The sequence below is a fragment of the Alloprevotella tannerae ATCC 51259 genome (assembly GCF_000159995.1).
Classification (GTDB): Bacteria; Bacteroidota; Bacteroidia; order Bacteroidales; family Bacteroidaceae; genus Alloprevotella; species Alloprevotella tannerae.
The window spans coordinates 695,075-752,745 of record NZ_GG700642.1 but is presented as its reverse complement, the minus strand read 5'-3'; the positions used below and the strand labels follow the sequence as shown (position 1 = coordinate 752,745).

The 57,671-nt window shown below is 50.0% G+C and carries 31 protein-coding genes and 1 tRNA gene (2 of these 32 running past the window's edge); 21 read left to right on the top strand and 11 right to left on the bottom strand.

The features are described from left to right. The 6 genes from GCWU000325_RS03105 to GCWU000325_RS03080 form a co-directional block, all read left to right on the top strand. Positions 1 to 878 carry the 3' portion of an endonuclease/exonuclease/phosphatase family protein gene (locus tag GCWU000325_RS03105; RefSeq protein ID WP_006254613.1) on the top strand. It extends 202 nt beyond the left edge of the window, so 878 of the gene's 1,080 nt are visible here — the last part of the coding sequence; the start codon falls outside the window, past its left edge; the stop codon is at positions 876 to 878. Positions 879 to 1,206: 328 nt separating this feature from the next. Then, the gene (locus GCWU000325_RS03100) at positions 1,207 to 2,169 is read left to right on the top strand and encodes a phosphatase PAP2 family protein (RefSeq protein ID WP_040598830.1); all 963 of its coding nucleotides are present in this window, start codon (positions 1,207 to 1,209) and stop codon (positions 2,167 to 2,169) included. Continuing rightward, positions 2,166 to 3,551 (top strand): C1 family peptidase, encoded by a 1,386-nt coding sequence (locus GCWU000325_RS03095; protein ID WP_006254611.1) that lies wholly within the window; start codon positions 2,166 to 2,168, stop codon positions 3,549 to 3,551. The genes GCWU000325_RS03100 and GCWU000325_RS03095 overlap by 4 nt, the downstream gene beginning before the upstream one ends. 1,016 nt (positions 3,552 to 4,567) lie before the next feature. Beyond that, positions 4,568 to 5,251, top strand: a complete 684-nt coding sequence (locus GCWU000325_RS03090) for a succinate dehydrogenase cytochrome b subunit (RefSeq protein WP_006254607.1) — start codon at positions 4,568 to 4,570, stop codon at positions 5,249 to 5,251. A gap of 42 nt (positions 5,252 to 5,293) precedes the next feature. Beyond that, on the top strand, positions 5,294 to 7,234 hold the full coding sequence (locus GCWU000325_RS03085) for a fumarate reductase/succinate dehydrogenase flavoprotein subunit (protein WP_006254606.1): 1,941 nt from the start codon (positions 5,294 to 5,296) through the stop codon (positions 7,232 to 7,234). A gap of 36 nt (positions 7,235 to 7,270) precedes the next feature. Continuing rightward, a complete protein-coding gene (locus tag GCWU000325_RS03080) occupies positions 7,271 to 8,029 on the top strand; it encodes a succinate dehydrogenase/fumarate reductase iron-sulfur subunit (RefSeq protein ID WP_006254605.1) in 759 nt (252 codons plus the stop codon). 912 nt (positions 8,030 to 8,941) lie between these two features. On the opposite strand, the gene GCWU000325_RS03070 is transcribed toward GCWU000325_RS03080, so the two are convergent. The 5 genes from GCWU000325_RS03070 to GCWU000325_RS03050 form a co-directional block, all read right to left on the bottom strand. After that, positions 8,942 to 11,800 (bottom strand): hybrid sensor histidine kinase/response regulator transcription factor, encoded by a 2,859-nt coding sequence (locus GCWU000325_RS03070; protein ID WP_006254602.1) that lies wholly within the window; start codon positions 11,798 to 11,800, stop codon positions 8,942 to 8,944. A gap of 904 nt (positions 11,801 to 12,704) precedes the next feature. Further along, a complete protein-coding gene (gene rpsT, locus GCWU000325_RS03065; RefSeq protein WP_006254600.1) occupies positions 12,705 to 12,959 on the bottom strand; it encodes a 30S ribosomal protein S20 in 255 nt (84 codons plus the stop codon). Positions 12,960 to 13,635: 676 nt separating this feature from the next. Then, positions 13,636 to 13,708, bottom strand: a tRNA-Lys gene (locus GCWU000325_RS03060). Between the two features lie 115 nt (positions 13,709 to 13,823). Continuing rightward, positions 13,824 to 15,104 (bottom strand): MFS transporter, encoded by a 1,281-nt coding sequence (locus GCWU000325_RS03055; protein WP_006254598.1) that lies wholly within the window; start codon positions 15,102 to 15,104, stop codon positions 13,824 to 13,826. Beyond that, on the bottom strand, positions 15,094 to 15,669 hold the full coding sequence (locus GCWU000325_RS03050; RefSeq protein ID WP_006254597.1) for a TlpA family protein disulfide reductase: 576 nt from the start codon (positions 15,667 to 15,669) through the stop codon (positions 15,094 to 15,096). The genes GCWU000325_RS03055 and GCWU000325_RS03050 overlap by 11 nt, the downstream gene beginning before the upstream one ends. A gap of 92 nt (positions 15,670 to 15,761) precedes the next feature. On the opposite strand from GCWU000325_RS03050, the gene GCWU000325_RS11900 reads away from it, so the two are divergent. The 4 genes from GCWU000325_RS11900 (at position 15,762) to GCWU000325_RS03025 (ending at position 20,101) form a co-directional block, all read left to right on the top strand. After that, a complete protein-coding gene (locus GCWU000325_RS11900; protein WP_154646562.1) occupies positions 15,762 to 16,133 on the top strand; it encodes a hypothetical protein in 372 nt (123 codons plus the stop codon). 168 nt (positions 16,134 to 16,301) lie between these two features. After that, positions 16,302 to 16,745: a low molecular weight protein-tyrosine-phosphatase gene (locus GCWU000325_RS03040; RefSeq protein ID WP_040598825.1), complete on the top strand. Its 444-nt coding sequence runs from the start codon at positions 16,302 to 16,304 to the stop codon at positions 16,743 to 16,745. Between the two features lie 394 nt (positions 16,746 to 17,139). Continuing rightward, on the top strand, positions 17,140 to 18,219 hold the full coding sequence (locus GCWU000325_RS03035) for a hypothetical protein (RefSeq protein ID WP_006254593.1): 1,080 nt from the start codon (positions 17,140 to 17,142) through the stop codon (positions 18,217 to 18,219). Positions 18,220 to 18,550: 331 nt separating this feature from the next. Next, positions 18,551 to 20,101 carry a glycosyltransferase family 4 protein gene (locus GCWU000325_RS03025; protein ID WP_006254591.1) on the top strand — a complete coding sequence of 517 codons (1,551 nt, stop codon included), beginning with the start codon at positions 18,551 to 18,553 and terminating at the stop codon, positions 20,099 to 20,101. A 160-nt stretch (positions 20,102 to 20,261) separates the two neighbouring features. On the opposite strand, the gene GCWU000325_RS03020 is transcribed toward GCWU000325_RS03025, so the two are convergent. Beyond that, a complete protein-coding gene (locus GCWU000325_RS03020) occupies positions 20,262 to 21,947 on the bottom strand; it encodes a leucine-rich repeat domain-containing protein (RefSeq protein WP_006254590.1) in 1,686 nt (561 codons plus the stop codon). A 1,099-nt stretch (positions 21,948 to 23,046) separates the two neighbouring features. On the opposite strand from GCWU000325_RS03020, the gene GCWU000325_RS03015 reads away from it, so the two are divergent. The 8 genes from GCWU000325_RS03015 to GCWU000325_RS02980 all read left to right on the top strand — a co-directional run bounded on the left by GCWU000325_RS03015 (position 23,047) and on the right by GCWU000325_RS02980 (position 42,422). Then, positions 23,047 to 25,227, top strand: a complete 2,181-nt coding sequence (locus GCWU000325_RS03015) for a glycoside hydrolase family 97 protein (protein WP_040599238.1) — start codon at positions 23,047 to 23,049, stop codon at positions 25,225 to 25,227. Positions 25,228 to 25,385: 158 nt separating this feature from the next. Next, the gene (locus tag GCWU000325_RS03010; protein ID WP_006254586.1) at positions 25,386 to 28,436 is read left to right on the top strand and encodes a SusC/RagA family TonB-linked outer membrane protein; all 3,051 of its coding nucleotides are present in this window, start codon (positions 25,386 to 25,388) and stop codon (positions 28,434 to 28,436) included. 20 nt (positions 28,437 to 28,456) lie between these two features. Next, entirely contained in the window at positions 28,457 to 30,127 is a 1,671-nt protein-coding gene (locus GCWU000325_RS03005; RefSeq protein ID WP_006254585.1) for a RagB/SusD family nutrient uptake outer membrane protein, read from the top strand. Between the two features lie 33 nt (positions 30,128 to 30,160). Continuing rightward, positions 30,161 to 31,315: a SusF/SusE family outer membrane protein gene (locus GCWU000325_RS03000; RefSeq protein ID WP_006254584.1), complete on the top strand. Its 1,155-nt coding sequence runs from the start codon at positions 30,161 to 30,163 to the stop codon at positions 31,313 to 31,315. 77 nt (positions 31,316 to 31,392) lie between these two features. After that, positions 31,393 to 32,790 carry an Outer membrane protein SusF domain-containing protein gene (locus GCWU000325_RS02995; RefSeq protein WP_006254583.1) on the top strand — a complete coding sequence of 466 codons (1,398 nt, stop codon included), beginning with the start codon at positions 31,393 to 31,395 and terminating at the stop codon, positions 32,788 to 32,790. 99 nt (positions 32,791 to 32,889) lie between these two features. After that, a complete protein-coding gene (locus GCWU000325_RS02990) occupies positions 32,890 to 34,380 on the top strand; it encodes an alpha-amylase family glycosyl hydrolase (RefSeq protein WP_006254582.1) in 1,491 nt (496 codons plus the stop codon). Positions 34,381 to 34,757: 377 nt separating this feature from the next. After that, positions 34,758 to 40,508: an alpha-2-macroglobulin family protein gene (locus tag GCWU000325_RS02985; RefSeq protein WP_006254580.1), complete on the top strand. Its 5,751-nt coding sequence runs from the start codon at positions 34,758 to 34,760 to the stop codon at positions 40,506 to 40,508. Between the two features lie 597 nt (positions 40,509 to 41,105). Continuing rightward, entirely contained in the window at positions 41,106 to 42,422 is a 1,317-nt protein-coding gene (locus GCWU000325_RS02980) for a Fic family protein (protein ID WP_006254578.1), read from the top strand. 105 nt (positions 42,423 to 42,527) lie between these two features. Here the strand turns inward: GCWU000325_RS02980 and mfd are convergent, their stop codons facing one another. The 3 genes from mfd to GCWU000325_RS02965 all read right to left on the bottom strand — a co-directional run bounded on the left by mfd (position 42,528) and on the right by GCWU000325_RS02965 (position 48,286). Next, positions 42,528 to 45,959: a transcription-repair coupling factor gene (gene mfd, locus GCWU000325_RS02975; protein WP_006254577.1), complete on the bottom strand. Its 3,432-nt coding sequence runs from the start codon at positions 45,957 to 45,959 to the stop codon at positions 42,528 to 42,530. A gap of 137 nt (positions 45,960 to 46,096) precedes the next feature. Continuing rightward, the gene (locus GCWU000325_RS02970; RefSeq protein ID WP_006254575.1) at positions 46,097 to 46,852 is read right to left on the bottom strand and encodes an HAD family hydrolase; all 756 of its coding nucleotides are present in this window, start codon (positions 46,850 to 46,852) and stop codon (positions 46,097 to 46,099) included. A gap of 81 nt (positions 46,853 to 46,933) precedes the next feature. Further along, a complete protein-coding gene (locus GCWU000325_RS02965; RefSeq protein ID WP_040599236.1) occupies positions 46,934 to 48,286 on the bottom strand; it encodes a glucose-6-phosphate isomerase in 1,353 nt (450 codons plus the stop codon). 194 nt (positions 48,287 to 48,480) lie between these two features. Between GCWU000325_RS02965 and GCWU000325_RS02960 the strand changes: the two genes are divergently transcribed. Further along, a complete protein-coding gene (locus GCWU000325_RS02960; protein ID WP_154646560.1) occupies positions 48,481 to 48,702 on the top strand; it encodes a hypothetical protein in 222 nt (73 codons plus the stop codon). Between the two features lie 634 nt (positions 48,703 to 49,336). Here GCWU000325_RS02960 and GCWU000325_RS12240 read toward each other — a convergent pair. Together GCWU000325_RS12240 and GCWU000325_RS02945 are read right to left on the bottom strand one after the other, a co-directional pair. Further along, entirely contained in the window at positions 49,337 to 51,421 is a 2,085-nt protein-coding gene (locus GCWU000325_RS12240; RefSeq protein ID WP_006254569.1) for a YncE family protein, read from the bottom strand. Positions 51,422 to 51,430: 9 nt separating this feature from the next. After that, positions 51,431 to 53,443 carry a TonB-dependent receptor plug domain-containing protein gene (locus GCWU000325_RS02945; RefSeq protein ID WP_006254568.1) on the bottom strand — a complete coding sequence of 671 codons (2,013 nt, stop codon included), beginning with the start codon at positions 53,441 to 53,443 and terminating at the stop codon, positions 51,431 to 51,433. Between the two features lie 1,181 nt (positions 53,444 to 54,624). On the opposite strand from GCWU000325_RS02945, the gene GCWU000325_RS02935 reads away from it, so the two are divergent. Together GCWU000325_RS02935 and GCWU000325_RS02930 are read left to right on the top strand one after the other, a co-directional pair. Next, positions 54,625 to 55,464: a hypothetical protein gene (locus GCWU000325_RS02935; protein ID WP_040598816.1), complete on the top strand. Its 840-nt coding sequence runs from the start codon at positions 54,625 to 54,627 to the stop codon at positions 55,462 to 55,464. Positions 55,465 to 55,764: 300 nt separating this feature from the next. Beyond that, on the top strand, positions 55,765 to 57,671 hold the 5' portion of the coding sequence (locus tag GCWU000325_RS02930) for a putative LPS assembly protein LptD (RefSeq protein WP_154646559.1). The gene runs 979 nt beyond the window's last position; the window shows 1,907 of its 2,886 coding nt (coding positions 1-1,907); its start codon is at positions 55,765 to 55,767; its stop codon lies beyond the right edge, outside the window.

Genomic DNA, 57,671 nt, shown 5'->3' with positions numbered 1-57,671 from the left:
AGATTTGGATTCCCTTAGTTGGTCTCGCCGTTTGCTTTGGTGCGGTGCGTCGCTATTGTCCTTTTAATTTTAAGTCCACACCGCCGAAAACGGCTATCAAGGTAATATCTTACAATACCTTGTTCTTGGGCGGCCCGTGCGAAGATCCGACGACGGGAGATAACAACGTGGCATTGTATCTTGAGCTCCAAAAAGCGGATATTGCGTGCTTGCAGGAGGTTCCCTCGTTTGACGGCTACTATGAACAGCATGTGTTCCCCGTAATGAAACACGCGAAATACCACGACGGGATTCTGTTTAACGGCGTCTTTATTGCGATGTTCTCACATTACCCCATCGTGCGCCACGAATTGATCTGCCAAGACGAAGGCAACGGCTCGGTGGCTTTCTGGACGGTCAGAGCGCCCGGCGATACGATTTTGGTCATCAATAATCACCTCAAATCCATCGGACTCTCAAGACAAGATCGCGAAGAGTTCAAAGAGATGGTGCACGCTCCCGAATCTAAAATTTCTCGGCAGGGCTCTAAGACGATTCTCTCCAAGATTACGCACGCCGCCGCCGCACGCGCCGCTATGGCCGACAAGGTAGCGGCCTTCATTGACCGACATCGCGGCACGCCAATGATAGTTTGCGGCGATTTCAACGATACTTCGATTTCCTACGCCTATCGCCGCGTGGGCAAAGATCTGACCGACGCTTACGTAAGTACGGGCAGAGGCTTCGGCCGCTCGTTTAATCGCGACGCCATCTTTGTGCGCATCGACCAAATGTTCTGCTCTGAAGAATTTACACCCTATGCTGCTTACGTCGACAGCCGAATTAAATGCTCAGACCATTATCCTATTGTCGCCTATTTTGAACCTACGAAAAAATAAGTCAGACCACAGACAACATAGACTTTAACAAAGTTGCGCCCGACAAGTCCTGCGCCGCCAATTGTCAACTATCGCCCCGGCGCAGACCGACAAAGCCGCAACAGCGTTGCATTTCCTGCGCCGATAAAGCAAAAGAAGCCTGCAAAATGTCAGTTTTATGGGTCGAGGGGACAAACAAAAGCGCGTCTTTCCTTTGCTTTTAATCCCCCAAACACTATCTTTGCCACCAATTTCTCTCAACAATACTCACGAAAGGTTAATACCGCAAGCTCAAAATAGGAGATTGCGAGCACCCAACGGCCACAAAATGCCCTATGCTCAAAATAGGATGAATGCTTTTTTTGAAATACAAGAAAAACGCGCAAGACTGCTTCCCATCGAAGTTGTCACGCTGGGCTATACGCTTTTCACGGCGCTGCTGATCTTCTATTTCTGGCCGCAAATGGAAGCACCTTGGCGCCTCTTGATGGGCCGCGCAATGATCGTCATCGCTTTGGGCGGCATCTGGGGTTTGAATTACGCCGCGCCGTGCGAAGCCACGCGCATCTTGCGCAATATTTTCCCGCTTACGATCTTGGGTTATTGGTATTCGGACACCTACGAATTCAACCGCCTCTTTGATAATCTCGACTACATCTTTGCCGCGGCCGATTACGACTGGTTTGGCAGCCAACCGAGTTTGGTTTTCCGCCAACTTTTACCCGGAAAGGGCTGGAGCGAACTGTTTCATTTCGGCTATTTCTCCTATTTCCCGATGATCGTAACCACGACTTTACTTCCCTATTTCGTAAAGCGTGACACGTTCGAGCGCTACGCGTTCATCATCATCGCCTCCTTTTTCCTCTACTACGTGGTTTTTCTTTTCTTACCCGTAGCCGGACCGCAGTATTACTTTCATGCCGTCGGTCTCGACAAGATCCACGCCGGTATTTTCCCGCAACTCCACGACTATTTCCGATACCATACGGAACTACACGCCGTTGGCTGTCCGGAAGGTCTTTTCCAAGATCTGGTAGAACTCACACAAAGCAGCGGAGAACGCCCCACGGCGGCCTTTCCCTCCTCCCACGTGGGCATCAGCACGCTATTGATGATCATTCTCTTCAAAACACATCGCAAGACGGCTTGGGCTTTCCTCCCCGTATATCTATTATTGTGTTGCTCTACTGTTTATATAGAAGCCCACTACTTGGTAGACGTCTTCGGCGGTTTGATCTCCGGCGTCCTCTTCTACGTAATTACGAATAAAATATACACACTAATAAACACCCACAAAATCCAAAGCTTATGAAACGTGTACTTCTAATGGCTTTATCTGCCATTCCTACGCTACTCTTTGCTCAAGGAGGCATTACCTCTGCCATGCTGCGCCAGTTTAAGGCCGACAACGCACCGACAGCCAATACAAAAGTTTTGCGCAACGCATTAGCACAAAACAACATCAACGATTTGGCCTTAGTAGCCGATAATCCGGACGCCAACGACACATACTTCTCTCACGAAGTCAAGTCAAAAGGCATTACAAATCAACGCTCGAGCGGCCGTTGCTGGCTCTTTACGGGGCTTAACGTTATGCGTGCCGACGCCATCAACCGCTTCCAAATGGGCAGCTTCCAATTTTCACAGGCTTACAACTTTTTCTTCGATCAATTGGAGAAGTCTAACCTCTTCCTCCAAGCCGTCATAGACAACGCTAAGCAGCCTATCGACAACCAACTCAATACGTGGCTCTTCGATCATCCGCTTTCCGACGGTGGTACCTTCTCCGGCGTGCAGGATGTCGTTACAAAATACGGTGTAGTCCCGGCCGACGTTTTCCCCGAAAGCTTCAACGCCAACAACACCTCGAAAATGTCCGAACTCATCCAATTGCGCCTCCGCGAAGACGGCCTCGAACTGCGCAAAATGGTTGCCAAAGGCGCCAAAGCGGCTGATATCGAAAAGCGCAAGACGGCAATGCTCAGCACCGTATACCGCATACTGACCATCTGCCTTGGCACACCGCCTGAGAAGTTTACTTGGACGCGCCGCACGGCCGACGGTAAAGCCGTTGAGACCAAGACGTACACGCCGCAGGAGTTTTATCAGGCTTTCGTAGGCAAGGATCTGAAAAACAGCTACGTGATGGTGATGAACGACCCCACGCATCCTTACTACAAGACCTATACAATTGATATGGACCGCCACTCTTACGATGGCAAAAACTGGACCTATATCAACCTGCCTATGAATGAAATCAAGGCTATGGCTATCGCAAGCATCAAAGACTCAGCCATGATGTATATGAGTTGCGACGTAGGCAAGCTCTACAATCGTAAGAGTCCCGTGCTCTCTATGAACAACTACGACTACGAATCATTGCTCGGCACGAAGTTTACAATGGACAAAGCAGATCGCATCCGCACACACGCAAGTGCCTCCAGCCACGCCATGACGTTAATGGCAGTCGACTTAGACGCCAACGGAAAACCGAAGAAGTGGATGGTTGAAAACAGCTGGGGCGAAGATAGCGGCTTTCGCGGCCACTTAATTATGACCGACGAATGGTTTGACAATTACCTCTTCCGCCTCGTGGTCGACAAGAAGTATGTCCCCGCAGCTACGCTCAAACTCTTGGATCAGAAACCCACGCAACTTCCGGCTTGGGATCCGCTCTTCAAGACCGAAGAATAAGCTGACACCCCACGGGGTATCGACTACAAACATATTGGTGGCCTTTCATCCGTAGCAGCCACCTCAATCAGCCGATTAGGTCTGCACGATGAGCCAACACCATTAGCGTATAGTAGTTTTAAAAAAGTGAGCATAAAGCTCTAATTATAGATTGTTGTATTGAATTCTATGCGCTATCGGCCTCCCTCCAAACGAGGGAGGCCTTCTTTTATCCCTACGCCAACGGCTCATTGCTCCCCGCGCAGCGTCGTTTCGCTTCCGCAGTAGGCGCCCCCATTTTCGCCTCCACCCTTCAAAAATAGCGCCGAGGACGCCCCAATCTGCTAAGCCCAAACCCGAAGAAGCAAAGGCCAAGCCCCAAGCATCGCGCTTGCGCTCGTGATAAAAAAGGCTTCACCTCACGATAAAAAGTACTTCATCTCACGAGCGCAAACCTTTATTCTCGTGAGCGCAAACTCCGCGAACACGTCAGGCGCACTTTTTGGCCAAGCCAAATGCCTTATTATCAAACACAAAAGGAGCAAAAACCCAAACCTCCGCATCGCCAAACGGACGCGCCGCGTGTGCCGATACAGCACCGACCACCATACTCCAACCGAGCGCGCCCCTCATCCCTTTCCTAAAAAACTTCATCAGCCACCGCCGCTTCCCCTTTTTTGAGTATTGCCGATGATCGGTCAAATCCGGGAAACGCCAACAAGCCGCCCCATCTATAGAACAAAAACCTGCATTTCGCCTTTCCCGGCATGGCGGCAAATTGACACCATTAAAGCCCCTTTCAGCCTGAAAATTCGCCTTCTAAACGACCAAAAAGCAGACTGAAAGCGAACTATCCCCATAATTGAGTATTGAAACCCACAAAAAGGGATAGAATAAAAGCCTTTTTGTTTGGCACATATTTGGGGTTTAGCTTATCTTTGCAGAGCATTCGAAGTTCCCCATTTATGGGGATATGACGTTTGCGAACCACTTCGCCCAAATAAAAACAAACAAAATAACAATTTAATCAAAAATTTATGTGGTTATACAATTCATCCATCGGACGGAAGGTTGTGATGTCAGTATCCGGCATTGCGCTTATCTTGTTCCTGACGTTCCACGCTTGCATGAACGTTGTGGCACTCTTTTCAGCAGATGCCTACAATGAGATCTGCGAGTTTCTCGGCTCGAACTGGTATGCCGTAGCCGGAACGGTTGCGCTCGTTGGCTTAATTGCCATACACTTTATCTACGCGGTCATCTTGACGCTTCAGAACCGCAAGGCACGTGGCAACAACCGCTACGCTGTCACGGCAACTCCGGACAAGGTTGACTGGAACTCGCGCAATATGTTTGTGTTGGGCGTTATCATCGTATTGGGCCTTCTCCTCCACTTGTTCAACTTCTGGTACAACATGATGTTTGCTGAGTTTGCAAACGGCGGAATGGCTTTCGTAGGAAACTACTCTGCAACTGACGGAGCCGGCTTGATGAGCTACACGTTTAAGAATCCGGTCTTCACGGTTCTTTACATCCTTTGGTTTGCCGCTATCTGGTTTCACCTCACGCACGGCTTCTGGAGCGCAATGCAGACGCTCGGCCTCGACGGAAAGATTTGGTTCAACCGTTGGAGAGTGATCGGCAATGTTTATGTAACGATCGTAATGCTCTGCTTCGTAGCCGTGGCTATCCACTTCGCTTTCTGTGGCGGCGCGTGCTAAGTGAGAGTTTTTTAGCTTTATCAAACACACAAGGAAATAATTATGGCAACTATAGATTCTAAAATCCCTGAGGGAATTGTCTCTCAGAAATGGACCAACTATAAAGCGCACCAAAAATTAGTAAACCCGGCCAATAAGCGAAAGCTGGACATTATCGTCGTCGGAACAGGACTTGCCGGCGCAAGTGCGGCAGCTTCGCTGGGCGAAATGGGCTTTAAGGTGCTCAACTTCTGCATCCAGGACTCACCGCGCCGCGCGCACTCTATCGCAGCTCAGGGCGGTATCAACGCAGCTAAGAACTACCAAAACGACGGCGACTCTGTATATCGTCTTTTCTATGATACGGTGAAGGGTGGCGACTATCGTGCTCGCGAAGCAAACGTATATCGCCTCGCAGAAGTCAGCGCAAGCATCATCGATCAGTGCGTTGCGCAAGGCGTTCCCTTTGCTCGTGAGTACGGCGGCTTGTTGGCTAACCGCTCTTTCGGTGGTGTGCAGGTAAGTCGTACGTTCTACGCAAAAGGACAAACGGGCCAGCAATTGCTGCTCGGTGCTTACTCCGCACTTATGTGCCAGGTAAACGCAGGAACCGTAAAACTTTATACGCGCTATGAAATGCTCGACGTTGTCATCGTTGATGGACGTGCACGCGGTATCATAGCTCGCAACCTCGTAACGGGAAAATTGGAGCGCTTTGCTGCACACTGCGTCGTATTGGGCACAGGTGGTTATGGCAATGCTTACTTCCTCTCAACCAATGCTATGGGTTGCAACTGCTCTGCAGCTATTGCGGCTTATCGCAAGGGCGCTTACTTCGCTAACCCTGCTTTCGTACAGATTCACCCCACGTGTATTCCGGTTCACGGCGATAAGCAAAGTAAGCTGACTTTGATGTCGGAGTCGCTGCGTAACGACGGCCGCATTTGGGTTCCCAAGAAAATTGAAGATGCGAAGAAGCTGCAAGCCGGCGAACTTGAAGGACGCGACATTCCGGAAGAGGATCGCGACTACTACCTCGAGCGCCGCTATCCGGCTTTCGGTAACCTCGTTCCCCGCGACGTAGCCAGCCGCGCTGCTAAAGAGCGCTGCGATGCCGGCTTCGGCGTAAACAACACGGGTCTTGCCGTATTCCTCGACTTCTCTGAAGCTATCAACCGTTTGGGCCGTGACGTCGTAGAAGCACGCTACGGTAACCTCTTCGATATGTACGAAGAAATTACTGACGTGAGCCCTTACGATAACCCGATGATGATTTATCCGGCTATTCACTATACGATGGGCGGACTTTGGGTTGACTATGAACTCTCTACGAACATTCCGGGCCTCTTCGCAATCGGCGAGTGTAACTTCTCTGACCACGGTGCTAACCGCTTAGGTGCGTCTGCATTGATGCAAGGTTTGGCTGACGGCTACTTCGTATTGCCTTATACGATTCAAAACTATTTGAGCGACCAAATCACCGTTGCTCGCTTCTCTGCTGATGCTCCTGAATTCATCGCTGCTGAGAAGGAAGTACAGGATCGCATTGACCACATCCTCAACATCAACGGTAAGCGCTCTGTGGATAGCATTCACAAAGAATTGGGCCACGTGATGTGGGAGTACGTAGGTATGGCGCGCTCTAAGGAAGGCCTCGAAAAGGCACTCGTACTGATGGACGAGATCCGTAAAGAGTTTGAGACGAACCTCTTCGTACCTCACGTTGAAGGTGTCAACATCGAATTGGAGAAAGCTTTGCGCTTGAACGACTTCATCACGATGGGTAAATTGGTAGCCATCGACGCTATCCACCGCGAAGAAAGCTGCGGCGGTCACTTCCGCATAGAGCATCAGACTGAAGACGGCGAGGCAAAACGCGACGACCAAAACTGCTTCTATGTAAGCTGCTGGGAATATCAAGGCGAGGGCAAGAATCCTGTCAAGTTCGAAGAGCCGCTGAAATATGAGGCTATCGAAGTGAAGACCCGCAACTATAAGAGTTAAGCTCGTTTATCAACCAATATTAAAGAACAACGATTTATGGCTAAGAATATAAGTTTTAAGCTGCGCTATTGGAAGCAAAACGGGCCGAAAGATGCAGGCCATTTTGACGAGCGCGAAATGAAGGACATCCCTGACGATACGTCATTCCTCGAAATGCTTGACATATTAAATGAGCAGCTTGTCGAAGAAGGCAAGGAGCCGTTTGTATTTGATCACGATTGCCGCGAAGGTATCTGCGGTATGTGCTCTCTCTACATCAACGGTACGCCGCACGGCAAGACGGAGACAGGCGCTACGACCTGCCAACTCTATATGCGTCGTTTCCGCGATGGCGAAACGATCACCGTAGAGCCGTGGCGCTCTGCTGCTTTCCCTGTTATCAAAGACTGTATGGTTGATCGTACAGCATTTGATAAGATACAATCTGCCGGTGGTTACGTCTCTGTGCGCACGGGTGCTCCTCAGGATGCCAACAGCATTCTGATTCCGAAGCAAGATGCTGACGAAGCAATGGACTGCGCTTCTTGCATCGGCTGTGGCGCTTGCGTAGCAGCTTGCAAGAATGGCTCTGCAATGCTCTTTGTTAGTTCACGCGTAAGCCAGTTCGCGTTGCTGCCTCAAGGCCGCCCCGAAGCTGCTCGCCGCGCAAAACTAATGGTGAAGAAGATGGACGAATTAGGCTTTGGCAACTGTACCAATACGCGTGCTTGCGAGGCTGTATGCCCCAAGAACGAATCTATTGCGAACATTGCACGCCTGAACCGCGAGTTTATCAAAGCAAAGTTAGCTGACTAACTAATATAGTTAATACATCATAGAATCCCCTCGCCCGCAGTGCTCCTGCCAGTGAGGGGATTTTTAGATGAAGTGCGTTGCGGCTTTTAGGGCTTCAACGCCTTAACGCCGCACTGTGGTCCGCCTTAAGTTATATATCGTTCAAGTATTCTTCAATGCCTATCTTGCGCACGATTCCCAAGGATTGACGCCCAACTAATCTCTAACGATGCTAACTTAGTAGGCACACTAAATTAAACTTGAAAAGGGTAGTGCGCACACAAGCGATAGCGTATCCAAGGCAAATAAGGTGAATTAGTGGATACACTGCTAAATACGCCGACTATTTAATGCCTTGACGAGAGCCACATCAGTATGATGTAGGCGGCAAGGATATGCATAGCGATCGTTATGCGTATATTTTTAGTAGTATCGCCGGTTGACCAAATCCAGACCCATATGAGAGGACCGACAAATGGCACCGCTGCCGAGAAGAGGATAAAGAAAATAAAACCGCCCCAACCTCGCCCGGTAGCAACAAAGGGAGCAAGGATGAACAAAAAGACTGTGTAAAAGAAATAAAACACGAATATAGCGAGTTTACATTATCGTGGATAGACGCAAGGAGGAGAAACGATAACCTAACAACAAGTTGCTATCCACTTAGCGCCATTTAGGAACAATCCTTAAAGGCTCTTGCGCGCAGATATAGATTTGAACGAACAATACTAAAAATGCCAAAGCACACAATATATATATAATAGGCACGTCGACTTAGTCTTACAACGCTTTCACGTATGAACATTGGCGCGACTTAAAAAATCAACCTTTAGAGGTCATAAAAAAGCCTACGATCACAGACCTGTTACTACAGCTATCAGTCTTCATATGGAAAGCTGCAAAGTATGTTTTTGAAAAATTGCGAGGTATAACTTACGTTTCTGACGATGACATTTCATCGGGCGTATCTACGTTATCTTGCAAATCATCATCGTCCTCATCAAAATCAGGTTCGCACTCTTCGGCTGATGAGTCATTAACCTTACGTTTATATTTCGTCGGCGTGAAGCCATAGGTCTTTTTGAAGGCATGGTAGAAGCCTGAATAATGCTCAAAGCCTGAAAGTTCGGCAACCTCGTCGAGTGAAAGTTCGGGACGTGTATCAAGCAGCATCTTTGCCCGTTGCATCTTAACCGTCTTTATATAAGTGACAGGCGACATTCCTGTAAGCGCCATGAGTTTGCGGTGGAACTGACGCTTACTCATACACAATCTGTCGGCCAGCAAGCTTACTTCGAGCTGCTGCGTATCGAGCAAGGCATAAATGATGTCGATCGTCTTGCCAAGGAAAAACTCATCGGCTGTAGACAAAGTTGGGGTGACTATCTCGTTGGTCTTTAAGGCGCTCGCATATTTGCTCCTCAGTAAGCTGCGCTGCTCTAATAATTTTTCCACTCGTGTACGCAACTCTTCACTATTGAAGGGCTTCACGAGATATGCATCAGCGCCTGCTTCCAATCCCTTAATGCGATCTTCTTCAGTATTTTTCGCTGTGATGACAATGATCGGGATATGATTGACAATCTCGTTCGTTCGGATCGCTCGGCACACGTCAAGACCACCCATCTCAGGCATCATTAAGTCGGTGATGATTAAATCGGGTACGAGTTCCTCGGCTTTCTGCAGACCCACCTTTCCATTTTCTGCATAGCATACGCTGTAACGCGACGTCAACTGTGAGCCGATATACGCGGCCACGTCCTTGTTGTCTTCAATGATGAGTATGCGGCAATCGTTATTATCGTCTTCCACTTTATCGACAAGCGGCTCCGTCGTATCAGGTATTATGGGTGCGCCAGCAATGGGATTACCATCTACAGCTTGCTTACTTTGATGGCGGATGGGCAGACTCAGATGGAACGTTGTCCCCTTACCGAGCGTACTTTCTACGCGGATCTTTCCACCGATAACCTCTACGATGCGATGAACTAATGCAAGTCCTACACCCGTTCCTACCTGTCCGGTATCTTGCTCAGCTTGATAGAAGGGTTGGAAAATATGAGCAAGCGCCGCGGGGTCTATACCCTTGCCCGTATCAGCCACACTAATCAATAAGTTTTCGTTATCACGTTCCAGCCTGACCGTAATATGTCCATATTCAGGCGTGTACTTAAAGGCATTGGAAAGTAGGTTGTTGATGATCTTATTGAGATAACCGGGCACGAAGTCGGTCTCTAAATCCACGTTTGTTACGAAGTGGAGATCCACATTGCGGCATCGGGCATAATCACGATAAGACTCGACAATCATCGTAATGTAGGCCGCAATATTGCCACTGCGCCAATCAAGATTGCCCACCGATGATTTTATCTTTGAGATATCAAGCAATTGGTTAATCAAAGCGAGTAAGTTTTCGCCTTGACGTTCAATTGTGCAGACTTTCTCCTTTGTCGCAGCAGGCAAGGCCTCATCTTGCTTTAATTCGCCACTTAAACCAAGAATCACAGTGAGCGGAGTGCGAAATTCATGGGTAATGTTCGTAAAGAAATTCTCTCGCATTTGCGACATTTGCTTTAAGGCAATATGATTCCGTTTGCGGATACGCTGTACATAAGACATTAAGACAACTGTAGCAAACAAGGAAACCAAAACAAAGATAAAGACAACATAGCTGACATAGCGCATCGTACGTTCCGATTGCAGCGTTATCTCCGCTTCGTTAAGCACGCGCTTACGATGATTGCGCTCAATATTCAAACTAATATTTTGTATGCGATTGACGCGCCCAATATTCAGCACGCTATCTTGCCAAAAGTCGGCCTGCTCGTAACAAGAGAGCGCATCTGCATAGCGACCTAATTGCTTGTAGTACTTATAATATAGATTGTAAACTTCTGCAAGATGCTCAGGCGATTTGATTCGGGTAGCCATCTCTTTTGCACGATCCAACCGGCTCAAAGCCTCGGGCGTCCTCCCTATTTTGAAGTAAATATTAGTCAATGCCAAAAGCGGACTTAAAGCGTGCCATTCATCTTTGGAAGCCTGCATGAGTCCATAAGCCGTCTCATACTCACGCGCCGCCTGCTCATATTCGCCGGCTTTCTCGTGGAGCGAGCCTAAATAAGTATGACAAAGCGATATGCCTATAACCTCATTGGCTGCTTTATTGAATTCCATAGAGCGCAAATAGTAAACGCGCGCGGAATCCAACTTGCCGCGGTGTTCAAAGATAGAGCCAAGGTTCGCATTGTCTATGGCCTGCCCTACGGCACTATTGAGCTTTTGCTCTCCCTTTAGCGCAAGCCGCAAAACGCTATCTGCACGCTCGAAGTTGCCCAAGCTCATATAAATATTACCTAGACCATTGAGCGACTTCACGTGGTTTTTAAGCGCTAGTTTAGAAGTGTCGGAAAATTCTTCGCTCAACTTTAAAGCGCGATGATGGTATTCTTGCGCCACATCGAGTATACTCATTCGGCGATAGTCCGTTCCAATATTATTGAGTATACGCACCCATTCGAGCGTATCATTAAGCGCTTCAGCTTGTTTGAGTGCCTCAGAGTGGGCACGCACAGCTTCTTCGAAGCGGCTCTCATCGCGAAGACGTTTTCCCTTTATGCGCAGAGCTATGATACTGCCGATTTTGTTGCCTTTCTCCTCAAAACGACGCTGCAGAGCCTCTATCGAATCGATTGAAGACGCTCCTTCGACCTGTTTTTCCAATGCTGCGCGCTCTTCATAGCTGATGCTGGCCGATTGGCGACCGCAGGAGGAGAGCAGCATTAGTAGCATAAAAACGCCAACCCCTATACAGAGGTGCAAGCATGATGTAGCGAGTTTCACTTTATGCGCCGCTAGCAAAAGGGGGCGTGAGAAAAAGATATCAGGAAGATCAGGACGGCAATAGTGCATAGAGAATTGTCTTTAGATCAATGCTTGTTTCGCATAAACTCTTGACTAACGTTCGTAATATATGAGCTGAGAAACCGATGCAAAAATAAATATAAATTTGAAACTTAAGGTAGGGGCGCCCGTTATCTTTGTGTTTTTTCTATTGATCTATAGCGTTAGCGCAACTCAGGCAGAACTTTGATGACTTATTTCCGTAGAAATATTGGAAAGAAAGAGGCATCTGCAACCGAATGACAATGCACTTAATAGGAGTTTATAACCTTACCGCGGAACACAGTAGGCCAAGATTTGTTGTGCTATACACCATCTGAAATGGGACGTAAAACGATCTGGCAGAAACAGAAAATCTTCGATGAAATGGGAAATAATATCAACTTATACACCGCCATAAAGCACACATAAAAACGAGACAACACATAGCATGAATAAGATGAAGATAGATGATTATGTCGAACGGTAGCCTAAGGACACGCCCGTTAGTAGAGTCTGATAGAAAACAGAGATTCACTGAACTTTGCAATCAGAAAGCAAACCAAAGTGCAAAACGTGGAGGCGAGCTAAAAAGTGCGACTGACAAACGCCGCACAAAAAAAGAAGCTTTTCTTCAATGTATTCGTGATAGAGATAAATGATTTTGCTGTGCACGAGAAAAACAAAGCGTACACTAATGAGTAAGCTGGCGCGCGTAGAAAGTTTTGCCTATCGATAGTAGGATAGACCTATAAAAACAAAAAAACCGAACCTCTTTGCGAAGTTCGGTTATGTGTTTGCGTGCTGATAAAGATCAGCCTAAGCTGTTCACGTGTAAAGTTACGCTAGACTTAATGTTGGCAGCCTTATTCTTGTGGATAATGTTGTTCTTAGCCAACTTATCAAGCATCGTCTGAACCTTCGGCAAGAAAGCCGTAGCTTCAGTTTTGTCAGTCATTGCGCGAAGTTTGCGAACGGCGTTGCGCATTGTCTTAGCGTAATATCTGTTGTGCAATCTGCGTGTCTCCGTCTGACGAATTCTTTTGAGGGAGGATTTGTGATTTGCCATTGTTTCTTTATTTTCTTATTTGTAGCCTATAGCAGAGTCGAACTGCTCTTTAGAGAATGAAAATCTCTCGTCCTAACCGATAGACGAATAGGCCAACCGAGCAACTTTTGCCTCATTGGGGCTCAATTGCGGGTGCAAAGATAGGGCAAAGTTCTTACTTGCCAAATCTTTTGACTCTTTTTTTTGCGATAAAAGGCTTTTTTCTCCAATATGGGGCGTTACGGGGTTGAATTTGGGCGGTGCAAGTCGTTTGGCGGGGTGTTTTTACGGCGCTAAAATTGCTTTTTAGTTGGTGTTACATCGCTTTTTGTCCTCGTTTTTTTCATCGAATTAAGACGCTATTATATAATCAATGTGTCGTTGCGGCGTGTAGATGTGGTTGGGGGGCGGCAGAGTGGGGGAGTAGTTTGTGCGGGTGAGCCTCGGGATGCGTTGGTCACGATGACGGTGGCGCCTCATCGAATTTATGTGGCTTCTAGAGCGACTAAAGCATCGCTATGTGGGGTTGGGGTGAGCTGTGGTTGGAGATAAAGTTGTTTGGGTCGGTATCCCGTAAGCGGCGGATCAACTTAGGCGGAGTTGGAATGGCATTTGGCGCGATACAAAAGCGATAAAAGAAGGCGCAAATCAAAGGAAAAATAAAAGAGGTCTATCCTCGTCAGATAGACCTCTTTCGTACACCGCCAGGGATTCGAACCCTGGACCCACTGATTAAGAGTCAGTTGCTCTACCAACTGAGCTAGCAGTGCATGCTTTTGTTTTGCGGATGCAAAGGTAGGAGTTTTCGTAGAACTAACAAAGCCCTTGCGCCAAAAAAATGATTTTTTTTGCACAAGGACTTTGATTTTGTTTGTTTAGCCCTGATTATGCGGCTGGTTTTGTGCGCTCCTTGAACATAAGCGTAAAGAAAACGAGGACACAAAGTGCGTAGCCGGCGAAAATAAACCAGCACGTCGGCCAATCGCCTACGGTATAAATGTTCCCATTGTGCGATATGGGGTGCGTCATCTTGTTAATCAGCCATTGCGCGCCCAATGTGCCGACCGTAGCGCCAATTCCATTGGTCATTAGCATAAACAATCCTTGCGCGGCAGAGCGGATGCTATCGTCCGTGGCCCGATCAATGTAGAGCGAACCGCTGATGTTGAAGAAGTCGAACGCGACGCCGTAAACTAACATTGAGAGAATAAACATCCAAAGTCCCGAACCCGGATTGCCCAAACCAAACAAGCCGAAGCGGAAGACCCAGGCGGCCATCGCGATCATCATTACTTTTTTGATGCCGAAGCGCTTTAGGAAGAACGGGATCAGCAAAATGCAGCACGTTTCGCTGATTTGCGAGATCGAAATAATGATATTAGTGTGCTGCACGCCAAACGTCTCGGCGTATTCCGGCATTGCCGCGAAGCTACTTATGAATGGGTTCGCGAAACTATTCGTAATCTGTAAGCTGACACCCAATAGCATCGAGAAGATTAAGAACAGCGCCATATCCTTGCGCTTAAAGAGCGCAAAAGCGTTGAGTCCGAAGGCTTCAGCAAAGCTCTTTTTGCGCCCGTCTTTGATGATGGGGCAAGCGGGTAGCGTGAAGGCGTAAGCAAAGAGCACTAAGCTGAGCACACCTGAAGCAATAAACTGACGATAGTCGGCTTGGATTCCGGCTAAGTCGACAAACCACATCGCGCAGATGAAACCGATCGTGCCAAAGACGCGTATGGGCGGAAAATCCTTCACTGTATCCATACCGGCGCGCGTTAATATCGTATAGGCCACTGAATTGGTGAGCGCCAATGTCGGCATGTAGAAAGCCACGCTCAAAGTGTAGAGCGTAAAGAAGATACCGAAGCTCCACGTCGGTGTGCTCTGCTGATAGAGTGCTGCCGCAATCAGCAGCGTGCCCGCCAATAAATGACAAATGCCCAATAGTCGCTGTGCCGGAACAAAGCGGTCGGCGATCATACCTATTAAAGCCGGCATAAAAATCGAGACTACGCCTTGGATAGAGTAGAACCACGCAATCTCAGTGCTGAGTCCGATGTTGCCTAAGTAGCGCCCCATAGCTGTCAGGTAAGCTCCCCAAACGGCGAACTCCAGAAAATTCATCAAGATGAGGCGGATTTTCAGATTGAAATGATTATTGTTCATAGAGCAATTTCTTGATTTGACGAACTAAAACGCGCTTGCTTAAGCGCTCGGCATACGTGCAGCAAATGACGTGGTCCTTATTGACCAAATAAAGCTTTGGCAAACCTTTCGCTCCAAACGCATCATATACTTGCCGATCCGGTTGTGCAGAATAAGGAAGTGTCAGTTGCTTATCCGTCCAAAAAGATTTGATCGACTCTTCCGTTTCTGCACGAGAGATACATATAATATTTACGTCGGGAAAGCGCTCACTTATTTTTTGCAAGTGGGGCAATTCGCGCCGACAATCCGAGCATCCGGTGTTGAAAAAGGCCAAGATTGAAACCGTCCCTTTGAGATCAGCTTCGGTAAGCATTTGTCCGTTGTTCAACAGAATGGAAAAAGCGGGGATCTTGTCGCCCACAGTGCAAGTTTTGCTCGGTGTGGTTGCACCCTGCTGCGCATGTGCGTCTGCCAGCAGGCTTCCTAAGAGCACTAAGCCGCAGTAGGCCAGCAGTCGGAGCCTTTTAGCCGCTTCCCCTACGCGCTTGGTGGCGCCGGACGTGTTGTTTCTGAAAGTGTACATTGTGTTTTTATTGTGCTTAGTCCATACCGTGGCCGAGATGTCTTGACCGCAAGCCCCTGTATAGCTTGCAAATGTATAAAGAAGTATTTAAAATGGTCCACTTCATCGGGCAATTATTCTCGCTCGTCTCTAATTTTTTCTCGGCCGACTGCGGGAAAAGGCACGGAGGTGCGAACCGGGGTGGCGGCGAAGCCTTTTGCGACCCTTCGGCCGCTTTGGCTTTTTCTGTCCGTGGAGCAATTGCCGGCCATAATCGTTGTTCGGCCGTCACCGTCTGCGGGTTTTGGACGTTGAGAAGGGCGTTTTTATTGTTTGCCGGCAGCAAACCATTGTTTGGCGGCAGCAAATTATCGTTTGCTCGGAGCAAACTATCGTTTGGTGGCAGCAAACAAAAAAAGTGCAAGGCCTTATCGTTCGATTTTGGTAGAAAGTTTGCGTCTATTGCCCTCGTGAGGTTGCTTTGAGTGTAGCTGCATGGTTTCGTGTAAATCTGTCGGGAAAACAGTGTAGACCGACCTCCTTTATTCACCGACAAAGGGGGGCGTAAATCAACTATAATGCCTTGGTATAAGGGCCGAGTGTTTGTATTTTTTTTCATTGCAAATGTTTATCTTTGCCCGAAAAACACGGTAATGGAGAAGCAAAAGATCCTCTTTGTGTGTCACGGCAATATATGCCGAAGTCCTATGGCGGAATTTCTGATGAAGAAGCTCGTAAAAGACGCCGGAAGAGCGCAAGAATTTGAGATCGACAGTGTGGCTACGTCTACGGAGGAAATAGGTAACGATATGTACCCTCCGGCTCAGCATTGTCTGCGCAGTCATGGCGTGCCATTCGAGCCTCGAGAGGCACGGCAGATGACGCAAGCCGACTATGATTATTATGACCGGATTTTCGTGATGGACAGAAACAACCTCCGACGGCTCCATACGATTGGAATAGAAGACAAGGAAGACAAAATAAGCCTACTGATGGCGCTCATCGGTGAAAATCGTGATGTGGCTGACCCGTGGTATACGCGTGATTTTGAAAAGACCTACGCTGATCTGTGTGCAGCGCTTCCAAAGATTCTGTGAGGCTGCTTTTTTCAGCTACGCCCAAAGTGTGTCCGGATTGTGAAAAAAGCGCCATCTGATCGTCTCGATGATGATGTTTGCGCAATGGTCGTAAGTCTGCTCCCATCGCCCTCGTAAGGTCGTTTTGAAAAGGCCTAAGCACCGCCGCACTTTGCATTCTTAGTTTGTTTTGCAGCGGCCGTTTCCGAAAATGCTTCGGACGCGCGGCTGGTAAACTTCTCGCTTTTCGTTTCTATGTCTTTATAAGTTTTTTGTCTGCTAATATTAAAAAATGCGGTGGCTAAGGCTGCGTTTTTTTGCTACTTTATATAAAAATGTCAGATGGTTTTCTTTATATTTGCACGCAATATTCTGAAGCGGTCTGGCGCGTATGTCGCTGCATTGCGTTGAAATAATGACGGAACATAAAGAAGACAATACAATAGAAGGCCCTGCGGCGACGAACTTGCGGCGGGCGCAAAAGCAGATGGCTCGTGCTGAATCAAGACCGGCCCTTGATGCTGATTGGAGTTACTTCTTTACGCACAATGCCCGACTCAAGCACATCGCACAAAAGCTGAAAGCGGACAATTGCTTTCCTACGTTCGTGCATCAATCGTGCAAATATATTCGTAATCACGACAAAGTGTGCAAGCAATTGCGCCCGACGATCAGCGGACTCATCTTTATTCAAGGCGAAGTAAAGGCTGTCGAGGCCTACTTCAAAGAACGCTTGCCGGAACTGCACTTGGCGTGCGATTATGCTACGCGCTGCGTGGCCCGAATTCCGCACGCCGTGATGCAACCCTTTATGAAGATCGCCGAACTTGACGCTACGCGCATCCGTTTTCTGCTTCATCCGTTTGAACATTACGCCGGTAGTCAGCTCGTTCGTATAACTTCCGGCCCAATGACGGGCTTGGAGGGTTACATTATTCGGATAGACCGCGATCGAAAACTGGTTCTGCGCGTAGGAGATATGACGATTGCCGTCGGCGGAATCCATCGCGAATCGTTTGAAAACGTAGCGGATTATATCCGTATGCGACGCGCTGAAGAATACGAAAGTGCGGCGGCTTCTGAAGAGGGCCTGACGGAGTTGCAAACGGCTGTGGAGCGAACGCTTTTCAAGCCGCAGACGTCGACGGATCGCTTGCTGCTCGCCGGTAGCGGGGCGCGCTGGATCGAAACGGCGCAGGAGCGGCAGGCGCAAGCCGACTGGGGCGCGGCGCTCGAGATTTTGTGCTATCTATGGGAGCGATTAGCGGCTTTTCGCCAAGATTTGATGCTCACGGATGCCGCCGGACGGGAGCTGATTGCTCGCCTGAGTCGACAGGTCTCGATGCAGCTCGATGCGCTGCTTGATGCGCCGAATCGACCGACAGACATCGCGGAGAAAATTGAGGTCTGGCGCGATGAAATTTTGCTGCGCAACGGCTTTGCTTGCGTCGGCCGTGATTCTACTCCGACGCTGGCCGCTGCTAAACGCTTTTGAGCGAATGCGACGCGGTGCAGTGCAAAAAAAAGAACAAAAAAAGGAAATAAAAATAAGAGCATACCGCAATTTTTGTGCAATTGGCGCGTTACATAAAGAAGAAACCCAAGCAACATACCTGAAGAAAGGTCGTCCGCAGGGCGAGATCCGACATCGAAACCTCCGCTTCAGGCCTTTGAAAGTAAGAGGGGCTGCTTGCAACCTCTTGACAACGACGCCTCAAATAGTTGGAATCAAAGTTTAAACGATGTTCTACCGACCAAAGGCTGCATTTACATCTTTGATAGTCCGCCGCGACGCGATTGTTCTTAAAGCAAAGTAAAAGCATACAATGACGCTATTCGCCATATTAATGAGCTTCGTCGCCAGTGCCTTAGTTTCGGCGCTGATGATTCCGCGCATCATACTCATATCCTTTCGCCGGAAACTTTTCGATACTGTCAATGAGCGAAAAGTTCACACCGGCATCGTTCCGCGTTTGGGCGGCATCGCCTTTACGCCGGCATTGATCTTTGCTTATACGCTCCTTTATGGTTTGGGAACCATCTTGCAGGGCGTCACTGACAATCGTGAGGTCGACATCTTGGCCGCTAAGCCGCCGACGCTCGGACTTTGTGCCCTCATCTTACTATATGTAGAGGGCATAGCTGATGATTTGAACGGCATAAATTACAAGCTGAAGTTTTTAGTTCAAACGATTTGCGCCCTTTTGATCGTACTTTCAGATCTGTGGATCAATAATCTTTATGGGCTCTTCGGGGTTTATGAGATTTCGCCCTTTATCGGGCAGCCGCTAACTGTGCTCTTGATCGTCTATATTATAAATGCCATCAATTTAATTGACGGTATTGACGGCTTGGCTTCAGGTTTGAGTATGGTGGCCTTGTTCTTCTTCGGCGTGCAGTTTGCCGGGCAGGGCGTAGTGGCAGGTGCGGGCATCGCGTTTGCGTTGCTGGGCGCTCTGGTTCCGTTCTTCTATTACAATGTCTTTGGCAAAGTGGAGCGGCACAACAAGATCTTTATGGGCGATTGCGGCAGTCAGGTTGTGGGCTTTATTCTGGGCTTGCTGGGCGTGATTTTTGTGATGCCAAGTTCCGCTGGCGTCACCGATGCTACGCCTTTTATTATGGGCTGGGCGGTTCTGCTCATTCCGGGTTTAGATGCCATCCGCGTAATGGTGTTGCGGATGCTCCACGGTCGACACCCGTTCAAGCCGGATAAGACCCACATTCACCACAAGCTGTTGGCGCTCGGCTTAAGTCAGCGCTCAACGCTCGTTCTTCTGCTTACGTTCGACGTGTTCTTTATCTTGATCAACGTAGGTGCAGCTTACAAGCTCAATATTAACCTTATTTTCTTGGGCGACATAATTGTGTTTTGCTTGCTCCAATACGGCGTTACTTTGCTCATACGTGCCCGCCGCCGGCGGCAAGCCGCCGGCGCGGCTGATTCGGCTGACGGTCTCGAAGTTGCGATGGCTGAAGCGCAGTGTGCCACTGTGTCATCTTCAGAGCACATTTTGTATCATATGCGTACCGAAGAAAATCGTCTCCAATACATAGTTGTTTCTCCGATGCCCAATATGAACTCGTGGATCGCTTATGGTAAGGCCGCTTTTGCTTTACATAATTTGTTTGAGCATAAAGGTATTGAAAACTATACCTCATCCTTCTCTACCGATAAGCAGATGCCGTATACTTGGGTTAGTAATGTTGTGTTCAGAAAGCTGTTGCTCAACATAGAACATCAGAAAGAGAACGACCATATCATCATCCGCTATCCTGCCAAATCGGATAAAATGGCCTATAAGCATTGGCTCGAACTGCTCAAGGATCGAGATCCGAGTACGGAGCCGGCATCCTTAGTGCCTTTGCACAAATAATAAGATCTTCAATCCCTCTATATTCATCCCGCCATCGGCCGTAAGCGTGCCGCGTGGCGGGATTTTGTTTTGCCAATTCCGTTTGCGGACGCGGCCAATAGAAAACGCAGCGACTCTTTTTGCGTAAGAGCCGCTGCGTATTTGAAAAGTATCGAAAAACTTATTGAATGCTAAACTTCCGGTTCCATTGTCCGATGCGTGCTACGTAAACGCCGCTCGCCAAATTCGGTAATGCCACGACGTTAGAGCCTTTATCCAATTTCTGCGTCAAGACCGTGCGCCCCGCAGCGTCAATGACGTAAAGTTGGTCTTGAGTAGCCTTGCCTTCCATCTTAATATAGAGTGCGCGGCCGGAAGACATCAGCGACAATGACGGGTTAACGACTTCCGGCGTCTGAATGCCAACCTCTACCCCCTCATATGGGTTGCGTCCTTCGTTAACGCCGTCGAGGAAGTTAAAGATTTGCCAATGAATCTTCTTGGCTGCTTCCACATCAGCTTGGCGAATGACGTTCTTATCCCCTTTCGGCGTGTTCACAACGAAAGCTTCGCCCGGTTCCATCGCGCTACGTGCAGGCAGCGAAGCAATCATAGCCGTCATTGCTTCCCCATTTATTTCGTTGCCGTAGCATTGCAAAACCATCAGCGCCCTGTTCGAACTTAAATCCAACGACTTTAGTTGTGCATTAGCTGCGCCCAGCGTTCTCAGCATACTGTTTGCGCCCGTTGAGAGTTCTTTAATCGGGTTCGATGAACAGCTAAACAGCGTCAATTGCGGGATCAGTTCCAACTCCAACTCACTAAAATTATTCTCCATCACATAAAGCACCTTCATATCCGGTGTGCGCTCCAGCGCCAAGTGAGAAAGCGCGTTGCTTTGGGCGTAAAGATTGATCAGTCCCGCGTGTTTGCCATCCTTTTCGATCGGGAAAGTCAGCGTGTTCAAGCGGTTATAGCCGCAAGCTAACGTATGTAGCTCATAGAGATTTGAGACATCCAGCGACGTCAGTTGATTATCACGGCAGTCGAGCAGTTCAATTTTTGTGTTTTGTGAAACATCCAACGTCGTGAATTTATTTGCTGCGCAGTAGAACTCCTTCAACTTTTTGTTTGCAGCAATCGAAATGTTCTCCAGCAAGTTGTTGGCGCACGTAGCCTCACGCAGCTCCTCGCATTTAGAGAGGTCGAGCGAGGTCAAGTTGTTTCCGCCGCAATAGAGTATGCGCAGATTCCTTTGCGATGAAAGGTCGAGCGTATTTATCGCATTGCGCGTGCAAGAGAATTTAGTCAAATTCGGGCAGTTACTCAGATTTATTTCATTCAGTTTGTTTTCATCCACATCGAGTTCGAGCAGAAACTGGCACGGCGTAGGATCCAGTGTCGTGATCTTATTCTTGTAGAGATAAAGCTCTTGCAAGTTTGCGTTGTGACTGAGATCGATTTTCTTCAATTGGTTGCGGCCCGCCAAGAGTTTAAGAAGCTGTGGTGCGCCCGAAATATCAATCGACGTCAAATCATTTTGCGCGCAGTTGAGCCCCGTAATATTTCCGTAGATCGTAATCTTTTTATCCACGCACGTAAAATCGATTTGCCCACCGAAGTTCGTTACCGGCTCGTCTTCGTCGCAGGTTCCGTTATTGTTCAAGTCGACCCAAACATTGCCCATTTCCTCTTCGTCAGCATTGATGATAAATGTCCATTCATCGAGATCTTCGCCCGTAGTAAGTATTATTTTGGGCTGATCCGTTGAGTAGCCTTTAGGCTTGCTTTGATCCGCGAGGGCCGGCGTACAAAAAGCTGCGCTCAGCACCAATCCGGCAGATAGCTGTAAAAGTTTTGAATGCATAATGTAAAATTAAGTATGTTAGACATATTGATTTAGAAGCGCACAAGGCAAGTAAAGAAACCGGCCAAGCGCTAAACTAAGTTGGTTGTGCTTGCAAATTTACATAAAAAGCCCGTTATCCGTAGAACAAACGCTTTCCCAAATTAAATTTTCTCGCGCTCCGCGTTCTTCTTCTCACACCACGAACCGAGCAGGGCTTAGACCGCTCTGACAGCTTCAAGGTGGGCCAATATTTCCTCCCTCTTTTGAGACTGAAAATGCATATTTTTGCCCATTTCATCGCAGATTAGCCCATTTTTCACCTACTTCAATATGCGTAATTTCGGAAGTGAACAATTTAAATCTTAATGCCTGTTCAAAAGTCTAAATCTACCATCCCTTCCGACTGTAATAACCGGATTATTCTCCCCTTTTATTCCCCTAAAAAGCCTTAAAGAAGTAGTCCTATCTTCAAAAGCCCGCGTAAAATGCAAAAATCCCTTTCACGGCGGCTGATTAAACAGCCATAGATTTCCCATTTCACCGCGCCACCTACGCAAGCAATTATTGTTTGCTGGCAGCAAACTATCGTATGCTCGCGCCAAACCATCGTTTGCCGGCAGCAAACCATCGTTTGGTGGCAGCAAACGAATCGCCTATGCGCGTTGCTTGTTGAAAATGATAGCCTTATCCCGTTTGTAGTTTGCGTAAAGATGGCCTAAATCCCAATATTCGCGTTGCATTACCTGTCGCGCGCTGCAGCGATTCATCGCTCCGCTTGGGGAAGGTAGACCTACCCAAAAGCGTTAGGGCTGTTCGTTTGTCACCTCCAAACGGCTTCAAATAACGAGAAAATGAAGTTTTTCACAAGGGCAAAATTGCTATTTTAGAATAAGCAAAAGGAGGATTTTGGTGAAATTACAACGCTCTTTTGTAAGATTTACTTTGCAAATGAATTTACATGGAATCTACATAATTAGGATGCTTGAAAAAATATAAATAGCTGTCATATAAAAGCTTAGCGGAATTTTCTTTTTCTAAAAACCTACATGTTTTCTTATATTGTCTGCAAGTGATTGTTAAGCGTTGTATTTTTGCAAAACAAAAACCAAACAATCAGATTATAATGAAAAAGATCCTTTCTGTCTTGTTCCTCTTCGTTGCAACCGTACTCGGATTGCACGCACAAGAGTTGGTCTCACCCAATGGCAATTTTAAGATGACGTTCAGTTTGAACGCCGCGGGACGCCCCGTATATTCGTTAACCTACAAAGGGAGAACCGTTGTTCGCCCCTCGATGTTAGGTATTGAACTTAAACGCGAGGATCCCAATGCTGCGGTCGACTTCGAGTTTAAGCAGCGCAAAGACGCCGGTACTTTGGATCAGAAAGCCGATTTAATGACGGGCTTCCGCTTGACTAAGACCGAAACCTCCGCTTTCGACGAAACTTGGCAACCCGTTTGGGGCGAAGAAAGCAGCATTCGCAATCATTATAACGAAATGGCTGTAACGCTCGAACAGCCGAAAAATGATCGCTATATTATTATCCGCTTCAGATTGTTTGATGACGGACTCGGCTTCCGTTACGAGTTCCCCTCGCAGAAGAATTTGACCTACTTCACCATCAAAGAAGAGCGCTCGCAGTTTGCTATGGCGGGCGACCACACTGCTTGGTGGCTTCCGGGCGACTACGATACGCAGGAGTATGAAACCGTTACGTCAAAACTCTCTGAAATACGCGGCAAAATGAAGGCCGCCATCACCCCTAATTCTTCGCAAACCCCGTTCTCGCCGACCGGCGTACAGACGGCGTTGATGCTAAAAACGGCCGACGGCCTCTATATCAACTTGCACGAAGCTGCTTGCCTTGACTACTCGACAATGCACCTCAACTTGGACGACAAGACGATGACCTTCGAAAGCTGGCTCACGCCCGACGCACGCGGAGATAAAGGCTATATGCAGACGCCCTGCGTATCGCCGTGGCGCACGATTATCGTTGGAGACAAAGGTGCAGACATTCTGGCTTCCCGTATGACGCTCAATCTCAACGAGCCGTGCAAAATAAAAGATACGAGCTGGATTAAGCCGACAAAATATATCGGCGTTTGGTGGGATATGATTACCAATAAAGGTACGTGGGCTTATACCGACGACTTACTGACCGTAAGACTCGGCGAAACTGATTATACGAAAACAAAACCCAACGGAAGACACAGTGCAAACACAGCCAACGTGAAGCGCTACATTGATTTCGCAGCCGAACACGGCTTCGACGCCGTCCTCGTAGAGGGCTGGAACGAAGGTTGGGAAGACTGGTTTGGCCACGAAAAAGACTCCGTTTTCGATTTCGTGACGCCGTATCCTGATTTTGACGTTAAAGGCATTCATGCTTACGCTGCCGCTAAAGGCATTAAGATGATTATGCACCACGAAACGTCTGCATCGACGCGCAACTACGAGCGCCATCTCGATAAAGCTTATCAATTTATGGTAGACAATGGTTATCCTGCCGTAAAAAGCGGCTATGTGGGCAACATGTTGCCGCGTGGCGATCACCACTACGATCAGTGGATGAATAATCACTACCTCTATTGCCTGACGAAGGCTGCTGATTATAAATTGATGGTTAATGCGCACGAGGCAACGCGTCCTACGGGTATCTGCCGCACATATCCTAACTTGATCGGCAACGAAAGTGCGCGCGGAACGGAATATGAGGCTTTTGGTGGCAACGCTGTTGATCACACGACTATTCTTCCTTTCACCCGACTCATAGGCGGTCCGATGGACTACACACCCGGTATCTTCGAGATGGACCTTTCCAAGATGAATCCGAACAACGGCTCAAGAGTACGCTCGACCTTGGTACGCCAATTGGCTCTCTACGTGACGATGTATAGTCCGTTGCAGATGGCAGCCGACATTCCCGAACATTATCAAGCCCACTTGGATGCCTTCCAGTTTATTAAAGATGTGGCGTTAGACTGGGATAAGAGTTTGTATCTCGAAGCTGAGCCCGGCGATTACGTTACCATTGCCCGTAAAGCCAAAGGCACGGACAACTGGTTCGTAGGTTGTACGGCAGATGAGAACGGCCATACATCTAAACTCAACTTCGACTTCCTCACACCCGGGGCAAAATATGAGGCAACCATCTACGCCGATGCCAAAGATGCGAGCTGGGATAAAAACCCGAAGGCTTACACGATTAAAAAGATGGTCGTAACGAACAAAACTAAACTCTCGCTTCGCGCTGCAAGCGGCGGTGGCTTTGCAATCAGTATTATCCGTAAGTAAACATATATAGTAGTGCCAAAACAGCGGATGCTTCGCATCAGCCGTTGCGGCACTATCGTATGTTCTTGCGCCGACGCAGCCCGCAACGGCGCTCTATCGTAGCAAGAACTCATCCTATTGCACACATATATAAATAAACAAATCATAAACACAGACAAATGAGAAAGCAATTAAGCCAAAGATTCTTGCTCTTGCTGGCAGGAATCTTAGTTTCCTTCTCCGCCTTGGCACAGACCATAACGGTGAAGGGACACGTTCAAGACACTCAGGGCGTGCCGGTGGTCTTTGCTACGGTGGCGTCGACGACAACGAAGGCGTCAACCAATACAGATGACAACGGTAACTTTACCTTGCAGACGCAAAAGGGTGCTACGCTTCGTGTTTCCTATATCGGTTATAAAACCGTGACGGTTAAGGCGGAGGAAAACCTGAAAATCGTATTGGAAGAAAACAACGACTTGACCGAAGCTGTGGTAGTCGGCTACGCAAAGGTGAAGAAGTCGGACGCAACCGGCTCCGTGACCGCTCTGAAACCCGACGCGCTCACCAAAGGTTTGACAACGAGCGCGCAGGATATGTTGGTCGGTAAAGTAGCCGGCGTTAATGTGGCGTCGGAAGGCGGCCAGCCGGGTGCAGGTGCGAAGATCCGCATCCGTGGTGGCTCTTCGCTCAACGCTTCTAACGACCCGCTGATCGTTATCGACGGTTTGGCTATGGATAATGAGGGCGTACAGGGCCTCTCCAACGCCTTTGCGATGGTTAACCCGGAAGATATTGCCAGCTATACGGTGTTGAAAGATGCCAGTGCAACTGCTATCTACGGTAGCCGCGCAAGTAATGGCGTCATTATCATTACAACGAAAAAAGGTAGCAAGCAATCGGCGCCGCGCGTTACATATAATGGACACGTTTCCTTTGGTACGACGCGTAAGACCTACGACTTGCTTAATGGTGATGAGTATCGCGCTTTTGCCCGCAAAGCATATCTCGCTGCAAACCCTGCTGACCCCACGGCAGCTTTGATGCCTGCACTCGGTACAGACAACACAGATTGGCAAAAACAAATCTATCGCACGGCTTTAGGTACAGATCATAACTTGAGTATCAGTGGCGGTTTCGGTAACTTCCCTTATCGTGTCAGTTTGGGTTATACGAATGATAACGGTATCGTAAAGACTTCTAATTTTGAGCGCTTCACGGCAGCCTTAAACTTGTCGCCGAGTTTCTTTGAGGAGCACTTGCAGATCAATTTGACGGCTAAGTATATGAATGCTAAGAATCGTTATGCTGATGGTGGCGTGTTTGGCGCAGCAACCGGCATCGACCCGACGCGTCCTGTGTACTCGTCGAATCCGGATAACGTTAACTTTACGGGAGGCTATTACCAAAAGATGGATCCTACATCTGCCTACAACAATCCCGGTTGGACGGCAACGACAAATATGAATACGCCGCAGAACCCCGTGGCGCTGCTCAACTTAAAGAACGACCGTTCAAATGCTAATACGTTTATTGGTAACGCAGAGGCAGACTATAAGCTTCACTTCTTCCCGGATATTCACATCCACGCCAACCTCGGTGGTGACTATTCGGAAGGCTTGCAGAATACAACGATCTCTCCTTACTCTTTCAGCAACAACTATTATGGCTGGGATGGGTACGCGAAGTCTTATAAATACAACTTGCAAGGCAATATCTATGCACAATATATACATACGTTTGATCAGCATATGATCGACGTGATGGCCGGTGCTGAGGAACAACACTTCCATCGCCGTATATTCAGTGAGGGTAGCGGCTCTGATTGGTATGATGCAACGGGAACGAAATTAGATAAACCCAATCCCTATAACCCGGCTTATCGCAAAGAGACAATGCACATTTATCGCAACTCGCTCGTTTCTTATTTTGGCCGCTTGAACTATTCGCTTTTGGATCGTTACCTCTTGACTTTCACAATGCGTTGGGATGGCTCTTCACGTTTTGCGAAAAAACATCGTTGGGGAACGTTCCCTTCTTTGGCGTTGGGCTGGAAACTTAAGCAGGAGGATTTCTTGAAAGACGTCAGCTGGCTTGATGAATTGAAGCTCCGCCTCGGTTGGGGTATTACCGGTCAGCAGAATATCGGTTATGATTTCTACTATTTACCACGTTATGTTCAAGGTAACAGTTATGCGCAATATCCTTTCGGAGATGAATACTTTACGATCTATCGTCCGGAAGCTTATAATCCTGATTTGAAGTGGGAACGTACGACGACGTGGAACGCCGGTGTGGACTTTTCTCTCCTCAATGGACGCCTCTCTGCCGCTGTAGATTACTATTATCGCGAGACGAACGACTTGATTTCTACAGTTCAGGTGCCGGCTGGTACTAATTTTAGTAATTATGTAACGAAGAACATCGGTTCGCTCCGTAATACAGGTCTCGAATTTTCTATTGATGCGCGTCCGGTTGTTACCAACGACTTCACGTGGCAAGTAACTTACAACGCAACGTGGAATAGTAATAAGATTACTAAGCTCACGGGCGACAATACTATTATTAAAGCGGGCAACAGCATCTCGCGCGGTTTGGGTAATAAAGTACAAGCCAATATCGTCGGCCGACCTGCAAATAGCTTCTACGTTTATCAGCAAGTGTACGACAAGAACGGACGCCCCTTGGAAGGTGTCTTCGTAGACCGCAATGGCGACGGCATCATCAATGAAGATGATAAGTACGTCTACAAAAAGCCTACAGCTGACGTAACGATGGGTATGACCAACAAGTTCTTGTATAAGAATTGGGACTTCAGCTTTACGATGCGCGCTAGTTTGAATAACTACCTCTACTATGACTTCTTGAGCAATAAGGCTAACGTTACTTGGGCCGGTATCTATTCCAATGGTGCCTATTCCAATGTTACGAAAGAGGCAGTCGATCTTGGCTTCACGGGCAAGACAGATTATTATATGAGCGACTATTTCGTACGCAACGCTAGCTTCTTGCGCTTCGACAACATTACGCTTGGCTATACCTTCCGTGAGCTCTTTAAGGCCGGCAAGTATGGTGGCATCAGCGGCCGTGTTTACGCTACCGTTCAAAATCCATTTGTGATTACGAAGTACAAAGGACTTGATCCGGAAATCGATTCCGGCAACGGCGTAGATAATAATTTCTATCCTCGTCCTACAACTTATATGCTCGGCGTAAGCTTGCAGTTCTAACAAACAAAAACATACGCATTATGAAACTAAAATTCATAAACAAAATAACTTCTGCGGCTCTTCTGCTGGCGCTTTCCGTTTCGACGACGTCTTGCGTCAACGACTTGAATCAATCGATTAAAGATCCGCAAACCAATACAACGTTCAACCAAATGGGAACGTTGGCAAAGATATATGGTAATTTAATACTTACAGGTATTAAAGGTCCAGCAGGTGATGCTACAAAGGGGGAACCCGATATGGCGCAGTTTGATGAAGGAAATTCATCGCTTTATCGTCGTGTATTCGAGGCCAATGAGTTGCCTTCCGACGAGACGGTTTGGACGTGGCAGAGCGACCCGGGTATTTCAGACCTCACGAATCTTAACTGGAACTCCTCTCACGGGCTCAATAATTTGACTTATTTCCGTTTGGAGTTTAACATCACGCTTTGCAACTTCTTCCTCGACAATACAGAGGGCAAGACTGACGCAGAGACCTTGAAGCAACGCGCAGAGGTGCGTTTCCTCCGTGCACTCCATTACTATTACTTCATTGATCTCTATGGCAAGGCTCCGTTTAAAGAACACTATAACACAGATATTCCCGTTGAGAAGAGCCGCAGAGACGTCTTCGATTACATCACGGCCGAATTAAAGGCTATCAGCGATGGTTCTGCTACGGATCAACTCTCCGAGCCCGGTGCTGCAGCTTACGGTCGTGCGGATAAAGCTGCTGCGTGGATGTTATTGGCCCGCCTCTATTTGAATGCAGGCGTCTATACCGGAACACCTCAATGGCAAGCCGCAAAAGACTATTCTGATAAGGTGATCAATGAGAGCGGCTACAAGCTCAATACGCAATCGCTCAATGGTTATACGGCTTACGAGCAACTCTTTATGGGCGACAATGGAGAAAACCAACTGGCGCGTCAGGAAATCATCTTCCCGATCCGCTGCGACGGTAAAAAGACACAAAGCTATAGTGGCTCCGAATACACGATTGCTACCACGCGCGGCAATGGTACGCCCGCTTGTGGCACAACCGAAGCTTGGACGTGTAACCGCGCTCGCGAAGCTATGGTTCTTAAGTTCTTCAAGCAGCTTTCCGATGTTCCTTTGGCAACAAACGAAAACGACAATGGCGAAGCTAATGTGCGTGCTATTCGTCTCGCAGCCCGCGATGACCGTGCTATGTTCTACGGAGGTGGAGAAATGAAAGACGGCGTTTTGAAAGACGTCCGCACCACCCAGACTTCGCCTATCACCTCCTTTACGGCCGGTCTCTCCATCTTGAAATGGTCCAACGTTTACGCAACAGGCGGCCGCCCCAACGATTCAAAATTCCCCGATACGGACGTTCCACTCTTCCGCGTCGCAGAGGCTTACCTTACGCGTGCAGAGGCCAACTACCGTCTCGGCGTAGCGCCCGCTTTGGTCTTGAACGACATCAACGTGATCCGCAGTCGTGCCAACGCACAGCCGCTCACACAAGTTGACGATAAGATTCTTTGCGACGAATGGTCGCGCGAGTTCTACTTTGAAGGACGTCGCCGCAGCGATCTCGTTCGTTTTGGCTTCTTCACCTCAGGTAAATATATGTGGGATTGGAAAGGCGGCACCTACAAAGGCAATGCTGTCAACGCGCAGTATAATCTTTATCCCATTCCGTTTGAAGAGCAAGACCACATCAGTCAGAATCCCGGCTACTAAACCGCGGCAGACATTATATAAATAGCAACAACAATGAAACATATATTTTCCCTGCTGCTCGTCGCTTTGACTTTACCCTTCTTTGCTGCTTGCAGCGAAGATACGGGCAGCAATCCGCATTTACAAGATGCTGCATCTTTCGTGCTCAATGAGCCGCCCTTTGCAGCCAACAACGTGTATGACCTCAAGCACGCACAATATGTCGAACTGACGACCTCGCAGCCTGCCTATGGTTTCCCCGCGTCTACTGTTTATACCGTAGAAGTATCGCTCACGGGCGATTCTGCCAGCTTCATAGCCTTGCCTACGACGCATACCAGTGCCCGTATGAATGTGCCGGCTTCCGAATTGAATGATGCCATCCTGAAATTGGCCGGCAGTGTCACGCCAACGACAGCTTTGCCCGTCTTCATTCGTTTGCGCGCCAATATTTACGGTAACGAAAATTTGGGTAAATCTCTCTCAAATACGATTCGCCTTCCGCAAGTGTTGCCTTACGCACCGCAAGTCACGGCTACTTTGCCCGAAAAGATGTACATCACCGGAAGTTTCCCATCTGCCGACAATTGGAGCAAGTGGGTTATGCTCAATCCGGCTTACGGTAAGGCCGGCTATTTCTACGGCGTGGTTTATTTCTCTGCCAATGCAGAGTTTAAGGTTAACCCCGACAACGCTTGGGCAGGTAGAGATAAAGGCTTTGGCCAATTGACGATCGACGATCAAACGGGTTCAAACCTTGTATCCGCCGATGCCGCTAACGAAGGTGCCAATATCAAGGTCTCCAACGCAGGTTGGTACACGGTTGTCGTAGAAACCGCTGTCAATGGCAATAAAGTAGACTACACACTCCATTTCCTTCCCGCAGAAGTCTACCTCTTCGGAGCTACCAACGGAGGTACGTGGGAGTGGAACAACAACTTCCGCTTCACTGTTCCGGCTACGGAAAATGGCGACTTCGTTTCGCCGGCCCTCAGCGCAGCGGGCGAAGTCCGCATCGCGATCAAGACGACGATCGACTGGTGGCGCACCGAACTTACCTTGCTCGATGGTAAGACGATCTTCTATCGCGACGTCGATCTCCCCGATGGCTGGAATAAAGATAAGGGAGCCGCTTACTCAATTCAAGGTAAGGTAGGCCAGCAGATTCATCTCAACTTCACAACGGGTGAAGGCAGCGTGGCCAATTAATAAACTCAGCCGCGAAGGCGGCGGTTGCCAACTTTTTGTGCGCTTCCGCCTTCGTCGCTTACATAAAACAACACAAGATGAAGCATATATTTTTGATGGTAGGTTTGCTCTTGTCGGCCGGAATCTTCTCTGCTTGCAACGAAGACTTCAAAGACTGGGCTCAACCGCAATCCAACGCGCAGCAAGGTGCCATTGCTGCCGTCACAGCTCAATTGGGCAACGGCACAGATAAGGATATCGTCAAGGACCAAGCCGGCGATACGCTCAACGTGGCGGTATATCTCGGCGCCAGCGATCAAGCTTTGACCGACGTAGTTTTTGAAAAGCTCATCGTCAACGGCACTTACGAAGTTCCCTTCTTCTCCAAGGAGAAGAATATCTACGTGACCAAGGCCGCCCTCGACTCTGTTGCTCAGGTAGCCTTTAATAGCAAGGCTTCCGTTCAGCGTACACTCACTATGCGTATGAATGCTGCCGCTAAGGATAAAGTGGGGCAGGCGCTTGTCGTACAAACCAACGACATCCAAGTCAATTACACGCCAGCAGCCACACCGGCGCGCGAGGCCAACTATTACCTGCTTGGCGACTTCAACAATTGGAAGTATAACCAAGCTGTAAAGATGGACGACAAGGGCAATGGCATCTACGAAGCTACGATTACCGTCACCGCCGACAATTGTTACTGGCGCATCTTCGGGCAGAAAGCTGTCGACGAACAGGATAGCGATCAGTCGCTCGGCTGTGCGACCAATGGTAGCACGGCTACAGAAGACTTTGTCGTATGGAACAACCCGCAGACGATGCTTTTGGAGAAAACCGGCAAGTATGTGATTACTTTCGACGCAGTCAACTTCCGCTATACCGTGAAAGGTTTGATCTCCGAATTGTATATGACCGGCAGTCATTATAATTGGGGCGCAGCTCCTTCCGATTGGTCCAAGCTCGTCCCCGTCAACGGTCAGAGCGACGAATATTGGAAGATCATCTACGCCGATGCAGGCGAGCAGATCAAGTTTGCGCCGCAAGCAGGTTGGGGTAATGATTTCGCCGGCGTTGTAGCAGGCGACAATGCGGCTTCCGGAGTTCACGTTGATGGAGGCAACCTCAAGTTTGGTGCAGCCGGCTGGTATTTGATCTACGTCAATGCCGACACCAAGGCTGTGGAAGTCTTCCGCCCCGAGGTTTACCTCATCGGCAACACGGTAGGCGGCTGGACAGGCGCTCTCCCGGCCAACCGTTTCACCATTCCGGCGACTCGCACGGGTGAATTTGTTTCTCCCGCGCTCACTGCCGCAGGCGAAGTGCGCATCCACGTGCAGCCTAAGTCTACGATCGACTGGTGGAAGATGGAGTTCATCATCCTTGGCGGTAAGATTGAATATCGCGGAACGGGCGGCGACCAAACGCGAGTTTCTGCAAATGCCGGCGAGCGTGTGTACCTGAATTTCTCTGACAATACAGGTCGCATACAATAATATAATTTACGCAGGCATCACGAATGTGGCAGTCGCTCCGTCTTATCGGAAGCCCTTTAGGGCCGACTGCGCATTCGTGATTGTTTATTTTGTATAGATATGAAACGTATATTTTCTTCCGTCCTCGCCCTTTTTCTTGGCGCAGGCGCCTTATATGCCCAAGTGCCCCGCCATTCGCAGGACATTATGTTGCAGGGCTTTTATTGGAATTCGCAAAGTCTCACGGGCTGGACGCAATTGCTGCCCGAGGTGAGCGATATTAGCAAAAGTTTCACAATGATTTGGTTGCCGCCCTCTGCTACCGGCGAAGGCGACAACAAGACCGGCGGCCTCAATGTCGGCTACCATCCGCAGCAGTGGAGCAATCAGCAATCTTGCTGGGGAAGTCCGGACGACCTGAAACGGCTGACGGCTGCTTTCCGCCAAGCCGGCGTCCACGTTATCGCAGACATCGTCATCAATCATCGAGCCGGTTTCACGGGGTGGGGCGATTTTTCCGAGGACAACTTTGGTGCTTTCGGCCGCTTCCAACTCACGGCTGAGCATATCTGCAATACGGACGAGATGAACACCGATCCCAATGCGGGCGATTGGCGTGGCAAGGCTACGGGTGCAGCTGATACGGGCGAAAACTGGGGTGGCGCGCGCGATCTCGACCACGCGAACCCCTATGTTCGGCAAGACGTAGAGGCCTACCTCAGATGGCTCAAGGCCGACTTTGGCTACGATTCGTGGCGCTACGATTTCGTCAAGGGCTTTGCAGGCAGCTTTGTCGGCAACTATAATACGGCTTCGCAGCCCTATCTCTCCGTAGGCGAGTATTGGGATGGCTCTTACGACAAATGTAAAGCCTGGATCGAGGCTACGGGTTACAACTCGACGGCCTTTGATTTCCCTATGAAGTATGATGCCCTCAACAACGGACTCGCAAAAGCCGATTTCAGCAAGATGACTTGGCAGGAGGACGGTAAGACCTGGCGCCCCGCCGGCTTGATTCATCACAAGTCTACCCGAGCTTACGCGGTTACGTTCGTAGATAATCATGATACGGATCGCGATGACAACCGCTTTACGGGAAATGTGGCGCAGGCCTACGCGTTTCTCTTTTCCTCGCCCGGCATTCCGTGCGTCTTCTGGAAGCATTGGACGCAGTATGGCAAAGCTATCCGCTCCCAGATTGCAGCCCGCCACGCGGCCGGCTTGACGAATGAGAGCGATGTCGAAGTGACGGTTCACGATCGTTACTATGAGGCTCACGCGCAAGGCGATAAGGGTACGCTGATCTGCCGCATCGGCGAGCAAGCCCCGACGAGCGTCCCCGAGGGCTATCAATTGGTTGCTTCCGGCAAGGGATGGGCTTATTATCTCAGTGATAATGTAGCCTCCGTTCCTACCATTTCCGGCGCACCGCTGATTAAGGTTAGCGGCCGTTCGGTTTCTATTGCAGCAGCAAGCCCCGTGGCGGTGAGCATCTCGCACCTTTCGGGCCAAAAACTCGTAAATACGACGACTAATGCTTATACGACGACGCTTCCGAGCGGCACTTACGTCATCCAAGCGGGTGATACGGTGCAGAAGATCTGTCTTTGAATAAATGATGAGCTACTTTTGAGCGGACGGAGATGTGATATCTTCGCCCGCTCCTTTTGTTTTGTACCTTGTCTGTGTCCATTTGTTTATTGTTTGCTGCCGGCAAACTATCGTTTGGTGGCAGCAAATTATGGTTTGGTGGGAGCAAACGATAGTTTGCCGGCAGCAAACAATTCGACTATGCGCCATTGCGTGCGCCAAACGACTCCTGAAAATCGGCGAAAAGGGCTCTTCTGCTTGAAAAGTCTGCTTCCGGAAGTCCATACGTGCTTATCTTGTCGAATTTTACTATGGTTTAGCTAAATTTATAGACTGTCGTCGAGTGAGTGTAAAAAATTGTATGCACCTTTGTTGGCAAGAATAAAACCATTATCAAAATGAAGAGGTACCTATTACTATGCGTTGGGCTATTTATCGTGCTTTGCGCAGCTGCACAATCGTACGAAAAATTGTGGAGCAAATACGAGGATGCTTTTGACGATGATAAGCCTAAAACAGCCTTATCCATTTTACAAACTATCGGGCGCAAAGCTGCAAATGAAAAGAACGACGGGCAGCTCATCCGCTCCATGATCTTCACGCTACAAGTGCAAGAAGAAATCTCGCCCGACTCCCTGCTGCCGGAAGTGGCGCGCTTGGAGGCGGTGATGAAGAAAACGAAAAATCCTACGTCGCTCGTCATCTTGCAGGCGCTTTTGGGGCGCTTATATTCGATGCACGACTACGATACGCTTCACTACAAGCGCGGCGTAGCGCTCCTTAGAAAGGCGATGCAAGATCCGGCGCTACTCGCACGGGCCACGACGAAGGATTATCAAGCGTTGTTTGATATAGAAGAGGGCAGTAAGTATTATAATCACGACTTGCTCAGCGTCTTTATGGCCGACGGAGCCTGGAAGCAGGCTTATCGCTCTACGGCGGCCAGAGCTAATCTGCGCCATCAGGTGATTCGTTATTATCGGCAGCAAGGTAATCGAAACGCAGCCCTGCTCGCTACGCTCGATAGTATAAAGGCGGCGCCTTATCCCAACGATAATGTGCTTAGAAGCGCCCGCTATGCAACGCTGATGCGGGTGAAGGAGGAATTTCGCGATTTGCCCTTGAACGTACTTACGTACATCGCCATCATCAATGCGCCCACCACAGATGAATATGAGAGAGACTTGACACCGCTCATCAATTTGGCGAAGGAGGGCTTGACGCGATATGGAAAAAGTGAGCTTTCAGGAGAATTAAGCAACTTCTTGATTCGTAAAAATCGCGCTGAAGTGAGGTTTAGCACGAATAAAGGCGTCTATTATCCGGGAGAGGAAATTCGCCTAAATGTACTTTCACGCAATTTGAAGCAAGCGGAAGTAAAAGTGTATCGCACGAACTTGACGACAGATCAGTTGTTTTCAAACAGAGGACGGGATGACCTTCTTAAAATAGCGAAGACCGGGCAACTCTTGCAGACGCTTAACAAGCCGTTGAAGCACGATGTGGCTTATACTTGGTATAAAGATTCGCTCTTCTTTAAGCTCGACGAACCGGGGATTTACTTGTTGCAATTAGATGATGACATTACGCCGCTGTATGTGTCGCGTGTGGCTTCGATTTGCCTTAGTGCAGCCAATGGGAAGGCCGGCGTCATCGCGATAGATAGAAAGACGGGCGCACCGTTACGAGGCGGGACGCTCAAAACGTATAGTTGGAATAGAGATAATGATACTTACAAACTCGCGACTACGGCTAAGCCGGATCAAACGGGCTACTTCTTTGAGCTACCTCGACGCGAATATGGCAATTATTCTTATTTGACGGTAGGTAATGACGCCTTTTCACCCGATTTAGACTACTCTAGTGGGTATTTTTCCAGGACATCGAAACTAAGAAAACAGTATGAAGTGCGCGTCTATACGGACCGCGGCATTTATAGACCGGGCCAAAAGGTGCAGTTTGGCCTTACGGTTTATACGCAAAATGGAGATTCGATCGGCGTAGAGGCAGGTTTGCCTTTCCTTTTCAAGTTGTATGATGCCAATGGTCGGATGGTCGATTCGCTACGTTTGAAGTCGGACGAGCTGGGTGCGGCGGGAGGAACTTTTACCTTGCCGGAAGTGTGCCTGCCCGGAACTTTCTCGATCCAAGCTGTGTACAACAAATGGCGAGGCAGCACTTCTTTCAACGTAGAAGAGTATAAACGCCCTACTTTCCAAGTGCAACTGGACACGCCAAAGGATGCTTATCAGATTGGAGACGAGGTTAAGTTCACCGGAAAGGCAACTACGTATTCCGGTGTGCCGCTTCGGAAATCGAAAGTCAATTATACGGTCGCGCTGAATGGGTACTATTCGGATCAGCAAAAGACTACGGAAGGCACAACCGAGACGGACGACGAGGGAAACTTCTCCATCGCCGTCAAACTCCTGCCGCCGCCGCACAAGAATGCGGACGAAGAGGACGATGATGATATTGCCTATCTGGAGGATGAGGATTGCGTGGTCGATTCCGCAGCTTCGGTCGACGAGGACGTGTTTATGTCTGACGAATATGGGCTTGATGATGATGCGGACGAGGTTCAGGAAGCCCCAATCAATTCGCTGGCGATGTCGACCTTGACTGTGTCGGTCTCAGCTTCGATTGTGGCGCCCGATGGTGAGACGCGCTCGGATCAAACTTATATTATGGCCGGTACAAGGCGCTACCGGACGGAAGTAAGTTGGCCTTCTATCATCTGCAAAGAGCGACTGCCGGAGATAAGAGTGCATCGTTTGGGCTACGGAAACAAGATTTCGCTCGCCTCAGGCCGATATGTCGTGCGCTTAGACGATGGATCGAAGATCGGCGGCAAGATTGTGGCGCAGGATACTTTATACACGGAGAAGACATTCAAACCTGCCGCGCTCGCCGGCTTGAAATCCGGAAAATATATTGTGGAGACGTTTGTCGAGGGTGCGGATACGATTTACAAACACTTGCTTTTGTTCTCCACCAACGATAAAAAGTCGCCTTCAAATGAGATGCTGTGGGCCTACAACGCCACTCCCGGCGACAAATCTCGCGTTGATCTTTACGTAGGAACGGGTGTGCGCAACACTACGCTTTATTGCCTGACCTCCACGCCTGATACCATCATCGAAAAGCGCTACCTCGCGCTCGATAGTTCCATTGTTCACCTCCCCTTTGCCTATAAAGATGCTTACGGAGATGGAGCTACGTTCACGGTAATCTTGTATAGCGACGGCGAAGTCGAGTCGGAACATTTTAAAGTCGAACGCCCGCAGCCCGACAAGCGCCTTTTGATGCGCTGGAGTAGCTTCCGCGACCGCCTAAAGCCGGGACAAAAAGAAGAATGGCGTCTTCGCGTGACGCGTCCTGACGGCCGGCCGGTGCCGAGTTCTGTTTTGGCGACGCTTTACGACGCTTCGCTCGACGATATTTCCTATTTTAATCTTTCCAAGTCTGTCTATTTTGACCGCAGAAGCTCATATGCGAGTATTTTTAGGCCTCGTAACAACATCAGTTCCTTATCTTGGAGCGCCGATATCAACTTAAAAAACGAGGAGAGTTTGAGTTTCTCCGACTGGGAAAACGATTTAATCAACGCATTAGAAGAAGTTGATTTGTACAGAGACGATTCTTATGAGCCTTACTACAATCCGAGGCGTCGAATGATGGTCAAAAGTTCGCGAAAGTCGGAAAATTCAGAGCTTTCTCTTAAGGCTTCGCCAATGTCTCTCGAGGATTCTGTGGATTTAGAGTCGTCTGAAGAATCATCAATGATGTCAAAAGAAGTTGCTGTTTGCGGTTTTTCGGTTGCAAAGGCAAGCTCCAAGAAAGAAAACTCCGCAGCAAAGCCCACCAATAGTGTGAGAAAGAATTTCAATGAAACAGCTTTCTTCCACCCGGCTTTGCGCACCGACGCCAAGGGTGAAGTTTCGTTGAGCTTCACCTTGCCCGAGAGTCTCACGCGCTGGCGTTTCCTCTCCTTAGCTCACGATGCGGAGATGGACAACGGGCGTATGGATACGACCATCGTAGCCGTGAAAGACTTTATGCTGCAATCCAACCTCCCGCGCTTTGTTCGTCAAGGCGACCACGCCGTGCTGAGTGCTACGCTTCGCAATCTGCTTCCGCAGCATGCAGAAGGTGTCGTGCGATGCACATTAACCGACGCCCGCAGTGGTGAAATCGTTCGACAATATGAAGTTATGTTCGACTTTGAAAAGGAAATGACGATCACTTTCCCTTACGACGTGACGACCAAAGCTCCCGTACTGACCGTTCGGATGGAAGCTATCGGCGCGAAGTTTAGCGACGGCGAGCAGCAATACCTCCCCGTGCTCAGCGATCGCGAAGAAGTGACGCGCACCTTGCCTTTCTCAATGACGAAAGCCGGTACGATGACGCTGGCCATCGATTCGCTGTGGAGCAAATCTCCCCAAGCGGCCGACAAGCGCCTGACGGTTGAAATCAGTTCCAATCCCACGTGGTACGCAGCTTCCGCTCTGCCGGCGCTCTTCGATAATACGGGCGAGACGGCTTATCAGCAGGCGATGCGCTACTATGCCGTGTCGCTCGCCACGTACATTGCCGACAGCCACCCCGAAATGCAGCAACTGACGAAGCCCGAAGCGCAGACCAACGATTGGGCCGCCGTCCTGCAGCGCAATCCCGAACTCAAGCAAGTTTTGATCGCCGAGACTCCGTGGGTGAATGCGGCCGAACAAGAGGCTACCCACGCCGCTGCAATGGCACTCCTCTTCAATCCCGACGCGATCGATGCACGCAAGATGAGTGCTATCGACAAACTCGAAGCGCTGCGCTTGCCCGATGGTGGATGGGGCTGGTATGGCGCTAAGGTTAGCGACGTCTACGAAACGACTAACATCCTCTACCTCTTGATGCGCGCCAAGGTGATGACGGGTAGCGATGAGGCCGACCAAATGTTAGAAGAGGGCTTCAACTTCTTGGCGGAGAAAGTCGACACGGCGCTCCACCCGAAGTCGGCGCCGCTCACCAAGGCCTGGCTGCAAAATTATGCCAACGAGACGACCACGCTGCGCTACTTGTATCTGGCTCACAAACTCGGCATCAAGCCGGAGGCCAACGAGAAAAAATTGCTCAAGGCTTTGAAAGCTACTTACAAAGGTTCGATGTATCAGAAAGCACTCAAAATATTGGTGATGGCTTTGTACGAGAATAAGAAAGTCGTAGCTCGCGATTTGGAGAGCTTGATTCAGCATACGGTTGAGCAGCCCTCATTGGGGCGCTATTTCGATACAGATCGCGCGAGTGATAGTTGGTTTATGTATAAGATACCTACACAAACGGCAGCTATCGAGGCGCTGGATATGACCCGCCCCGCAACGAGCGACACGCTGCAGGCTATGCGCCTTTGGTTGCTCCAATCTAAGCGTGCCCAACTCTGGCCCAACTCCCGCGCCACGGTGGATGCGCTCTACGCCCTCTTGCGTCCGAACAGCGAGAGTCAGACGGTTCAGGGCTTCAAGCCCAATCCGCTCTATTTCACGCTGAAGCGCGGCGAGGAAGTGCTGGAAGTAAATGCGAAGAGTCAGCAAATGGGGCAGGAGACCGTAGGCTACGATCGCCAGAGTTTTACGGACGAAAAGCAACTGGCTGCCGATCATATCGTGCTCCGCAAGAATGGCGAGGGCCTCGCCTGGGGTAGCGTCTATGTGCAGTATACTTTACCGCTCGATGAGGTTCGCTCGGCGAGCAACGGACTTTCCATCACGCGCCGTTGGGAAATTAAAAAGGGCGAAGCGTGGCAGCCACTTGCCGACGGTAGTACGGTCGACGCGGGCGCAACGCTGCGTCAGGTCATCACCATCAGTGCTGACCGCGACTTAGATTTCGTCTCCGTGAAAGCATCTCGCCCCGCCGGTCTCGAACCTCTGACCGCCTTGAGTGGGTACGACTGGGAGAGCGGCGCATATCACGCCGTGCGCGACGCGAGCGACGAGTACTTCTATCGCAAATTCCCGAAAGGCAAGTTAACCTTCACGGTCGAAGGTCGCGCTATGCGCATCGGCACCTTCCGCTCCGGCCTCATTCGTGCCCAGAGCCAATATGCTCCGGAGTATAATGCCTTCGCGCCGAGCTTTACGCTGACCGTCAAGTAAGCCCTTTTTATAGCTGATGACCACCCGTCGCTTTCCGGCGGCCCGCGTAGATTCATCAAGCACCCTACAGATTGCAGCAATGTGAGGAAATCTGCCTCGCATTGCTGCTTTTTAGTGCCAACCGCCGCTATTGTCGCAGCCGAAGTATAGACGCCCCAAGCGGCCGCCCTCTTTGTGGGTTCTGATCTTTGATTCTCAAACAGATGCGCGTCTGTTTCTTGTTGTTTTGTCTCCCCTTTCTTATTGTTTGCTCCCACCAAACTATCGTTTGCTGCCGCCAAACTATTGTTTGCTCCGACCAAACCATCGTTTGCTGCCACCAAACGATCGCCCGGTCGATTGAAATTTTCCGCCGGTGCGACGCTTTGATATAGCAAGTCCGCCCTTTGTGCTTCGTTTGATGGTTATGATAGGGCCATTTGTGGCCTGCCTGCACGGGGAAGCACACTTGAAGTTCTTTTCGCTTGTCGGCCGTTTTTGAAATAAGGAAGGCGTGATCGTAAGTCTAAATGAAGGGCTAAAACTTTCCAATTCTTTCCAATCTTGCAAACATTGGAAAGAATTAGTAACTTTGCAGCAGTAAATAAAAGTTCTGTTATGAGTGCCATAGAATCTCCCCCGAAGATTAAACAAGAGGATCTGCTGAAGGCCGTTTTGAACCAATCGGACCAGACTTTGGCTGTGCTGATAGAAGAACTTAACGAAACGTATGCCTATTGGGATGTTGTGAAATACAAACAGCTCCCTGAGGGCTATACCCCCAAACAGTTGTGGACTGCTCTTAAAGCCTCGCGCATCGGCAATGGGATTAACGTTTGGCCAAAATATGACATTCGCCTCCATATCACGAATGCTATGCAGCGCATGTGCCACTCGTTTGATATGAATTTTGGCGGTTCTTGGGGCGCAGATGAGCTTTTGCCGGCTGAAGATAAAGAGCGCTATCTCGTAAGTTCGTTGATGGAGGAAGCAATCTTTTCCAGTCAGATGGAGGGAGCGGTCACTACGCGCCGTGTAGCCAAAGATATGCTTCGAAAAGCGATAAGTCCGAAAGATAAATCGCAACAAATGATCGTCAACAACTACCGGACGATTCAGTATGTCGTAGAAAATCAAAAAATGCCGCTTACGCCTGAGCGCTTACTGCACATTCATCAATTGATGACCGAACATACGCTGGACGATCCGCAAGCAGCGGGGCGCTTTCGTACGAACGATGAGGTCGTAGTTGTAGACGGCATTACGCACGACATAGTGCATCGCCCGCCATCTCACACCGAAATCCCTTCGTTTGTCGAAGATCTGTGCCAATTTTTCAACGATGAAAAGCCGAAAGTCTTTATTCATCCGATCATTCGTGGGATTATTATCCATTTTATGTTGGCCTATATGCACCCCTTTGTCGATGGTAATGGACGGACGGCGCGTGCTTTGTTCTATTGGTTCTTGTTGAAGCAGGGCTATTGGCTGACAGAGTTTCTTTCTATCTCGCGGGTGATCGCCAAATCTAAGAAGACTTATGAGAAATCTTTTCTCTACACAGAAGCAGACGACAATGATATAGGCTATTTTGTAGCTTATAATCTGCGCGTATTGGACTTATCGTTTAAGCAATTGCAAAGCTACTTACTCAAGAAACAGAAAGAGAAGCGAGCAGCCAATGCTTTCTTGCAGTCGGCCGGGATAAACGAGCGCCAAGCACAGCTTATCCAATTATTTATCGATAACCCGAAAGAGATCATTACGGTCAAGTATGTCCAAAGTAAGTTTCTCGTCAGTCCCACAACGGCGAAGAACGATATTATAGGTTTGGTCGAGCGCCAACTGCTGTGCGAGTTCGCTTTTAATAAGGTGAAGAAAGGCTATAGACGGAGCGAACATTTTGAAGATGCGTTGCGGACCTTGCAAGGATGATTCTTTCCAATCTTTACAACATTGGAAAGAATTAGAAAGCGAGTAAAGGTGCGTGATAGTACCATTGCTCGCTTCTGTATATTGGTCGGAAGATTCGAATAGTCGCTAATTGCCCGTTAAGGATTGGAGCAGATTTAGCGCTTGTCCTACGCTGCCGATGTCTTTTATAATCATACGCCGCTTGCCGCCCGATTCTTTGAGTTCGCAGCGGCGGAAATTGGTCGTGGCGAAAGCGATGAGTCGGTCGAACGTTGCACTCTTATAAAAAGGACTGTCGGTTTTGGAGATGAAATACAGCGTCATGCGTCGCTGTTTCAGCGTGATCTTTTCCGCACCCAACTTCCGGCCGCTGCGACGCAAAGGTACGATGGCTAAAAGTTCATCTCCCTCAGGCGGAAGTTTGCCGAAACGGTCTTCCATACGCTTCCGAAAGGCCGCCAATTGGTCATCAGCGGTCAGTCCGTCCAACTCGCGGTATAGCATCATGCGCTCCGTTGCGCCCGGCACGTAGGTTTCCGGGAAAAAGGCGTGGAGGTCGCATTCCACATTACACTCGTCGACAAAGAAATCGCCAGTCAGGTTCGTTTTTTTCAAACTATCGGCATACAAATCTGCAAACTCCTCGCTTTTAAGTTCGCTCACGGCCTCCGCTAATATCTTCTGATAGGTTTCATAACCAAGATCTGCGATGAAGCCGCTTTGCTCTGCGCCGAGCAGATTACCGGCTCCTCGAATATCTAAGTCTTGCATGGCGATGTGAATGCCGGATCCGAGATCGCTAAACTCTTCGATGGCTTGCAAACGTCGACGCGCGTCGTCTTTAAGTATGCTCAAGGGCGGCGCAAGCAGGTAGCAGAACGCTTTTTGCGAAGACCGCCCGACGCGGCCGCGCATCTGGTGGAGATCGGATAGGCCGAAGGTGTGCGCAGCGTCGATTAAAATCGTGTTGGCGTTGGGGATGTCGATACCGTTTTCGACAATGGTTGTCGAAATCAGTACGTCGTAATCGTAATTGACGAAGTCGAGAATGATTTTCTCTAATTCGGCGGGCGCCATTTGCCCGTGGCCGACCACAACGCGGGCATCCGGCACATATTTTTCCACCAAAGCCTTCAAGCTGCCCAAGGATGCGACGCGATTGGTCACAATAAAGACTTGCCCGTTGCGACTCATTTCAAAATTAACCGCTTCGGCAATGATCTCATGATTGAATGTGTGGATTTCCGTTTGGATGGGGCGACGATTAGGTGGGGGCGTCTGAATCACCGACAGGTCGCGGGCGCCCATCAGTGAGAATTGCAGCGTGCGGGGAATGGGCGTGGCCGACATCGTCAGTGTGTCGACATTTACTTTTAGCTCCCTTAGGCGCTCCTTCACGGCTACGCCGAACTTCTGCTCTTCATCTATGATCAGCAAACCGAGATCTTGGAAGCGCACGGTCTTACCTATTAACTTGTGGGTGCCTACTATGATGTTGATATGCCCTTCTGCTAAATCGTGTAAGATACTTTTGGTTTCTTTAGCCGACTTGGCGCGCGAGAGATAGGCCACTCGCACGGGGAAACCTTTAAGGCGCTCGGCGAAGGTGCGATAATGCTGCAAAGCAAGTACGGTTGTCGGGACGAGAACGGCGACTTGCTTATTGTCGACTGCGGCTTTCAAGGCGGCGCGCACGGCAATCTCCGTCTTACCAAAGCCTACGTCGCCACAAACTAAGCGATCCATCGGCCGCAAGCTTTCCATGTCGGCCTTTACTTCTTGCGTTACCTTCAACTGATCGGGCGTATCTTCGTAAGTAAAGCTCGCTTCGAGTTCCTGTTGCAGAAATGAGTCGGCGCTGAAGGCATATCCTTTCTCTTCCTTGCGTTGTGAGTAAAGTTTGATAAGGTTGCGCGCGATGTCTTTAATCTTTTTCTTCGTCCGATCCTTCATCTTCTCCCACGCTCCCGTACCCAAGCGACTCAAATGTGGCGGCGTGCCTTCGCGCCCCTTGTATTTGCTCAACTTATGCAAGGCGTGGATCGAAACAAGTACAATGTCGTCGTGCTGATACGTGAGTTTTATCATCTCTTGCTGCGATCCGTCGGCGGCCGGAACGCGAACTAAACCCGCAAAACGCCCAACACCGTGATCCAAGTGTACGATATAATCGCCCGGATGAAACTGCAAGAGTTCGTTAAGTGTGAGCGCCATTTTCGCATCTCTGGCGTGGTCGCTACGCAAGCTGTATTTGTGATAACGATCAAAGATTTGGTGATCCGTAAAGCAACAGATGCGCAAGTTTTCGTCGGAAAAACCGGCGTGCAAAGTTTGATCAACGGGCGTGAAAGTGGAGTTGCCGCCTTTTTCGGCAAGGATGTCGGCCAAGCGTTGCTGTTGTTTGCGACTGTCGGCCGTGATATAAATGGTGTAGTTTTGATCCAAATAATCCGAGAACGCGCGTTGGACCAAGTCGAAGTTTTTGTGGAAGATCGGTTGTGGAGTTGTGTGAAATTGAATCTTGGCTGCAGCGGGCGTAGTTCCTTGCGCCAGCAAGAAGTTTGGGAATGCGCGCAACCGATCATAGATTTCGTCGCCCTTAACCAGCAGTTTGGCCTTGTCCGGTTCCGCTTGCGGCGTCGGTAGATCCGCTTGGGGCAAGTCTGTATCGCGTTCTCCTTCGTAAGCCGCCCATTCTCCGCTCATCGCCGCCTCACGTGTGAAACCTTCATCGTAGATATTGTTGATGACATCGCGAATATATTCCGGTTCACGCGTAATCACGAGACTGCTTTCCGGTAAATAATCCGTGAAAGCTACGTTGTCGCCGCCGGTAGCGTCAACATCAGGCACGATCGTCACTGCCTGCAGCCGTTCCTTTGATAATTGCGTCTGCACCTCAAAGGAACGAATCGAATCAACGTCGTCTCCGAAGAAGTCGATGCGGAAAGGAAATTCGGAAGCAAAAGAATAGACGTCGAGAATACTACCGCGGACGGCAAAATCTCCCGGTTCGTAGACATAATCCTTGCGTTTGAAGCCAAATTCCAGCAAGCGCTCTTCTAATGCAGTTAGGTCGTAGTGGCCCTCCTCCTCGATGACGATTGTCTTCGCCGCCATATCCGCTTTCGCTGCCACACGTGTAGCCAACGCAGCCGGAAAAGTGACGATACAAGTGCCCGCCGGATTTTGCGAAGCTAAGCGGTCCAGCACCTCCGTGCGCAGAATATCATTGGCCGCATCGCGTTGGCCATATTTTACCGCCCGCTTAAACATTGACGGGTAAAAGAAAACGTCGGCTTCGCCCAAGAGTTGAATTAAGTCGTGGTAGAAATAGCCCGCCGTCTCCTCATCGTCGGCCACGAAGAGCAGGGTTGGGCAATTATTTTTCAAGTTTGCTCGCAAGCGCACTTGAAGTGCCGCAAAAACCATTGCCGCTGCCGACGCATGAAGTCCCTCGCAGAAAGTAGCAGGGGCGTTTTTGCGTCGGGCAATGTCTTCCATTGCCGCCAATTGCGGGCGTACAGCGTAGAGCGAAAGCAGATCTGAAAGCTTCACGTCAGGATAAAATTAAACGAACACCCACCGGCGCGCAGCCTATTTTGGCGTGGCGCGTCGGACAGCGTTATATATATAATGTGTGTCGCGCTTTTGGTGAAGCGTTTGCCTTTAAGCATCGCCCCAGCGCGTATTTTCTATTTTGTGGGCGCACAAGCCGCAATGGCCGCGCGGATTTCCTCCCAATGCGTTGCCAAAGCCTGCATAGAAGGAAAGAGTAAGTCAGCCCCTCTCTCCCGCAAAGCCTCATCCGGTAGCGGTCCCGTGTTGACAGCAATGGTAAAAATGCCCGCTTTGACAGCCGCTTCGACGCCCAAGGGCGCGTTTTCCACCACCAAGGCCTGATTCGGGCGAAGCGAAGTACGCTTGAGGCCGCACAAGTAAGGGTCCGGCGCCGGTTTCCCTTGCGTATAATCCTTGCTGGATACGATTAAATCGGCGCGAAACACGTTTGGGAAAGCCGTTTGTAAGCGTTCGAGCAGCGAGCGTTGCCCACTCCCCGTTACGACCACCCGCTGCAGTCCATCGCGGCCCACTTTTTCCAGCATTTCCGCCGCGCCGGGCATCCTTTGCGGCCGTGGTAGCGCATTGAAGCGTCGGCGTTTTTCCGTATAAATCGTTTCCAATTCCTCCGGCGTCGCTTGTCGTTGATGCGTGCGCTCCATCAGCGTGTTAATCATCAGCGTCGAGGTGCAACCCTCCAGCGTATACGGCTCATCAGGCAGCATTTCCAAGTTGTAAGCTGCCGCCGTTGCCTGCCAAGATTCATTGTGGAGGCGCATCGAATCAAAGAGTACGCCATCCATATCAAAAAGCACGGCCTCCGGAGCCAATTGCTCGAAGCCGTGATCTTTCAGATAGTTTTGTATAGCTTGTATATAATCGTTCATCATGTTTACTTGAGCAGCATCGCCTTGCGTTTCGCCGCGACATCGGCCTCCGGCGATGCCGGAAGTCGATCATCAGCGATGCTGTTAAGCTTCTTTTTTCAGTCGTTCGCGGATTGCTTCGCTTTCCGCCTCATAACCGGGTTTAGATAGCAAAGCAAACATATTCTTCTTATAAGCTTCCACGCCCGGTTGATTGAATGGGTTCACGCCGAGTACGTTTCCACTGATACCGCAACCCAATTCAAAGAAGTAAATGAGTTGTCCCAAATAATAAGCGTCCAAACGCGGGAGAACGATGCGAATATTCGGTACGCCGCCATCTACGTGAGCAATCTGCGTGCCCAATTCAGCCATCCTGTTCACCTCATCTATGCGCTTACCCGCCAGGAAATTGAGACCATCGAGGTTCTCTTCGTCGTGCGGGAAGCGGAGTTCGTGCTCACTCTGTTCCACAGAGATCACCGTTTCAAAGATTGTGCGCTCACCCTCTTGCAACCATTGACCCATAGAGTGCAAATCGGTCGTAAAATCTACGGCAGCCGGGAAGATACCTTTCAGTTCCTTACCCTCACTCTCCCCGTAGAGTTGCTTCCACCACTCATTCATGAAGTGCAGTTTCGGTTGGAAATTGGCCAGCACCTCAATCTTTTTCCCACCGGCGTAGAGCAAATTGCGCACGGCTGCATATTGCTCCGCGATGTTCTCAGCATAAGGCGCTTCGGCCGCATGTTTTTCCATATCGGCCGCACCTTTCACGAGCAAATCTATGTCAAAGCCCGCGCAAGCAATGGGCAGGAGACCCACCGGCGTCAATACGCTGAAGCGGCCGCCCACATTGTCGGGGATAACGTAACTCTTATACCCTTCTTTGTCGGCCGTCGTGCGTGCAGCGCCTTTTTTCGCATCTGTGATGGCTACGATCACGCGGCGCGCCGTCTCCTTGCCGCGTTCTTCCTCGCACAAACTGCGCAAGAGGCGAAAGGCCAGTGCCGTTTCCGTCGTCGTTCCCGACTTCGAAATATTGATTACGCCAAAGCGGCGACCTTTCAAGTAAGCTAAAAGTTCGGCGAGATAATCCTCACCAATGTTGTTTCCCGCAAAGAGGATGTTCGGATTTTCGCCTTTATTCGTCAGCCACGCAAAGGAGTTGCCCAAAGCCTCGATCACGGCGCGCGCACCGAGATAAGAGCCGCCGATGCCGGCTACGACGATTGTGTCACATTCGCGGCGCAACGTATCGGCCGTCGTTTTGATGTCTTGTAAAAATTCCGGTGTCAAACTTGATGGCAAGTGAAGCCAGCCTAAGAAGTCGCTGCCCTTACTTGTTCCATCTTCCAGCGCTTTGTGCGCCGCCTTCGTCTGTTTTTCCATCCCTTCCACAGCTCCTTCTGCTAAAAAGCAAGCCGCTTTTCGAATATCAAGTTTTATCATTTCCATCTTCATCTTTTGTTTAGAATCAGTGCAAAGTTACGCAATTTGTAGCGAAAATGCAAAGCAGCGCGCCCATACTTTGACACCGGTCGCGCAAGGCATAAAATTGAAAAATACCCACTTTTGGCGATGCGACAAATTTCCGAATGGCGAGAAATAAGCCTAACTTTGCGAAAGTAAAACTCAAGATTAGAAATTATATGTTACCAAGAAAATATATTTTGCATTTCAAATCATCGCTGGCCCTGATAGGATTGGCTATGCTTTTTACAGCCTTTCTGTCGGCGACCTTGCGTTTTGTGTCGACACCACCTACTGAAGAGTCGTCGACCACTGAAGTTTGTGAGCAGTCGGCGCCGTGTGCTGATGCGAATGCTGTGGAAGCATTCATCCCGTCCTCGCCTCCGGCTGACGACGAATGAGTTGACGATGCTTCCGGCCGGCACAATGCGCTGAAGCGTAGACTTTGCCGGCAAATCGCAGTTGTATTTGTTTCAATATGATGTGTGGCGCGAGCAAAAGAGCGCTGTCAGATGCCGCGACGGCCCACCGGCCGTTAACGCGAAGTGGAAAACGCGTGTGCATCTCAACAACTCACAGGACTTAGTCTTCATTTTTCACCGCTCTAAGGTTTGCGCATTGTGCCTCCTATGTCTTCGCGACGTAGGAGGCGCGCTTTTTCAGTCTGCAACGATTGGTTTTCTATCCCACGCCGCCCCACTCGTAAAGGCCGCTCTCCCGCTTGCGACCTTTTTTATCACGAGAAAAAAGGTTTGCGCTCACGATGAAAAGACTGTGCGCTCACGACAAAAAAGGTTTACGCTCGTGATGAAAAACGCCGCCGGCCCTGTTTCGTCGTTTTTCTTCCAAGTCCAATTGCTCAAAAAGTGCGGCGCGCGGTGCGCTACTCAAATGTGGGTAGCAGAAATATAAAATGGGCGGTAAAATAGCAGCGCGAGCGGGCGCTGTGGGGTGAGTGGTTGCGTACAAATCTTAGTGCTTGTCGGCAAACGGCGGGGGTGGTGCCATAGCTGCAGCATCGGCCGCTTTCCAAGGTCAGTGGTACGCGCGCATTGGCCGAACTTTGGACGCGCGGGGAAAGCGCCGGAACGAGGCTTCCGGATGTAAATCTTCCGCGCCGGAGACCTCCGTCGAACTCTCGCCGAGGGGAGCGTTGATTTGTCGAGTGGCCGTATAGACGCGCACGAAGTCGATGCCGTCTAAACGGACGGGCCGGCGCTGCGCATCGACCGCGTCGTCGATATTAAAGGAGTTGGCCGCGCGGTCATTGTTAGGTTTGTTGTCAACATAGCCCCATCGCAGGAAGAAACCCAACCATTGCCCGCCGCCGGTGCCCACTAAGAAACGATTGGGCGGAAGCAGTGTGCCCGAAAAATGGAGCGGCGCGGTGAGCCAGCGGGGGAAATAATGCTGCGTATGGTAGGCATTGTTCGTCACTACGCCTTGGTTGTCGCGATTGTCAGACCACGTGATGGCGCCTTCGGTCGTCCGCGTGTAATGCAGGGCATAAGCGTAATCCACGCGGCCCACGCTGTCTTCATCGGCGCTGCCTCGCAGTTCGTACCATTGATCGTCGGGTAGGCCGTTGCGATTATCGTCGCGCGAAACCATCACAATGCCCGGCTCACTTGCGCCGCCGAGCGCGGCCCATTGGGGGTCAGCGGAGGCAAAGGAGTTGCCGGCGATGTAAAGGTCGTTCTCCCCGTGAATATTCGCGACGCGGTGATCGAAATGAAAGGTGAGGTAGCCGCCATATCCGCCCAAACTGACGAGTCCCCGCGCATTGTTGGCCAAAGCCGCAGTACACTTCGCCGCCATACTGCGCGCATCGTCGCCCGAGGCGTAGGCCGGGAGCAGATTCACAAACTGGCCGGGGGCAGGCACGTATTCGTCGACCGCTTGCAGGTAGCGACTATCCGTCTGTTGAGACGGCGGCGGCCCGATCTCCGCCCTGCGCGGCACAAAAGCGGCGTGCGCGGGAATGTCGCCCGCTTGTACGCGCCAATCGAAGCGCCCATCAGCGTGGAAATGCAGGAGTTCGCCACTCGCAACAAAGTTTTTCGCATCCATAATATAGAAGTCCTTGGCGCGCGGATTGACCTTGATGCCATAAGGCATCTTCACGCTACGCAAGTCCGGCGCATCGAAAAGCGTCGTCGGAAGTCGCCGATGCGTGCGCACATCAAATAGCCCGTAATCCACGTGGTTGACCTGCCCGGCAGCGTCCCAGCGAACGCCGATAAAGTAGAGCGAGTCGCCAACAAGGTCCAAATCGGACACGGCTTCGTCGAAGACCTCCGCCACCCGATACGCGTCGGCGGCATCCGGACGCAGGCAATACAGGCGCGGCGGCACGTCAGCGTAATTGCCGCGCGTCGTGACCCAGACTTGACCATAGCGGTCCGTGCGGCAGCGGTGCGGGTTCAAACCTACGGTGAGGCGGCTCGTAACGCGGAATGTCGCCAAATCAATGACGCTTAAGGTGTTGTCATACAAAGGCGCGCGATAGCCACCGCTGTTGGCCACCAATAATTGTCCGCTTGCGATGGCCATTTCTTCCGGTTGCGAGCCTACGACAACGGAATCTACTTTGCGGAAAGTGCGCCGGTCGATCTTATACACGCGCCCTAAGGGCGTGCGCGTTGCGGGGTCGAGTGGGCCGACAAAGGAGGAGACATAAGCAAAGCCGCCGGAGAAGACCACATTGCGGCAGTTGGGTACTTCTATTTGCGCCAGCTTATTCCCCTTATCCGCCTGACAGACGACGATTTTGTGCGAAGCGTTGATCACTAACCAGAGTTGGTTTTCTACGACCTGCACATCGTTGCCCACATCGCCGAGTTCTTTGACCTCGTGCGGATTGCGCGCCGCATAGACGCCGCGATAATAATAGGCTTTGCCGTCGGGCGCGGATAAATCCAAGTAGTCGAGCGAACTCCTATTCATCCCATAATTGCCTTCATTGAGCACATACATTCCCGCCGCGTACGTCTCGCCACTGCTTGCGCCCGGCGTGGCGCCCGGCTCGTCGGGCAAGATCTCATCTCCGCGGCAGGCTTGCAAAAGCAAGAGCGGGAGCAGTGTCAGGCAGAGGCGGACGAGGGTGGAGGGGTGGGGCATAACGGCAACTTAGAAATTGATGTCCAGTGCCGCGTTCAGTGTGCGACCCGGCATAGGATAGTTGGCAATCACCTCGTATTGCTGGTTAAAAATATTGTTGATGGCGAGCGTCAGTTTGCCTTCGAGGCGGCGCGAAAGACGGAAGTGGCGCAGGAGGTAGAGATCGTGCGTGTACCACGGTTGCAAGCGGTTGCGGCGCACGTTTTCCGGCTGTGCGTAACGACGGCCGACGTAAATAAAGCTGTAATAGCAGGCCCAACGCTTGAACGAGGCGCTCACCACGGCCGCCCCGCTATGGTGCGGCGCGTAGGGGATTTGCTGATTATAATAAGCGTCGGCAGGATCCGTAAGGTCGTGCGCCCATTGATAACTATAACGCACCTGTAAAGCCACTTGCAGAGCGCGCTTCGGACGCGCCTCAAGCGCCGCATTGACATCGAGGCCGCGAACGGCGACGCGCCCGAGGTTTAGCATCGTCCAGCGAAATTGTTGCCCTTTGGGGTAGGCGATAATCTTATCGTGTACCTTATTATAATAGACCTCAGTCGACAATTGCAGACGCTGCCAGAGGCGGTGACAAAACGCGTGCTGCCACTGCGCCCCGAGTGCTATTTGAAATGCCTTTTCGGGGCGTAGGAGTGCATTGCCCAAGTCCGTATAATAACGCTCGTTGAAGGTTGGCGCGCGAAAGTGGCGCTTCACAAAGCCGTGGAGCGAGAGCGTGCCGTCGGGCTTGAGTAGGTAATTGAAGAAGAGAGCCGGCGAGGCGTTGCGTACGGTAGCCGATTGGGCGGCGGTGCGTGTGCGGTCGTGCAAGATGGTTTGCATCAAACTGCCCTGAACCTGCCACCGACCCAAGTGGAGGGAAGAAGAGAGGGCCGCGAGGTGCGTCGTGCGGCGAGGGAAGGCGAAGAGGGGATGGTCGTCGCGCAAGGTGTTGTAGCGGAAATCATAACTGCCGGAGAGCGTCCAACCCGGAAGCACTTCATAAGCATTCGCCCACGAAAGGTACGTTTCCCGCTGTCGGTAATGATGGTCTGCGGGGGCGGCAAGCGTATCTCTGTTGTGATAGCGCGTTGCGTAGTCGGCATATTTTGCTTGCAAGCGCGTGCTGTAACGCTTTGCGAACGTGCGCTGCCACGCGGCTTGCACGAAATGGATATCATCGCCCTGCCGCTCTCCGCGCCGCCACACGTTGCTAACAATTGCGCCGGGGATGCCGCGCTTCGAATGATAAATATAGGCCTTTGCGCGCCAATCGCCGCCCAGCAACCGCCCGTACATATTTAGTTCGCCGCGCAAAGCCAATACGTCGCCATTGTGGCGCGTGGCCGTCGTGTCGTAAGCGACAACGCCGCGCGGCGTGAGGCGTCGATAACAAAAGCGATATTTTCCGTCGGCATTGAGTAGGCCGACATTGATCGTAGCACTCAGGGAGGGCGCTAAACGGAGCGCGTAGAGGCCACTAAGTTGTAGCGCACGGCTCGCTCCGTATTGCACGCCCCATCGCTGGTTGCTGCGGCGGCCTTCGGCAAACTGCGGGCGGCGAGTTTGCAGGTAGACGGCTGCTGCGTGTCCAAACTCAGCCGCAGATTGGAGGACGCCCGTGCGCTGTCCATTATATAATGAGACGACCTCGACGTTGTCCAAAGAGAATTGGCCAAGATCCGTTTGTCCGTTTTGCGCATTGCCCAAGGGCAGGCCATCGTAAAACACGCCGAGATGACTGCTGCCCATACTGCGGACGTCGATAGTTTTGAGTCCGCCAATGCCGCCATAATCTTTGATTTGCAAACCTGAGAAATAGCGCAGTGCATCCGCCACGGACGCACCCTTGAGTGCGTGCAAGCGAACCCCCTCTAAGCGCTGCGGCGCCACGACTTCGCGCCGGGGAAGCGGGGCGCGCACGACAACTTCGCGCAAGGCGGCGGCACTGTCGTGAACTTGCGGCACTTGCGCATAAGCGTCAAAGAGCCACAGGCTAAAGAGAATGCTGAAAAGAAAGGATAGAAGGTGCGACATCGTTCTTTGAGTTTGCAGCGAGTGGTGCAAAGTTAGCCTTTTCAAGTCAAAATGCTTTAGATGAGCGATGGATTATCTACTTGAGGTGCAGACTATGGGCGGCGAAGAAATAAAGGGCAGAAAAGTTTGATGATGCCTGTCCGGTGCAGCCTTAGGCACTGTTGTCGCGAAAAATAGGAGCAGAAGGAGTGGAATCATATAGGAACTATTGTGCTACATAGGCAGTGTCGGTGTGTCTCTACACGTTGAGGCAATCGTCTCTACACGTTGATACTGATGTCTCTACACGTTGAGACGGTATTCTCTACACGTTGAGACTTCTATTGTGTGCATATCTCGTTGATGGAAAGTGCGAAGGAAGAATAAGCAATGTGCGCATCACCGAAAAATGAAATTAGCAGAGTGCGTTGTAAAAGTGCGCAAAGGGGTAAAAATAACCATAGTAGATTTTATGATAGTCGGTAGGGTGTGAAGCTGAAATACGATGCGATGAGGCGTTTTCAAGCGCTGACGGACAAGATGCCGCTACGGCTGAAAGCGAAGGCAGGCAAGTTGCATTTTCAAGTCCTCGCATTTCAACGCCTTGATGCTTGAGGAGTGATGAAAATCGCGGGGATATTTGGGATTGCACTGTAATAACATTACCTTTGCACATAATTTAAGCAAATAAAACACAGTAGGCAAGTGCTACTCAGAGAGAACTTGAGCGCGCGAACGTCTCTCAATTCTCTCAGAACCTGCCTAAGCGCCGGAACGGACTGTCGAAAATGAGTGGCGCACCGAAGCCGATGAGACCATAGAAGATTTAGAGACGGAATGAGTGTGCAGGGAAAAAAGGTGAGCAAGTTGATGATGCAAGTCCTGAAATATCTATCGGCGCGCGCTGCTGTTTGTAGAGGGCAGCAGCTGTACGGACGATTTGTTTTGGCGCATTGTTTTCTAAAATAAATTCCCTTTTCGTCCTGCATGTTCCTTGTGTCGATCTTGCTTTTCCGATGTCTGACGTGTGCGTCAAACTTTCTATCTTGTAGCCAAGATACTATTAAAAACATAAATCCTAATGCCCGAGCCTCTGATACGGCATGGCTCCGAAAGAGTTTTAATAGAGGGGCACGACTACTACTATGTACAAACCTTTACTAAAGAAGTTTTTTTTGTCGACGGTTGCACTGTTCTTTGCAATGCTTGTACTGCCTCAGCAGGTGCAGGCACAAGAACCGGTCAATTATGAACTTAAGCTTGCCGGTATGCGGGTAAGCTCTCTCAATTGCGACGACCTTTCCTCCATTGATGGCGTGAGCGGGACAGCGAAATTTGATCCTGAGAGCAAAACACTCACGCTTGACAATGCCACCATTAGCACTTCCGTCATAAAATTCCCGGGTCTTGAAAATTCGATCAAAGGCCTTACCATTCGTCTTATAGGTAATAACACCATTACTTCTGAGAACTATTGGGGACTGTTTAATAATACCGAGCGTAGCATTACGTTTACAGGTAGCGGCAAACTTACTGTGAACGGTTCGACGACGGCTCCTCAAACAGGTTACCGCCGAGCTATTTTTAATTGGGGTACCATTGTCGTGGACGGCTGTACTTTGGAGGCTAACGGAGGTGTCTATGGGATAGGTTCCGGCTTTTGGAAGTTTGTCAACTGCAACGTGCGCACCAAGGGCGGTGGCGGAAGCCAAAGTGATGAGTATGCAGGTAGTCTTACTTGGATGTGGGATAAAGAACCTGAGTTTGTCGGCTGCAAAATCACGTCACCTGCGGGAGTTTCTTGGAAAAAGTTTCAAAATAATGGCTACGACAACTATGTCCTCGTAGGCGAAGATGGCAACGCCGTGACCGACTGGGTGGAAATAACTCGTGACAATACGGGCGTCAATGCTCCGAATACAGACGCTGCTACGGCTAAGCGCGGCATCTATACGCTGCAAGGCTTTCGCCTTTCCGGCGAACTAAATGATCTGCCTGCCGGTATCTATATTGTTGACGGTAAGAAGGTAGTGAAGCCGTAATATCCGGCCTAAGAGCCGTATAATTATATAGTTTGAGTGCCTTTTAAGTAGTACTACTGAAATAGACTGCTGCGCCCGCTCACTGGGCAACTGTAATCAAGCCGTACTTGGAAATATCGGACGCAGCGCGTGATGCTTAGCCTTTTATTCCCTCTTGCCAACAAAGGCGGGAGGGAATATTTATAAATGGTAAAAGCAGAAAAAGTTGTTTTCTTTCTTGTGGCCCGTTGATACGAATCTGCCTCTTTGTTCCGTTTTACGCAATTTCTTTGTATTTTTGCGGCCTACATTCGTACGAATTTGAGATCGAAAATACTCGCTTTCCTGATTACTTTTGTGGCGCTCTGCTTGGCTTCCAACGGAGGGCCTTTTCGCGATGTGCCGCAAGCGGCTAAGCCTTTGCAGGATACGATTCGCACCGGGAAAAAGGCGGCGAAAGCGGCTAAGCCTGCGGTGAAAACCGTGAAAGATTCGACTACGACGCCCAAAGATTCTGCCATCGTAGCTAAGGATTCAGCGAAGTCTGCTGTTGGGGCGCCAGCGAAAAGTGCGGGCATCGTCTCCATCGATACGCTCAACGTCGATAGTCTGCATAAGGATAGTACCAAGCGAGGTGCGCCTTTCGAAGCACCGGTCGATTTTAAGGCCGCCGACTCCTTAGTCTATTACGCGGCCAACAAGCAAGTGCTCCTTTATGGAAAAGGTCAAGTGAAATATCAGAACATGACGCTCGACGCCGGCCGCATTGCGATGAATATGGATTCGAGTTTGGTCTTCGCAGAAGGCGTCCGCGATTCCGACAGTGTGCTCGTTGAGAAGCCTGTCTACCGGCAAGGCAGCGATACCTATACGAGTGAGCGGATGGCCTACAACTTCAAGACGCAGAAAGGCTTTATAACCAACGTAAATACCACGCAAGGCAACGGCTATATCCAGAGCGAGAGTTCGAAGCGTACATCCGACGGAACGCTTTATTTGGAACACGCCAAATATACCACCTGCAACGCGCCGCACCCTCACTTCTACCTCAAACTCTCCCGCGCCAAGGTCATACCCAACAAGGAAACCGTCTTCGGACCGGCTTATTTAGTGGTCGCAGATGTCCCCTTGCCGCTGGGCGTGCCCTATGGATTCTTCCCTTTCAACAAGAAATATTCCAGCGGACTTGTGATGCCGAAGTATGGAGATGAGACGCGGCGCGGCTTTTATCTGCGCGATGGCGGCTATTACTTTGCTTTGTCCGACTATATGGACCTGAAAGTCTTGGGGGAGATTTACACGAAAGGCTCTTGGGGCTTAAGCGCAGAGACCAACTACAAGAAGCGCTATAAATATAATGGCAACATCTACGCCAGTTTCTTACGCACCGTCGAGGGTGACAAGAACCTGCCCGACTATTCCGTGACAAAGAGTTTGAAGTTCCAATGGTCGCACCAAAAAACCGCCGTTGAAGGAACTAACGGCTTTAACTTCTCGGCCCGCGTCAATTTTGCATCAGAAAATTACGAGCGCTCCAACTTAGAGAGTATGTATAATCCGAATGCTTATACGCAAAGCACGCGCGCCAGTTCTATTTCTTTCTCCAAAACCTTCTCGAATATCGGACTTACGCTCTCCGGGTCGACCAACTTATCGCAGAATATGCGCGATTCGACCATTGCGATGACGCTGCCCGACTTGACTTTTTCGCTCAATCGCTTTTATCCTTTCCGCCGCAAGCGGCAAGTGGGGCAGGAGCGTTGGTACGAGAAAATCTCTATGTCGTATACGGGCCAGTTCTCCAATAGTATTACGACCAAAGAGAACCGCCTGCTCAAATCGAGCTTGATTAAAGATTGGCGCAACGGTATGCAGCACAATATACCCATTGAGGCGACCTTCCAACTCTTTAAATACATCAACATTTCGCCCAACTTTACGTTTCGAGATTTGATGTACACGAACCGCATTACCAAATCTTGGGACGCCGTGCGGCAAGTAGAGTTGAGCGATACCACGCGTGGCTTCTACAACCTCTACGATTGGAACGTCGGCGTTTCGGCCAACACGACGCTCTACGGCTTCTACAAGCCGCTGCCTTTCCTTTTCGGTAAGAAAGTGATGATGTTCCGCCACGTGTTCAAGCCCTCAGTCTCTTTCAGTTATGCGCCCGATTTCACCGCCCCGCATTACGGCTACGTGAAGGCGTATGACCGCATCGATGCTTC

Coding starts and splice junctions, on each gene's coding strand:
- GCWU000325_RS02995 (WP_006254583.1), top strand. CDS start 31,393: ATGAAGCATATATTTTTGATGGTAGGTTTGCTCTTGTCGGCCGGAATC.
- GCWU000325_RS03055 (WP_006254598.1), bottom strand. CDS start 15,104: ATGAACAATAATCATTTCAATCTGAAAATCCGCCTCATCTTGATGAAT.
- GCWU000325_RS03050 (WP_006254597.1), bottom strand. CDS start 15,669: ATGTACACTTTCAGAAACAACACGTCCGGCGCCACCAAGCGCGTAGGG.
- GCWU000325_RS12240 (WP_006254569.1), bottom strand. CDS start 51,421: ATGCCCCACCCCTCCACCCTCGTCCGCCTCTGCCTGACACTGCTCCCG.
- GCWU000325_RS03020 (WP_006254590.1), bottom strand. CDS start 21,947: ATGCATTCAAAACTTTTACAGCTATCTGCCGGATTGGTGCTGAGCGCA.
- GCWU000325_RS03040 (WP_040598825.1), top strand. CDS start 16,302: ATGGAGAAGCAAAAGATCCTCTTTGTGTGTCACGGCAATATATGCCGA.
- GCWU000325_RS03005 (WP_006254585.1), top strand. CDS start 28,457: ATGAAACTAAAATTCATAAACAAAATAACTTCTGCGGCTCTTCTGCTG.
- GCWU000325_RS02960 (WP_154646560.1), top strand. CDS start 48,481: ATGTTACCAAGAAAATATATTTTGCATTTCAAATCATCGCTGGCCCTG.
- GCWU000325_RS03090 (WP_006254607.1), top strand. CDS start 4,568: ATGTGGTTATACAATTCATCCATCGGACGGAAGGTTGTGATGTCAGTA.
- GCWU000325_RS03025 (WP_006254591.1), top strand. CDS start 18,551: ATGACGCTATTCGCCATATTAATGAGCTTCGTCGCCAGTGCCTTAGTT.
- GCWU000325_RS03000 (WP_006254584.1), top strand. CDS start 30,161: ATGAAACATATATTTTCCCTGCTGCTCGTCGCTTTGACTTTACCCTTC.
- GCWU000325_RS02965 (WP_040599236.1), bottom strand. CDS start 48,286: ATGGAAATGATAAAACTTGATATTCGAAAAGCGGCTTGCTTTTTAGCA.
- GCWU000325_RS02985 (WP_006254580.1), top strand. CDS start 34,758: ATGAAGAGGTACCTATTACTATGCGTTGGGCTATTTATCGTGCTTTGC.
- GCWU000325_RS03035 (WP_006254593.1), top strand. CDS start 17,140: ATGACGGAACATAAAGAAGACAATACAATAGAAGGCCCTGCGGCGACG.
- GCWU000325_RS02990 (WP_006254582.1), top strand. CDS start 32,890: ATGAAACGTATATTTTCTTCCGTCCTCGCCCTTTTTCTTGGCGCAGGC.
- GCWU000325_RS11900 (WP_154646562.1), top strand. CDS start 15,762: ATGGTCCACTTCATCGGGCAATTATTCTCGCTCGTCTCTAATTTTTTC.
- rpsT (WP_006254600.1), bottom strand. CDS start 12,959: ATGGCAAATCACAAATCCTCCCTCAAAAGAATTCGTCAGACGGAGACA.
- GCWU000325_RS02970 (WP_006254575.1), bottom strand. CDS start 46,852: ATGATGAACGATTATATACAAGCTATACAAAACTATCTGAAAGATCAC.
- GCWU000325_RS03100 (WP_040598830.1), top strand. CDS start 1,207: ATGAATGCTTTTTTTGAAATACAAGAAAAACGCGCAAGACTGCTTCCC.
- GCWU000325_RS03080 (WP_006254605.1), top strand. CDS start 7,271: ATGGCTAAGAATATAAGTTTTAAGCTGCGCTATTGGAAGCAAAACGGG.
- GCWU000325_RS02980 (WP_006254578.1), top strand. CDS start 41,106: ATGAGTGCCATAGAATCTCCCCCGAAGATTAAACAAGAGGATCTGCTG.
- GCWU000325_RS02935 (WP_040598816.1), top strand. CDS start 54,625: ATGCTTGTACTGCCTCAGCAGGTGCAGGCACAAGAACCGGTCAATTAT.
- GCWU000325_RS03085 (WP_006254606.1), top strand. CDS start 5,294: ATGGCAACTATAGATTCTAAAATCCCTGAGGGAATTGTCTCTCAGAAA.
- GCWU000325_RS02945 (WP_006254568.1), bottom strand. CDS start 53,443: ATGTCGCACCTTCTATCCTTTCTTTTCAGCATTCTCTTTAGCCTGTGG.
- GCWU000325_RS03010 (WP_006254586.1), top strand. CDS start 25,386: ATGAGAAAGCAATTAAGCCAAAGATTCTTGCTCTTGCTGGCAGGAATC.
- GCWU000325_RS03095 (WP_006254611.1), top strand. CDS start 2,166: ATGAAACGTGTACTTCTAATGGCTTTATCTGCCATTCCTACGCTACTC.
- GCWU000325_RS03070 (WP_006254602.1), bottom strand. CDS start 11,800: ATGCTACTAATGCTGCTCTCCTCCTGCGGTCGCCAATCGGCCAGCATC.